The organism is Sphingomonas yabuuchiae, from assembly GCF_001477495.1.
Taxonomy (GTDB): domain Bacteria; phylum Pseudomonadota; class Alphaproteobacteria; order Sphingomonadales; family Sphingomonadaceae; genus Sphingomonas; species Sphingomonas yabuuchiae_A.
In genome coordinates this window covers 1-55231 of the sequence record NZ_LDTF01000009.1, presented here as the reverse complement: position 1 = coordinate 55231, position 55231 = coordinate 1, and the positions used below count along the sequence as shown (strand labels likewise).

The 55231-nt window shown below is 64.7% G+C and carries 60 protein-coding genes, 2 pseudogenes and 1 riboswitch (1 of these 63 cut by a window edge); of the genes and pseudogenes, 38 read left to right on the top strand and 24 right to left on the bottom strand.

What is annotated here, in order from left to right:
- The 5 genes in view from NS355_RS03385 to NS355_RS03365 are tightly spaced (at most 50 nt apart) and all read left to right on the top strand, a layout consistent with a single transcriptional unit that may run on beyond the window.
- Positions 1–64 carry the final stretch of an SMEK domain-containing protein gene (locus NS355_RS03385; protein WP_058744390.1) on the top strand. It extends 2603 nt beyond the left edge of the window, so 64 of the gene's 2667 nt are visible here — the last part of the coding sequence; its start codon lies off the left edge, out of view; it ends in the stop codon at positions 62–64.
- Complete coding sequence (locus NS355_RS03380) at positions 61–426, top strand: hypothetical protein (RefSeq protein ID WP_058744389.1); 366 nt, start codon at positions 61–63, stop codon at positions 424–426. Before NS355_RS03385 ends, NS355_RS03380 begins: the two co-directional genes overlap by 4 nt.
- 1 nt (position 427) lies before the next feature.
- Entirely contained in the window at positions 428–814 is a 387-nt protein-coding gene (locus tag NS355_RS03375) for a hypothetical protein (RefSeq protein ID WP_058744388.1), read from the top strand.
- Positions 798–1853, top strand: coding sequence for a radical SAM/SPASM domain-containing protein (locus NS355_RS03370; protein WP_058744387.1), 1056 nt, complete (start codon positions 798–800; stop codon positions 1851–1853). Before NS355_RS03375 ends, NS355_RS03370 begins: the two co-directional genes overlap by 17 nt.
- Positions 1854–1903: 50 nt before the next feature.
- Complete coding sequence (locus tag NS355_RS03365) at positions 1904–2092, top strand: hypothetical protein (RefSeq protein WP_058744386.1); 189 nt, start codon at positions 1904–1906, stop codon at positions 2090–2092.
- Positions 2093–2309: 217 nt separating this feature from the next.
- On the opposite strand, the gene NS355_RS03360 is transcribed toward NS355_RS03365, so the two are convergent.
- From NS355_RS03360 to NS355_RS03330, 6 genes are all read right to left on the bottom strand, one after another.
- Positions 2310–3035 carry an ImmA/IrrE family metallo-endopeptidase gene (locus tag NS355_RS03360; RefSeq protein WP_058744385.1) on the bottom strand — a complete coding sequence of 242 codons (726 nt, stop codon included), beginning with the start codon at positions 3033–3035 and terminating at the stop codon, positions 2310–2312.
- A complete protein-coding gene (locus NS355_RS03355; protein ID WP_058744384.1) occupies positions 3032–3373 on the bottom strand; it encodes a hypothetical protein in 342 nt (113 codons plus the stop codon). The genes NS355_RS03360 and NS355_RS03355 overlap by 4 nt, the downstream gene beginning before the upstream one ends.
- Entirely contained in the window at positions 3370–3891 is a 522-nt protein-coding gene (locus tag NS355_RS18535) for a sigma factor (protein ID WP_153008015.1), read from the bottom strand. The genes NS355_RS03355 and NS355_RS18535 overlap by 4 nt, the downstream gene beginning before the upstream one ends.
- A 194-nt stretch (positions 3892–4085) precedes the next feature.
- A complete protein-coding gene (locus NS355_RS03340; protein WP_153008014.1) occupies positions 4086–4574 on the bottom strand; it encodes a hypothetical protein in 489 nt (162 codons plus the stop codon).
- A 52-nt stretch (positions 4575–4626) separates the two neighbouring features.
- Positions 4627–5145 (bottom strand): hypothetical protein, encoded by a 519-nt coding sequence (locus tag NS355_RS03335; RefSeq protein ID WP_167345391.1) that lies wholly within the window; start codon positions 5143–5145, stop codon positions 4627–4629.
- Between the two features lie 62 nt (positions 5146–5207).
- Entirely contained in the window at positions 5208–5474 is a 267-nt protein-coding gene (locus NS355_RS03330) for a hypothetical protein (RefSeq protein ID WP_058744379.1), read from the bottom strand.
- 493 nt (positions 5475–5967) lie between these two features.
- Here NS355_RS03330 and NS355_RS03325 point away from each other — a divergent pair, with 493 nt between their 5' ends.
- Both NS355_RS03325 and NS355_RS03320 read left to right on the top strand, forming a co-directional pair.
- Positions 5968–8172, top strand: a complete 2205-nt coding sequence (locus tag NS355_RS03325) for a S8 family serine peptidase (protein WP_244489538.1) — start codon at positions 5968–5970, stop codon at positions 8170–8172.
- 128 nt (positions 8173–8300) lie between these two features.
- Positions 8301–8969, top strand: coding sequence for a hypothetical protein (locus NS355_RS03320; protein ID WP_058744377.1), 669 nt, complete (start codon positions 8301–8303; stop codon positions 8967–8969).
- Positions 8970–9024: 55 nt separating this feature from the next.
- Here NS355_RS03320 and NS355_RS03315 read toward each other — a convergent pair whose 3' ends face one another.
- Both NS355_RS03315 and NS355_RS03310 read right to left on the bottom strand, forming a co-directional pair.
- A complete protein-coding gene (locus NS355_RS03315) occupies positions 9025–9660 on the bottom strand; it encodes a hypothetical protein (RefSeq protein WP_153008013.1) in 636 nt (211 codons plus the stop codon).
- A gap of 134 nt (positions 9661–9794) precedes the next feature.
- Positions 9795–11558, bottom strand: coding sequence for a MobA/MobL family protein (locus NS355_RS03310; RefSeq protein WP_167345390.1), 1764 nt, complete (start codon positions 11556–11558; stop codon positions 9795–9797).
- 403 nt (positions 11559–11961) lie between these two features.
- Here NS355_RS03310 and NS355_RS03305 point away from each other — a divergent pair, with 403 nt between their 5' ends.
- From NS355_RS03305 to NS355_RS03295, 3 genes are read left to right on the top strand one after another with little or no spacing between them, the layout of a single operon-like run.
- Positions 11962–12618, top strand: coding sequence for a hypothetical protein (locus NS355_RS03305; protein WP_058717458.1), 657 nt, complete (start codon positions 11962–11964; stop codon positions 12616–12618).
- Positions 12619–12629: 11 nt separating this feature from the next.
- Positions 12630–12845, top strand: a complete 216-nt coding sequence (locus NS355_RS03300; protein ID WP_153007018.1) for a hypothetical protein — start codon at positions 12630–12632, stop codon at positions 12843–12845.
- On the top strand, positions 12845–14335 hold the full coding sequence (locus tag NS355_RS03295; RefSeq protein WP_058744374.1) for a hypothetical protein: 1491 nt from the start codon (positions 12845–12847) through the stop codon (positions 14333–14335). Before NS355_RS03300 ends, NS355_RS03295 begins: the two co-directional genes overlap by 1 nt.
- A gap of 163 nt (positions 14336–14498) precedes the next feature.
- On the opposite strand, the gene NS355_RS03290 is transcribed toward NS355_RS03295, so the two are convergent.
- The 4 genes from NS355_RS03290 to NS355_RS03275 all read right to left on the bottom strand — a co-directional run bounded on the left by NS355_RS03290 (position 14499) and on the right by NS355_RS03275 (position 18600).
- On the bottom strand, positions 14499–14882 hold the full coding sequence (locus tag NS355_RS03290) for a response regulator (RefSeq protein WP_058744373.1): 384 nt from the start codon (positions 14880–14882) through the stop codon (positions 14499–14501).
- 5 nt (positions 14883–14887) lie between these two features.
- A complete protein-coding gene (locus NS355_RS03285) occupies positions 14888–16657 on the bottom strand; it encodes a PAS domain-containing protein (protein WP_058744372.1) in 1770 nt (589 codons plus the stop codon).
- A gap of 189 nt (positions 16658–16846) precedes the next feature.
- Positions 16847–17215, bottom strand: a complete 369-nt coding sequence (locus NS355_RS03280) for a DUF190 domain-containing protein (RefSeq protein ID WP_058717470.1) — start codon at positions 17213–17215, stop codon at positions 16847–16849.
- A 26-nt stretch (positions 17216–17241) separates the two neighbouring features.
- Complete coding sequence (locus NS355_RS03275) at positions 17242–18600, bottom strand: voltage-gated chloride channel family protein (protein WP_058744371.1); 1359 nt, start codon at positions 18598–18600, stop codon at positions 17242–17244.
- 23 nt (positions 18601–18623) lie between these two features.
- Positions 18624–18700: riboswitch (Fluoride riboswitch) on the bottom strand.
- 164 nt (positions 18701–18864) lie between these two features.
- On the opposite strand from NS355_RS03275, the gene NS355_RS03270 reads away from it, so the two are divergent.
- Genes NS355_RS03270 through NS355_RS03255 form a run of 4 tightly spaced genes read left to right on the top strand, consistent with a single transcriptional unit; the run spans position 18865 to position 21949 of the window.
- The gene (locus tag NS355_RS03270) at positions 18865–19230 is read left to right on the top strand and encodes a DUF305 domain-containing protein (protein WP_206543616.1); all 366 of its coding nucleotides are present in this window, start codon (positions 18865–18867) and stop codon (positions 19228–19230) included.
- A gap of 1 nt (position 19231) precedes the next feature.
- Positions 19232–20671, top strand: coding sequence for a YncE family protein (locus tag NS355_RS03265; RefSeq protein WP_058744370.1), 1440 nt, complete (start codon positions 19232–19234; stop codon positions 20669–20671).
- Position 20672: 1 nt separating this feature from the next.
- Positions 20673–21182 carry an RNA polymerase sigma factor gene (locus NS355_RS03260; RefSeq protein WP_058744369.1) on the top strand — a complete coding sequence of 170 codons (510 nt, stop codon included), beginning with the start codon at positions 20673–20675 and terminating at the stop codon, positions 21180–21182.
- A complete protein-coding gene (locus NS355_RS03255; protein WP_058744368.1) occupies positions 21179–21949 on the top strand; it encodes an anti-sigma factor family protein in 771 nt (256 codons plus the stop codon). The genes NS355_RS03260 and NS355_RS03255 overlap by 4 nt, the downstream gene beginning before the upstream one ends.
- 51 nt (positions 21950–22000) lie before the next feature.
- On the opposite strand, the gene NS355_RS03250 is transcribed toward NS355_RS03255, so the two are convergent.
- Positions 22001–22513: an MgtC/SapB family protein gene (locus NS355_RS03250; protein WP_058717475.1), complete on the bottom strand. Its 513-nt coding sequence runs from the start codon at positions 22511–22513 to the stop codon at positions 22001–22003.
- The gene (locus tag NS355_RS03245) at positions 22510–23577 is read right to left on the bottom strand and encodes a sulfite oxidase (RefSeq protein ID WP_058744367.1); all 1068 of its coding nucleotides are present in this window, start codon (positions 23575–23577) and stop codon (positions 22510–22512) included. The genes NS355_RS03250 and NS355_RS03245 overlap by 4 nt, the downstream gene beginning before the upstream one ends.
- Positions 23578–23723: 146 nt before the next feature.
- Between NS355_RS03245 and NS355_RS03240 the strand changes: the two genes are divergently transcribed.
- From NS355_RS03240 to NS355_RS03225, 4 genes are all read left to right on the top strand, one after another.
- The gene (locus tag NS355_RS03240) at positions 23724–24596 is read left to right on the top strand and encodes a LysR family transcriptional regulator (RefSeq protein WP_058744366.1); all 873 of its coding nucleotides are present in this window, start codon (positions 23724–23726) and stop codon (positions 24594–24596) included.
- The gene (locus NS355_RS03235; protein WP_058717478.1) at positions 24593–25744 is read left to right on the top strand and encodes a TDT family transporter; all 1152 of its coding nucleotides are present in this window, start codon (positions 24593–24595) and stop codon (positions 25742–25744) included. The genes NS355_RS03240 and NS355_RS03235 overlap by 4 nt, the downstream gene beginning before the upstream one ends.
- An 89-nt stretch (positions 25745–25833) precedes the next feature.
- Positions 25834–27069, top strand: a complete 1236-nt coding sequence (locus NS355_RS03230; protein ID WP_058744469.1) for a molybdopterin-dependent oxidoreductase — start codon at positions 25834–25836, stop codon at positions 27067–27069.
- A gap of 12 nt (positions 27070–27081) precedes the next feature.
- Positions 27082–27564 carry a c-type cytochrome gene (locus NS355_RS03225; protein WP_058744365.1) on the top strand — a complete coding sequence of 161 codons (483 nt, stop codon included), beginning with the start codon at positions 27082–27084 and terminating at the stop codon, positions 27562–27564.
- 418 nt (positions 27565–27982) lie between these two features.
- On the opposite strand, the gene NS355_RS18530 is transcribed toward NS355_RS03225, so the two are convergent.
- The gene (locus NS355_RS18530) at positions 27983–28390 is read right to left on the bottom strand and encodes a hypothetical protein (protein WP_153008012.1); all 408 of its coding nucleotides are present in this window, start codon (positions 28388–28390) and stop codon (positions 27983–27985) included.
- 424 nt (positions 28391–28814) lie between these two features.
- Between NS355_RS18530 and NS355_RS03215 the strand changes: the two are divergent.
- A pseudogene (locus tag NS355_RS03215) lies at positions 28815–30031 on the top strand (tyrosine-type recombinase/integrase).
- Positions 30032–30161: 130 nt separating this feature from the next.
- Here the strand turns inward: NS355_RS03215 and NS355_RS03210 are convergent.
- Positions 30162–31037, bottom strand: coding sequence for a LysR family transcriptional regulator (locus NS355_RS03210; RefSeq protein WP_058744363.1), 876 nt, complete (start codon positions 31035–31037; stop codon positions 30162–30164).
- A gap of 93 nt (positions 31038–31130) precedes the next feature.
- Between NS355_RS03210 and NS355_RS03205 the strand changes: the two genes are divergently transcribed.
- Both NS355_RS03205 and NS355_RS03200 read left to right on the top strand, forming a co-directional pair.
- The gene (locus tag NS355_RS03205) at positions 31131–32354 is read left to right on the top strand and encodes an MFS transporter (protein WP_058744468.1); all 1224 of its coding nucleotides are present in this window, start codon (positions 31131–31133) and stop codon (positions 32352–32354) included.
- A gap of 312 nt (positions 32355–32666) precedes the next feature.
- A complete protein-coding gene (locus NS355_RS03200) occupies positions 32667–33095 on the top strand; it encodes a hypothetical protein (RefSeq protein WP_058744362.1) in 429 nt (142 codons plus the stop codon).
- Here NS355_RS03200 and NS355_RS03195 read toward each other — a convergent pair.
- Together NS355_RS03195 and NS355_RS03190 are read right to left on the bottom strand one after the other, a co-directional pair.
- The gene (locus NS355_RS03195; protein WP_058744361.1) at positions 33092–34702 is read right to left on the bottom strand and encodes an FAD-dependent oxidoreductase; all 1611 of its coding nucleotides are present in this window, start codon (positions 34700–34702) and stop codon (positions 33092–33094) included. The two genes, NS355_RS03200 and NS355_RS03195, sit on opposite strands and share 4 nt — an antisense overlap.
- Positions 34703–34793: 91 nt before the next feature.
- Positions 34794–35567 (bottom strand): SDR family NAD(P)-dependent oxidoreductase, encoded by a 774-nt coding sequence (locus tag NS355_RS03190; protein WP_058744360.1) that lies wholly within the window; start codon positions 35565–35567, stop codon positions 34794–34796.
- Between the two features lie 128 nt (positions 35568–35695).
- On the opposite strand from NS355_RS03190, the gene NS355_RS03185 reads away from it, so the two are divergent.
- From NS355_RS03185 to NS355_RS03130, 12 genes are all read left to right on the top strand, one after another.
- Positions 35696–36619, top strand: coding sequence for a LysR family transcriptional regulator (locus tag NS355_RS03185; protein WP_058744359.1), 924 nt, complete (start codon positions 35696–35698; stop codon positions 36617–36619).
- 56 nt (positions 36620–36675) lie between these two features.
- The gene (locus tag NS355_RS03180) at positions 36676–39123 is read left to right on the top strand and encodes an ATP-binding protein (RefSeq protein ID WP_058744358.1); all 2448 of its coding nucleotides are present in this window, start codon (positions 36676–36678) and stop codon (positions 39121–39123) included.
- A 101-nt stretch (positions 39124–39224) separates the two neighbouring features.
- Positions 39225–40058, top strand: coding sequence for an alpha/beta hydrolase (locus NS355_RS03175; protein WP_153008011.1), 834 nt, complete (start codon positions 39225–39227; stop codon positions 40056–40058).
- Positions 40052–40258 (top strand): hypothetical protein, encoded by a 207-nt coding sequence (locus NS355_RS03170; protein ID WP_058744356.1) that lies wholly within the window; start codon positions 40052–40054, stop codon positions 40256–40258. Before NS355_RS03175 ends, NS355_RS03170 begins: the two co-directional genes overlap by 7 nt.
- Before the next feature lie 131 nt (positions 40259–40389).
- Entirely contained in the window at positions 40390–41049 is a 660-nt protein-coding gene (locus NS355_RS03165; RefSeq protein WP_058744355.1) for a hydrolase, read from the top strand.
- Positions 41050–41086: 37 nt separating this feature from the next.
- Complete coding sequence (locus tag NS355_RS03160) at positions 41087–41923, top strand: alpha/beta fold hydrolase (RefSeq protein WP_058744354.1); 837 nt, start codon at positions 41087–41089, stop codon at positions 41921–41923.
- A gap of 31 nt (positions 41924–41954) precedes the next feature.
- On the top strand, positions 41955–42164 hold the full coding sequence (locus NS355_RS03155; protein WP_058744353.1) for a DUF1427 family protein: 210 nt from the start codon (positions 41955–41957) through the stop codon (positions 42162–42164).
- 80 nt (positions 42165–42244) lie between these two features.
- Positions 42245–44089: an amidohydrolase gene (locus NS355_RS03150; protein WP_058744467.1), complete on the top strand. Its 1845-nt coding sequence runs from the start codon at positions 42245–42247 to the stop codon at positions 44087–44089.
- 26 nt (positions 44090–44115) lie between these two features.
- Positions 44116–44997 (top strand): hypothetical protein, encoded by an 882-nt coding sequence (locus NS355_RS03145; RefSeq protein WP_058744352.1) that lies wholly within the window; start codon positions 44116–44118, stop codon positions 44995–44997.
- A 1-nt stretch (position 44998) separates the two neighbouring features.
- The gene (locus NS355_RS03140) at positions 44999–45421 is read left to right on the top strand and encodes a DoxX family protein (protein WP_058744351.1); all 423 of its coding nucleotides are present in this window, start codon (positions 44999–45001) and stop codon (positions 45419–45421) included.
- The gene (locus NS355_RS03135; RefSeq protein WP_084787461.1) at positions 45414–46817 is read left to right on the top strand and encodes an alginate export family protein; all 1404 of its coding nucleotides are present in this window, start codon (positions 45414–45416) and stop codon (positions 46815–46817) included. Before NS355_RS03140 ends, NS355_RS03135 begins: the two co-directional genes overlap by 8 nt.
- A gap of 11 nt (positions 46818–46828) precedes the next feature.
- Entirely contained in the window at positions 46829–47524 is a 696-nt protein-coding gene (locus tag NS355_RS03130) for a YoaK family protein (RefSeq protein WP_153008009.1), read from the top strand.
- On the opposite strand, the gene NS355_RS03125 is transcribed toward NS355_RS03130, so the two are convergent.
- Together NS355_RS03125 and NS355_RS03120 are read right to left on the bottom strand one after the other, a co-directional pair.
- Complete coding sequence (locus tag NS355_RS03125; protein WP_058744348.1) at positions 47514–48110, bottom strand: TMEM175 family protein; 597 nt, start codon at positions 48108–48110, stop codon at positions 47514–47516. The two genes, NS355_RS03130 and NS355_RS03125, sit on opposite strands and share 11 nt — an antisense overlap.
- A complete protein-coding gene (locus NS355_RS03120; RefSeq protein WP_058744347.1) occupies positions 48107–49036 on the bottom strand; it encodes a LysR family transcriptional regulator in 930 nt (309 codons plus the stop codon). The genes NS355_RS03125 and NS355_RS03120 overlap by 4 nt, the downstream gene beginning before the upstream one ends.
- A 113-nt stretch (positions 49037–49149) precedes the next feature.
- Here NS355_RS03120 and NS355_RS03115 point away from each other — a divergent pair, with 113 nt between their 5' ends.
- Entirely contained in the window at positions 49150–49848 is a 699-nt protein-coding gene (locus NS355_RS03115) for a pirin family protein (protein WP_058744466.1), read from the top strand.
- A gap of 85 nt (positions 49849–49933) precedes the next feature.
- Positions 49934–50174, top strand: a pseudogene (locus NS355_RS18100) (integrase); the annotation flags it as partial.
- A gap of 31 nt (positions 50175–50205) precedes the next feature.
- Here the strand turns inward: NS355_RS18100 and NS355_RS03110 are convergent.
- On the bottom strand, positions 50206–50406 hold the full coding sequence (locus NS355_RS03110) for a helix-turn-helix transcriptional regulator (RefSeq protein WP_058744346.1): 201 nt from the start codon (positions 50404–50406) through the stop codon (positions 50206–50208).
- A 543-nt stretch (positions 50407–50949) separates the two neighbouring features.
- Here NS355_RS03110 and NS355_RS03105 point away from each other — a divergent pair.
- Positions 50950–51198 (top strand): helix-turn-helix domain-containing protein, encoded by a 249-nt coding sequence (locus NS355_RS03105; protein WP_058744345.1) that lies wholly within the window; start codon positions 50950–50952, stop codon positions 51196–51198.
- Positions 51199–51240: 42 nt separating this feature from the next.
- Here NS355_RS03105 and NS355_RS03100 read toward each other — a convergent pair whose 3' ends face one another.
- Genes NS355_RS03100 through NS355_RS19435 form a run of 3 tightly spaced genes read right to left on the bottom strand, consistent with a single transcriptional unit; the run spans position 51241 to position 53036 of the window.
- Positions 51241–51471 carry a DUF2274 domain-containing protein gene (locus NS355_RS03100; RefSeq protein WP_058744344.1) on the bottom strand — a complete coding sequence of 77 codons (231 nt, stop codon included), beginning with the start codon at positions 51469–51471 and terminating at the stop codon, positions 51241–51243.
- Between the two features lies 1 nt (position 51472).
- Entirely contained in the window at positions 51473–52246 is a 774-nt protein-coding gene (locus tag NS355_RS03095) for a TrbI/VirB10 family protein (protein ID WP_345938786.1), read from the bottom strand.
- Positions 52233–53036 carry a hypothetical protein gene (locus NS355_RS19435; RefSeq protein WP_345938785.1) on the bottom strand — a complete coding sequence of 268 codons (804 nt, stop codon included), beginning with the start codon at positions 53034–53036 and terminating at the stop codon, positions 52233–52235. Before NS355_RS19435 ends, NS355_RS03095 begins: the two co-directional genes overlap by 14 nt.
- On the opposite strand from NS355_RS19435, the gene brxL reads away from it, so the two are divergent.
- Positions 53023–54714: a BREX system Lon protease-like protein BrxL gene (gene brxL, locus NS355_RS03090; protein ID WP_244489537.1), complete on the top strand. Its 1692-nt coding sequence runs from the start codon at positions 53023–53025 to the stop codon at positions 54712–54714. The genes NS355_RS19435 and brxL overlap by 14 nt on opposite strands.
- Positions 54715–54722: 8 nt before the next feature.
- Positions 54723–55118: a toll/interleukin-1 receptor domain-containing protein gene (locus NS355_RS03085; RefSeq protein ID WP_058744343.1), complete on the top strand. Its 396-nt coding sequence runs from the start codon at positions 54723–54725 to the stop codon at positions 55116–55118.
- Positions 55119–55231 lie beyond the last annotated feature (113 nt).

Sequence of the window (55231 nt, the reverse complement as noted above, 5' to 3'; positions counted from 1 at the left end):
CAAAACCGCGGCGGTGCAAACGCTATTGGCGGACATCGCAGAACCCGCCGGAGTCCCAGCATGACCGAAAAGGATTTGGTCTTGCCGTTGCGCCGGATTCCGCCGCTCGGCGAGTTTCTCGATGCCTTGCAGATCAAGCCGGCGGGGCTCGCAGCGCAACTGTTCACGGGAGTCTACAACCAGCTCTTCGTTTGGTCGACCGACCTGCGTGCGCAATACGATCAATATTATTGCGTGGAGTATCCGACGCTCGCGGCCTATCTCGAAATCGCCCATGAGATCTATCTCGAACCGACTGAGCTCGAAAAGACGCATATCCTCAAGATTAAGGCACCCGGAGGCGTCCTCGAAGAAGCCTATGACGACAACGTCCGGGACACGGTCATCGATTGCGTAAGGAAGCTGGAGAGCAGTTATGAAGATTAAGATGGACTTCGTGTCGAATAGCTCGTCGACCTCCTTCGTCTATATCGCCCGTGAAATGTTGTCGCGAGACGATTTCCTGACGGCGGCCGGCGTCGGTCCCGACAGCCCGGTTGCGCCGCTGTTCAACGGCATGTTCGACGAGCTCAAGACTCAAATCGACCGCGGCACCGTGCTCACGCGGGTCGAGGAAGTCGATGGTCTCGAGGACCGGCAACATTATACGCCGGACGTGCTCGATCGCATGAAGAAGGGCATAGAAGACGGCCAGACGGTCACGATCGGCCATTTCAGCAGCGAGAACAATTTGGCCGAGATGACGCTGTGCACCGAGATTTTCGAAATTGAGTCCGAAAGGTTCTTCATCAATGCCTATGACAACTATTGGTGAGGCGCGCTTGCGCGTCAATCGCTACAAAGATCTCGGCTATGCTACCTTCTTCAACGCGCGCACCGGCTTCTTCGCGCGCGTCCCCGAACCAGGCCAGCGGGAACCATTCTGGTCGCCGCACGGCCCCGAGCTGATGGATATTTCGATCACCAACTGGTGCGATAAGGGCTGCGTGTTCTGCTACAAAAGCTCGACCCGGCATGGGTCGCACATGGCGCTCGCCGATTACAAGCGGGTCATCGACCAGGCGGCCGACATGGGCACCTTCCAAGTCGCGCTTGGCGGCGGCAATCCCAACCAGCATCCCGACTTTGTCGAAATCCTCGACTATACCTGGGCGAAAGGGATCGTCCCCAACTACACGACCAACGGGCGCGGGCTGACCGACGACATATTGGCGGCGACGCGCCGCACCTGCGGCGCGGTGGCGGTCTCCGCCTACCCGCCGTATGTCGAGACCGCCGAGACCATCCGCCTGCTCGCCGACCACGGTATCAAGACCAACGTCCACTTCATCATCGACCGCGACAGCGTCGACACCGCAATCGACTGGCTCAGCGATCCACCTGCCTTTCTCGCGCCGATCAATGCCCTGATTTTTCTCAACTACAAGCCTTCGGGGCGAAAGGTGTTCGAGGAAAAGATGCTTCGGCATAGCGACCGGCTCGATGAATTCTTCGCGCTTGCGACAGCGCCCGACGCGAAGCTCAGGATCGGGTTCGATGCCTGCTGCGTGAGCGGGGTGTTCGCCCGTACCCAGGCCAACGATGCGCTGGTCGATGCCTGCGATGCGGGCCGATTCTCGCTCTACGTGTCCGAAGACATGAGGGTCTATCCCTGCTCGTTCCAAAGCGGGCTGGTCGAGGGCGACACGCTCAGCGACGAGACGTCACTGCTCGATATCTGGCACGGCTCGGAGAATGTCCGCTCGTTCCGGCGCTATTTCGCGTCCGACCGCTGCGGCGACTGTTCCCACCGACCCAGCTGCAAAAACGGCTGTCCGCTGTTCGATGAGCTCGTCGTCTGCGGCAACCGCTAGAGTCTCACAACGGCGTCGTCGCCGACGCGCCGACATACCAAGGAGTGACGATGCCGATCCGCAGCGCTAGTCAGCGTATCGGCAGGACCGGGAAGCGCGGGGTCGAAAGCCTGATCGACGGCCATCCGCGCTGGGTGGCGCGGCGGCAGAACAGCGACTTCGTGATCGATCTCAAAGCCGAGCTCGCCAATCTCGGGCTTGAAGGCCAAGTCCTGCGCCGACAGCTAATCAAGCTGTAGATCAAGCGGGGCATCGCGCTGGCGTTTCCCTACCGGTGAATATCCGCGTCTGAGATGTGATTTCAGTCAGCGAATGACCGAGATCGGGGCGCGTAGCTGCCGTCGGACGGTGAATGAACGAACGGCCGGATACACATTCTCGTGCGCTTAAACGGCCGTTCCGCTTTCCACCAGTGATTGCAGCAGGCTGGGCTTTTTAGACGGCCGTCAGCTGCCGTTACACAGGGGCAGTGATGAGAGTCAGCCTTCGTCCTGAGGCAGCATGAGCCGTTTCGCAACGGAGCCGTATGCCGCTGAGGTTTCGACCGCGAAAATGACGGCACGCAGGCGCCGACCATTGCTTCGGTTGGGATCCGGGTTTGCCGCCTTGTTCGTCCATTCGGGCATCAAGCCGCAAATGCCACCCTTTGGGGAGAGCAGCCGACCGCTTGAACCAGCGGTGCCCATCCGGCTCGTCGACGATGAGGGCGAACCGGCCAGCGTGGATGTCGGCTAGTCGCAGCGCCGCCGCTAATATGCTCACCTGAAATAGCCGAGCGATACCGTCCATCAACGCGATCGACATCGGTGCTTCTGCCATCGACGGCGCGAGCATGGAGCGCGGCATCAGCAAATCCGCGGCGTAACGATCGGCCTCGCGCTCGCAGGTGTCAGCTTGCGCATTCCCCGACGCATCGTGACAAAGCAGCCGCTGCCCATGATGATGGTGCCAATGACCAAGCTCGTGCGCGACCGAGAAGCGTTGGCGCACGCGGCTTGCCCTATCGTCGACCGTTATGATCGCCCGGTCACCTATGCCGACGATCCGTGCATCACCTTGCGGCAGTGGACGATAGCGAACCCACGCGCCGACGGACCAGGCGATCACCTCGACGTCGATCTCATCCGGTTCGGTGATGCCGAGATTCTGGAGCAGCTGTTCCGCCGGCGACAGGCTCGTCATTTCAGCTGGTCGGCATTCATCCGTTCGAGTTCGGCCAGATCGTCGATCAGCGCGTCCCAGTCGTCGGGATGGGTGCCGCGTGCGGCCAGGGTCAGCGGCGTGTCGATGTCGCTCGCCATCGCTTTCTGCAACTCAGCACGGAGCCGGGCGCGATCGATCGGTACGACGGACGCGCCGGCGTCACGGTCGAGCAACGCGCGGATGTCATGAAGCCGCGCCTTCTTCACCTTCAGTTCGGCGGCATCGAGCTCGGCGTGCCAGTCGTCGAGGTCAGGTTCGTCCCCTTCAACAAATCCATCGAGCAGGCGCAGCCGGGCGAGTTCGTCTTCGTTGGTCATGACACCGTCTTTCCTTTGCCGATGCGACCGATCGCGCGGTTCATTCTCTTACGAAGGGCCGCAAGCCCCTTATCATCGACCCCGAACTGGTTCTGTAGCTCCTCACCGCGTTTTCCGGCGATGACGGCATCAAGCAAAGCGAGCAATCGTGGGTCGGAACTAAGCGCCTCCCGGATGCCTGCGATCGTGCGTCGAGCGTCGATCGGATCGTGCGTCATCTGCTCGAACGAGGGCACGTCGTTATTCAAGCTCGCCGCGTCCAAGTCGTCGTACAGGACCAAGGTCCGCCCTTCGGCCTCGGCGCGATAGTCATCGCGGATCATGCTGCGCATGACCCAGTTGAGGAACGCGACGATGTCCCAGCTTTGGCGGCACTTGCGGCGACCATCGAGCGCTCGGCAGATCGCCTCCTGGCGAAGATCGGCGGCGAGCAGCCGCTGATTGCGGACAAGATATTGCGATCGCAGGATAAGACGTTGGTATTGATCCTTTGTCAGCGCCTGCAGGCGTTCGCGCATCTCGTCGACCGTCAGGTGAGGATCGTCATCGACGTCCTCGGCGACGGGTGCTGGATCGATCGATGAGATGGTGACCTCCTCATACCCTATACGGACAAGGCGGCATATTCGGACACGAAGGTAACAATTTTATTGGCAGGTGTCCGAATTCGCTGGTTCGTCCGTATAGGGTGATAGACCTCGGCCAGGGTCCGTCAGGCGGCCTGCGCCCACAGCGTGCACTGCGCGTCGTCATACTGGACGCCCGGCCGCATGACCTGCCGGGTCAGCCAGGCGCTGGCGCGTTCGATGCCGTCGCTCAGATCGTCGGCCGGCTTGCTGTCGATGTGCACGATCTCGCGTGGTGCGAGGCGGAAGTGCCCGCGCACATGGGCCTGCGGCAGGATCAGCCCGCGGTTGCCCGCCTTCGAGAGCCACAAGTGACAGCCGCTCTGGATGTGGCAGCGGCCATCGCGCGGTAGGAACAGCGCGATGCCGGTCAGCGCCGGGGTCGGACGGTTGCGAAATTCGAGGTGCAGCAGATCGGAACTGGTTTCTACGGCATGGCGGCCCATCTCGATCTTGTCCTCGATCCCGAGCGGATCGCCACCGGTGATGAAGACGCCGGGCTTAAGCTTACGGTTGCCGAGCAGCAGCTTGACGATGGCGCGGGTGACGGCGGCTTCGATGGTCGTGGTCATCATTCTATCTCCTTGTTTCATCCCCGCATCGGGGCCGTTCATCGTCTCGTTCATCTCAACCCTGGTTCTCGCTGCGGCAGGCGCGCACGATCTGGGCAGCGGCGCACTCCAGCCCGGCGGCGCGGTCCCACAGGCAGTTCCAGGGCAACCGGGTGCCGATCTCGACCCCGTGGCGGCCGAGCTTCACCGACAGCCCGCCACGAGCGGGGACGAGATGCAGCCCCTGGTCGCGGTCGCGATAGAAACTGAGGTCCGTGAGCAGCAGCGGGCCGGTAATCGAGCGCAGCGCGACGTCGACGCGGACGGGGTCGATCGTCTCGGGGTGAAAACCGTGCTTGATCAACATCGTGTCCCGCCTGCGCGTCGCGGAGCAGCGCAGCAGCGCCTGATCGAACAGCGGCTCGGTAACGGGGGTCATTGCGATGATGACGTTATGGTCGAGGCATTCGACCGCCCCGGGCAGGCCGGAGTTGCCGAAGAGCGGCGCGGGTTCGTCGCAGCCGAGGGCTGCGAGGGCATAGTTCATCAGCGCGACCGAGGCGCTCGGCAAAACATCGTGGATCATGAGAGACATGAGACCTTTGTGGACGTACGTGATCCCCGGACCGGCTGGTCCGGATCAGGCCCCTTCGATTTTCATCTCTCGTCAGGGCTTCGCTCGGCTCCGGCCGATCTTCCCTTCCTCACGCGGCAGCGGTCGCGGCCATCGCGAAAGACGGTGTTGCCAATCGAGGCATAAGCCCAACCGTCGAGCGTCCGCGCGCTGTCCGCGATGGTGCCGGAGCGATGGATCGCGGCGGCCGGGCAATAGACTTCGGCCATGGCCGGCACCCAACCGGCGATGGTGCCGGCGGGCTGGCGTTGCCACCATTGTCCCGCGATCAGGGCGGTCAGCAGCAGCACAGCGCTAGGCGAATCACCATGGGCAAGCGGCGTCGCTTCATTTTCTTTCCTTCAGCAGATTGTCGCTGCTGAAGAGGCTAAGCATCTCAAGATACGGCCGATTATGCAGTCAGAAGCGGCCCAGCTTGCCGCATGTTGCAGCAACCCGAACCTCAATCCTGCACGGCGGGACTTGGTTCGTTAACGGGTTCCGCCTACACAAGCCCGGTTCGCCAGCAGGCGGACCGAGGCGTGGAAACCTCGTCAAAGAGAGCCGTACGCCCGGTCGAAAGAGATTTCGGCCGGGGAGCGGGTGCGTATGTCCAGAGCTTCAGCTTAAAGGCATCCGCGCCTGTCTCTTTGCAGGTTTCCAATCCCCGGCTCACGGGCCGGCATCGCCTCGTTTCACGGGGCGGTGCCGCCGGCTGGGGAAGCCGATGCATCGCCCGACACGGGGGTGCGTATGGTTGCGGGACTTGGCCGCCAGTGGCGGAATGCTTTTCAAACATCATCGGTGATTTCAGCAGCCATGCTGCTCGCGGCCTGTGGCGGCGGAGGCGGTGGAGGCGTTAACTCGTCCGGATCGATCCCGACGCCTGCCTCTACGCCGACGCCCAGCCCGACACCGACGCCGTCTCCCACGCCAACCCCACCGCTCAGCGCTGCCGATAGCGCCGAGTACAAGGCGTCCGCCGCGGTGGTCGGCGCCAAGGCCGCCTACGCCTATGACAAGGGCATCACCGGCAAGGGCGTAACCATCGCGGTCATCGACACCGGCATCGCCACCAGCAGCGCCGAGTTCGCCGGCCGCATCTCGCCCGACAGTATGGCGTTCGCGAACAAGATCGCACGTTGCGCGACCTGTGCACCAGAGACGGTGACCTTCCCGCTCGACGATGTGCAGGGCCACGGCACCGAGGTCGCCTCCGTCACGCTGGCCGCGAAAAACGGCTCGGGCGTGCACGGCGTCGCCTATGACGCCACACTACTCGCCCTCAAGATCGCCGGCCCCGATCTCGAAGGCGTCACCGCCACCTCCGTCATCAAGGAGGCGGACAGCGCTAATCCGATGAATATCGCCCCGGCGATTGCCTATGCGGTGGAGAAAGGCGCGTTTGTCATCTCGCTGAGCCTGAACGGCGGGGCAGCCGGTCAGGCGGCGACCGAACAGCGCAACGCGATGGACGGCGTCGTCAAAGCCGACCGGCTGCTCGTACAGTCCGTCTCCAACTTCGTCGACGACAAGAGCGCCGCACCCGGCACCATCACCCGCAATCTCGTTGGCGGCGATCTGCAAAACAAGGGCAACTTCCTGTTCGGCATCCGTGTCGACAGTGCGCTGCGACCGCCAAGCGGCAATGGCCTGCCCGGCGAGCTTGCCGACCGGACGCTGGCGGTCGTGGCGGTGGACGTCAGCGTCGTCGGCAAGGACGGGCAAATCACCACGGTCACGGGCAACAGCTTTGCCGCCCCCGCGATCGCCGGGGCGGCCGCGCTGCTCAAGCAATACTGGCCGCAACTCGGCGGCAAGGCGATCTCGCGCATCCTGCTCGATACCGCGACCGACCTCGGCGACAAGGGTGCCGACCAGATCTTCGGTGCTGGTTTGCTCAACGTCGAGGCCGCGATGAAGGCTCAAGCACCGGCCAGCGCCTTTGCCGCCGCCAACACGGTGCTGGCACGTTATTCCTCGCTCAGCCTCTCCGGTCCGTTCGGTGACGGTGGCCAACTAGCCGATACCGTCACCCGGATGACGGTGTTCGACCGCTATGGCCGTAACTTCGCCATGACCGGTAGCGCCGGGCCACGCAGTCGGGGATCGGGGTTGCTGGCAGGCGCGATGCTGGGGACGATCGATCCGCCTGGGCTGGCCACCACGGCCAACGACGCAAAGTTCGGTTTCATCTCCGCTGCCACCGGTCCATGGGTCGCGGCGCGTTCCGGTCGCCCGGCCACCTTCGCCTTCTCGCCTGCCGCAGGTCAGACCGTCAGCTTCAGCGCGAATGCCGCGATCGGGCAAGGCGCAGGCATCGCGGGTTCTGCCCTGCGCGGTATCGTCGCCGCGCCGGTCGGTACGTCATCGTCGTGGAGTGGCAACGGTTGGTCGGCAGGCTTGGCTTCCGGCGCGTCGCGCGACGGCCGCTCTGCTTTGCGCAGTGTCAGTTTCGCAACGCCGCTGGGGCTTGGTGTCGAGCTGTCCGACCTGACTGAACGCGGTCAGGTGCTGGGACTGCGCGGCCCCGCTGGATTTGCCCTCTCCGGCAGCCGGACTACGCTGGCCACCCTGACCGCCAGCCGCAGCGTTGCAGGCGTCCTGCTGTCGGCTCGGGCCACAGCCGCCGCCACTCGGATCGCTGGCGGATCGGACCTGCTGCGCTTCACCGGCCCGATGACCGGGACGGCCTTCGCGCTCGACGCCGCGCATCGCCTCGGCGGCGGTACCGTCACGCTCGGTCTATCATCACCGCTCCGGCTCGAGCGCGCCCGCGCAGTAGTCGAGGCGCCCGTCGCCTATGACCTGATGACCGGCGTGCTCGCCACTCGCCTGACCAGCGTCGACCTGACACCGACCGCGAGAGAGATGGATGTCGAGCTCGGCTGGTCGGCCGCGCTGTCGCCCAGCTCGTCGTTGCGGCTCGGCTTCGCCCATGCCTTCGACGCCGGCCACGTCGCCGGCGCGCGGGACACCGCAGGCTTCGTCGCGCTGGTGCTGCGATGAGGCTCGCCGTACGGGCCCGCTCGCCACCGGCAAGCACAGCCCACCCCTAGAAACACACCCCCAACGGACCTGCCACGCCGGGACGCATCCCGGCGAACGAACCCGCGCGTCCAGAAGAAGGACATGACATGATGACGAAATTCACCGCCGCCGCCGCGCTGGCGCTGCTCACCGCTTGCGGATCGGCCTCGGTTGCCGAGCAGGAGGCCGCGGCGCAGACGAAGACCGCGGCCGCACCGCTGACGATCGCGGGCATCCGTATCGGCATGGCCGCGCCCGAGGTGCAGGCGACGCTTGCCCGTACCGGATGGAAGGTCGAGACGTCGGCGGGCGAGGATTGGGCCGCGACCGTCGACCACGAGGCCAAGCGGCAGCGCGACGTCTTCCCGATCGAGGAGCCGAAGAACGGCATTGCGGTGATGAACGCGACGAAAGGCGACGAGCGCCTGACCGTCGAGTTCCAGCCGATGCCGACCGGTGACGCCGTCAAGTTGGTAAAATACGTCGCCCCCGCCGCCGGACGGACGCCCGAGCAGATCGCCGCCGAGATGGTCAAGCGCTACGGCAAGCCCGAAACCTCGCAGGTCGCCGCCTCCATCTACGAGGCGAATTGGTGCACGGGCGGCGACCGGTGTCGTCAAATCTGGGGCAATCCGCATCAGGGGCTCGAGGTCAGGCTCGACGTCTATGGCAAGCTGAACATCTCCCTGTCGCAAGGCGTGGCGGCGGAGCGGGCATGGCAGAATGCGGTCAGCCGTGCGGTCGGTGGAGGTACGGACCCGAAATCGTCGTTCTGACGCGGTTCGCCAATCCGGCTAAAGACGGGGCGGCATCGCCGCCCCGTCCACATGATCAGGCGGCGACCATTTGCTCCCACCCGTTGCGGAACGCGCCCCATTCCTCCGCCCACAGGCGGTGCGTCGTGTCGGCGAGATCGGGGTGCTCCGCGGCCCAGCCGCTCGGCGTGTGCTGGCGCGCGAGCATGCAGATATGAACGTGCGGCAGGGCGCGGCTGAGTTCATCGCCGGGGGCATGCGCCACGACTACGCTGGTCAGCGAGCGGCCGCAGGCGAGATGGATCGCGGCGTAGCTGGTCGCCATGTCGAACAGATCATGGATCGGCGTGCTGATATCGCCGCGCACCGTCAGCACACCGGCGAGCAGACGCTGGTGCGGGCGGACGGCGCGATCATATTCGTCGAGCAGCGGCGCCAATGCCATATCGCCGACTCCCCGGGCGAGCACGAGCCGATGCTGACGGGCGGTCACCGGGATGCCGCAGGTGGTCGTGCGCGCGGCGCTGGTCGGCTCGACGGGCGCCATCTTCGCGCGGAGCAGCGCGGCCGCGCTATTCGCCTTCTGCTTGGCGCGAGGACGCAGCAGGGCATAGCCCAGTTCCTCGCACCCCGGCTCGCGCACGTCGAACAGCGTATCCATCACTTGCGCGGGACTCAGCCAGCCGGGCGCCACGTTCGTCTTCGTCTTCATATCATTTCCAGTCCGGCGGCGCGGGGCTGCTCGCGTCGCCTTCAGGTCCATTTCACCATCATGGTGCAGCCGACAGGCTCCTTTCCCGTTTCATCCTCAGGCCATGGTTCGCCTGATATCTTCGTTTTTCGCCATCAGCGTTCGGGGCCACGTGGCCGGGACGGCGAGCCGGGTCCGACATCGCTCGGCCCTTTGCTCAGTATCGGGGGCTGCCGCCGTGCCGTCGGTGCAGCGGGATCGACTGTGATGGCGGGCGTACGATCCGCAGGTTGCGGTGGCACAACCACTTCCGGCGTAATCGGTGCCGGAGGGTCAGCAGCCATGATTGCGAGCCGCCGCTGGGTTTCCGCGGCCAATGCGGGATGCTCAACTGCTCGGCGCTCTGCAACGGACAGGCCGATGGTGTCGATCGTCCATCGACCGTTGGCGTCACGGCTCGGCCTGGCGTCCAACGCGGCCAATTTGACGAAGGTCTGTGCATGGATGCGGGCGAGGGCTTCCACCTCCCGCTCACGCGCCGCCTCCACGAGGCTGACCTTCGGTTCGAGCGGGATGTTCGGAGGAACCTCGACCCGACGGTCTGCGGCATGAACTGACGGCGGCAACGTCGGAACGCACGTGTGATGCGCGCGGACGATCGCCCGGCATCGTTCGAGACGATCCTTCACGCCGCCACGGAGCTGTTCCAGCCGCATGGCAGTGATTTCGACTATGCCGACACGCTGGCGAACGGCCCGAAGACGGTCCGCCGCGGTCTTCCGGATCGCCGTATCGACATCACGGGCGCGCTGATCCGTCGCATCGATCAGGGCACTCGCCGCGGCAAGATCGGCCTCGATCGCCGCCTTCGCCTTGGCCAAGGCGTCCTCGTGACGGCGCAGGCGCTGACGGATGGCACGATAATTCAGCCAGTTCGTCAGGTGGGCGTGGCAGAATGCCAGCCGCCTGTTCTGTAGGCCCAGCACCTTCCCAATGGTATCGGCTTTGTCGGTCAGGCGATCTTTGGCGACATCCTGCGCCACATGAGCCCTGGCGATAGTCTGAATACCGTCGCCGAACCGGTCAATCATCGTCTTCAACCGGACCAATCGGGCATACCCCGCTTCTGCATCGGCGAGCCGCCGGATGACCCAATTCTGCTTCTGGCCGATCTTCGGCGCAGGCGGTGCCATGCCCCGCGCACGATTGGACAAATGGGTGTAGCGTTGCCCGCTACCGTTAGCCCGCAGCGTCGCGTTGATCGCGTCGACCACCAGCTTGCGCCGCGTCGCGATGCCCTCGGGCGTGTTGACATCGCTCACCTTCGATACGGCGAAGCGCCAGTCGTATGGACCGAGGCGCGTGGCGGGCCGCAGCGAATAAACGATGTGGACATGGTAGTTGCGCACGTCACCTTGCGGATCAGGTTTGTGCATCGCGACCGTGTACGGCAGGCCACGCTCGTCGAAATACCGGCAATAGCGACGGATCATATGACGACGCTGGCGTGCGTTAGCCGAGGCAGGTAGCGCGACGATCTCGGTCACATAGACGTTGGCATTGGCGCGGTCGTGCCTCTCGAGCGCCTCGCTGGCCCGGTGGAACGCGACGAGCTCGTTGCGGTCCTGCGCGATCGTCGACCACCAGCCGGCCTCGCCGCCCTCGAGCGCCTCTTCGCGGGTGATGTACTGGGCGGCGCGCTCGCCTTCGCCGGTCCGCCAGCGACGCCCGGTCTTCGACGCAAAGCCGCGCGCGGTCATTGCGAAATGCACCGACCGGGTGCCCGATGCCGCGCCTCCCGTCAGCAGCCGCCCACGGATCGCCTTGCCGCCAAGCCGATAGAATAGCTTGTGCGGCGCGCGCCCTTTGGTGCGCGGTCGTTCATGCTCGGCGACCGTGACCCGGACGCCCTTGGTCATCGCCCGCTCGCGATCCTCGCGGGCACGGGCGCGCTTGTAGCGCCGGGCCGAGGCACGCTCTTCCGCCGCCTCGATATGGACCGCCCGCGTCGCACGGTTGCGCGCGCTACGCGCCGCCGCCAGTTGTGCGGCGACGGCGGGTGCGCCTTTCCGGAGCGTTGCAAGCTTCACCACGTCGACCCTTCTTCCCGTCATGGTGGGGGGGTGGCGCAGAGCAGTTTTCGGGGGCGTTTAGCCCCGAAATACACTTTATCGCGCACCACCCCCCACTCCTTCACCCCTTCGCTCTATCCTGGGCCCATGGGTGGTGCCGTCTACCTACCCGTAAGGGCCGGCGCCGCCGTTCGACTTCGTCGGGGTAGGTCGACGGTAAGCTGCTCGTCGTCGTGACACGCCGTTCGGCATGACCCATGACGACGAACGCAAGCGAGACTTCGCCCGGCTCCGGGCGGCCATCGATGGCACCAGCCAGCAACTCGAGGCGAAGATCGCCGCCGAGGACGCGCAGCTTCGCGAGCTCCAGCGTCAGGCACACGCCATGGACAAGCGCCGCGGCGGGCCGGGGTCTGCAGACGCGCGCAAATACGCCTTGGGGTCGGTGCTCGTGATGCTCGGGCTAGGCGAGGTCGACGACACCGCGCTTCTCGGGCTGCTCAGCCACTCGGACCGGATCCCGCGGCTCATCGATCGCCTGCCGCGCCATGATGGCGACACCAGCTTTGCGGGGCAGGTGAGGGCGCTGCTGGCCGATCCGGCCATCGGGCCGTGGTGCCGCCAATGGGGCCGAGTGCTGCAGTGGCGGCAACGTGCGCCGCTTTACCGCGCCGAGGTCGAGCGGTTCATCACCTCGGGGCGGACCGGCCCCGATGAGCGCTGGCGCAAGCGCGACATCACCGCCGCCCAGCTTTTCCTCATCCGAACGCTCGAAGAGCTGCTGGGCGTCACCTTTCCCGATTCCACCGAAACCCCCGCGACCCGCGGCGACGCCTTCGACTGGATCCACGCCCACGGCGGCAACCCGACGTACTGGCAGGAGCCGCCCCTGCCGACCGACCTGTGAAAGGAATGACCATGATCGATATGCCCGAAGACCTCGACGACGCGTTCGAGCTGTTCGACGAGAAATCCGCTGCGCTCGCCGCCGCCGTGACGGCCGTCGAGGACGATCAGAAGCGGGGCCGCAGCGGCATCACCGCCTATGCCAAGGCCGCGATGCTGCAGCGTGCAATGCAGGATTTCGCATCGCGTCTGCAGGCACGCATCGATCAGGAACTGGGGAGGCTGTGATGGACCTGTTGCTCCCCAGTCGAGATGAGCGGCGACGCGTCCGCACCGCCCGCGAAGAGGAAACTCGCCGCCGCCAGAAGATCGCCGCCGCGAGCAAGACGCTGACCATCCGCGATCTACCCTCGCTCGTGCGGCTCGTCGTCACCAGCCGCGAGATCGACCCGGACGCGGCAATGGCGTGCCTGTACCAGGAATATTACTATGGTGGGGTCGCGAGCGACGATTTCGCCGGCCGCATCTTCGATCCGGCGCTGACCGATCTATCGCGGCTCCCAATGGGGGTGCTCGACCAGAAGGAAGAGCTGTTGCCCGGCAAATACGTGCCCGACAGCAAAGAGGATCTGTCCGACCTCGCCCTGCGTATGATCACCAGCAAGCGGGATCGAAATCTCGTCGATACCGTCGCCGAAGGCTGGCCGGGGGGAGGCAGCGGCATGAGCCGCTTCACCGCCCATATCAACAATCTCTGGCAGATTCGGAGCGATCATCGGCCGCTGTATCGCTGGCTGGTGACGGGGCACCACCGTCGCGTCACTCAGGCTCTTCATGCTGACCTCATCGCGTCCGGCGACAAAACGATGATGGGGGATACCCGTGACAAGGTCATATCGGCGCTGGAATGCCAGACACTGCTCTGGTGCGCGCATGACGTGCAGATGATCCTTGCCCGTAATGCCAAGGCCACCTCGGCCCCGCTCGGCGATCTGCTCTCTTCCGACAAGACGGTCGTCGAACCCGCCGCCGTGCTGCGGAGCGCGCGAGAGATGCGCGAGGCGTTGGTGCATCTGCTCGAACTTTATCGTGCCCATCGGGATGCCGAAACCGACCAAGGTGCTGACAACCCGCTCGTCAGGGAAAGCGGATTGATGCGCCGCCTCCGGTTGCAGGTCGAACGGGAAGCAGGCGAGCGAGGGATCGATCCGCGACGAGCTGCCGGCAAAGTCGCCGTGCTGATGGAGAGCATCGCGAAGCGGCTTGAGGGCGCCAATGACGCCTTCCTCCAGCAGTTGGTCGCGCCGCGCGGTACGCATTCCGGCCAAAAGAGCTTTCACCCGATGTGGTTCTCCGGCCTGTCGCCCCTGGCGGCATCGAGTGTGGCGATCCTGCGCTATCAACAGGCGGAAGCGCAAGTGGAAGCGTTGATCCAGGAAGTTCTGCCCGTTCGGGGCAACCGGCCGCTCGTTCGCCGGGCCATGGCACTACCGGCCTTCGATCGTCGCGACATGCCGAAAGGCTGGCAAAGGCGTTCCAGGGATTTGCTACAAGCGTGGCGCATCACGGTGCTGAACGACAAGGACCTGCATTCTCGGGCGCGTGATGGCGACGCCCGCGAGGAGCTGACGGGCAAGCAGCCGATCAATGCCGCTCTGGCATTCCTTGATCGGGCCGGCGACCGACAGATCGGCGATGATCATGGCGATCAGTATGACGTGCGCCGGACCTTCTACCTGCTCGACGTCCTGCCGGAGCATCGCCTGACATGTGGGTAAGGCGCCGATCAAATCCATTCCCGCTTTTCCATCTCCGACCAGGCGTTTTGGGAATGGGCAATCGGGAACAGGTTTAGAGAATGGGCCTGCCACCGGACAGTGAATCGTACCGTTCTAAGGTCCAATTCTCGCAACATGTTCGTTTTTGGGAAGATAGCTTAGGCTAAGGCGTGACGGGGCTTTGCTCGATCTGACGCATGACCCGGTGCAGGTCGAAAGGTTTAGGGAGGAAAGTCGCCTTCTGCGGCAAAGCATCCTGCGGGATCGGGACGTTACCTGATACAACGAACAACAATGTCGGGGGAAATCGCTCGCGAACATAATGAGCGAGCTTTAGCCCATCCATCCGCCCGCTCGCCATTGCGTCGATCAGTACAACCCGGATGTCTTTGCGCTGGTCAAGTATGTCCATCGCCTGGTCGGCATCCTCGGCCTCGTACACGCGCCATTCACGCTCTTCAAAGAAGGCGATCATGTCAAAGCGCACCAGCGCCTCAGGCTCGACGATGAGGACCGTGTTGCTGCCGATCGGATTGCTCTGACCCATACTCTCTACTCGCCCGTGGTCGCGGCATCACTCAGCCGCGCCTCCAGTTCAAACGACAAACCTTCCGGTTTGTAATGAGTTGCCGCCCGCCCCCTGAAATATGATTTGAGTGAGCGTTCGATCAGGGTCGATCCGAAACCTCTGCGTTGCGGTGGTGAAACCAACGGGCCACCCTGCTCTTGCCAGCAGATCGACAGGGTGGCGTCGGCACCTTTGCCAGCGATGTCCCATCCAAACGTCACCGTACCGCTATCGTTCGACAGCGCGCCGTATTTGGCCGCGTTCGTTGCCAGTTCATGCAGCGCCAGCGCGAAAGCGACCGTCACCTCGGCTTTCAGGTTTACCCTTGGGCCGTCGAGCAGGATGCGTTCGCCAATTGCGCCGTGCGGTGCTAGCGCGCGCGTTGCAACCTCACACAGGTCGGCCGAGCGCCAGGAGGTGCCAGTCAGCACGTCCGTGGCCGCGCCCAGCGCCACGAGCCGTGCGCCGAGATCGTGGCTGGCAGAGGCCATGTCAGGGGCGGTTCTCAATGTCTGTTGGGAGATCGACTGGACGACCGCCAGCACGTTCTTGAGGCGATGTGCCAGTTCGCCGTTCATCAGGCGCATATCGTCTTCGGCATGGCGCCGTTCGCGAAAGTCGCGGGTCACGGTGCCGTAGCCGATCAGCGTTCCCATCGCGTCGGTGACCGGAAATACGGAATAGAGGACCGGGATCAGCTCGCCGGTGCGGAAATGCTGGAAATCCAGCTCGCCGGCCCAGTGGCCGTCGCGGTCCACCGCCGGCAGCACCTCGCGCATGACCGTCTCGATCCGATCGTGTGGGAAGAAGTCGGCGATGGTCAGTTGCGTGATGTCGGCATCCTCCAGACCGACGAGGCGCCTCGCCGCATCGTTCACGTAGAAGACGCTGCCGTTGGTACGGGCCATGCCGATGAAGTCGGTGCTGTTCTCCGCCAGTCGCACGAAGCGGTCGCGCTCTTCCTCGCTCGCGCGCAGGTTCGTGATATCGCGGGACACCGACAGGATGCGGTTGGGGCGCCCATCCAGCCCGGCGATCGGGCTGACCGCGACGTGCCACCATTTCGGCGTTCCGCGATAGGTGTCGGCCTTGCCGATGAAGCTGCGCGCCTCACCGCGCCTGGCTGCCTCGATCGCGGCCTTGGCTTCGGCGTTGCCGGCATCCTGCCAGAAGTCCGGCCACGGACAGCCGACGACCTCATTGAAGTCGCTAATCTCCATGACATGCTGTCCGCCTTCGCTCATGAAGGTCAGCTTGCCGTCGAGGTCGAGGACCTTGATGCAATCCGTTGAGCTGGCCAGCACGCCGGACAGGAAGGCCTGCCGCTCGACCGCCTGCCGCTCGCTTTCGACAAGCTCCTCGTTGAGCCGCCGTGCCCGTCGCAGGGATTCGCGCAACTCGGCGCTCAGCATGACAATGCCAAGCATGACGATGAGGAACAGGGATGCCGCCACCCATTGCTGCCGCGGCACCCAGGTGGGATGCTCGATGGTGCCGAGGGATGCGATGCCGGTGGCTGCCGACAGAAAGGCTGCAAAAATCCCCGGCCCTTTGCCCGCCACCAACGCGATGGCGATCGTCGCAGGAATGAACAGCAGCCACGGCAACGTGTCCGGTACGAACAGGACACGTCCCCAGCCCACGGCAAGGATCGTGATCGCCGCGAGCAGATACCGGACCACGATCGGGAGCTGAAGGTGGAGTGACCAGGCTACGATCCGGTCGAAGAAACTGACAGGCTGGGAACGGATCATTAGGGCGTCCAAGGGCGGACAAGCCCCCTGGCACATCCTCATCCGCCATTTAGCAAAGCCGCACGCGGACGGGAATATAGCTGCTTGGACCGCAGGTTGACTGTCAGTCTCAAATACCATCCTAATGGGAAAGCCTCGGCCATCTTGCTGGTCGTTTCCAACCGGGAACGCCGATCAGGCTCTGGTTCGCTAAGTTTTGCGCCTGATCGTCCAATGCTCCAGTTGCTTGTAGACGATCACTTTGTCGCCAAGCAGATCGCCATGCCGCCGACAAAATAAGTCGAGCTGGTCACGGTCACCGACCAGCTCTACGCAGATCGTCAGATGTGGATCGGCAATCTCCGACCCATTTTCCCGAATCGGGCCGCGATTGCTGAAGCCGTAATGGGTGTGTTGCGCGACGGCGTTGATGATGTCGTCCGCCTTCGCGGTCCGGATCAGCTCGCGATAGAGCGGCTTTGCCCCCCAGAAGCGACGTGAGCCGATCTTGTCGGAGGGCTTAAGATAGATGCGCAGCATCCCGACTTCGCGGTGCTGAACGGTGAAACGATCGGGCATGGCATGGCTTTCGGTGGGAAGCGGAATCAGGCGCGCGTGCGCCGGCGAGAAGCGCGGTGCGTGCGGGCATCGCGCAGGGTGGCGTCGGGTGTGAGGTGTGCGGCAGGCACCTTAGGCACGGCGACGCGCTGCGACAGGTAGATGCCGTTGTGGCCTGAGCAGAGGTAGGAGACGAAGCACGCGACTGCGATCGGCACCGCATAGGCCGCGCCGAACAACTCGATCCCCATGAACGTGCAAGCCAGTGGCGTGTTGGCCGCGCCCGCGAACAGCGCGACGAAGCCGATCGCTGCGAATAGCCCCGACGGTACTCCGAACATCGGCGCGAGCGCATTGCCGAGCGCCGCGCCGATAAAGAACAGCGGCGTGACCTCGCCCCCCTTGAAGCCCGCGCTCAGGGTCACGACGGTAAAGAGCAGCTTCAGCGCCCAGCTCCACGAGTGCGTATCGGGACCAAAGAAGCTGGCGATGGTCAGGCTGTCCGGTGTCGCGGCGAGCGTACCCAGGCCAAGATAGTCGCGGGTTCCGAGCAGCCAGACCAGCGCAATCACGGCCAGCCCGCCAATAACGGGTCGTAGTGGGCCATAGGGAACGAGACGCTTCAGCCATCCACCTAGCGCGTGATTGGCCTCGGCAAAGGTCAGCCCGGTCAGTCCGAAGGCAATGCCGGCAACACCGGCCTTGGCGACGACCGGCGCGTCGACCGGTATTATCGCATCGACATGGTAGACGCCGTGGTGAATGCCCCAGGCAAGACAGGTCCAGTCACCGACCAGTGCCGCGACCAGGCATGGTACTAGCGCGCGATACTCGACCCGGCCAATCGCCAGCACCTCCAGTGCAAAGACTGCGCCCGCGATCGGCGTCCCGAACACCGCGCCGAACCCCGCCGCAATCCCGGTCATAAGGAGGGTGCGTGTCGCTTCCGCATCCAGCTTGAGTGCGCGGCCGAACCCGCTGGCGAGACTGCCGCCCAACTGCACGGCGGTGCCTTCACGCCCCGCCGATCCCCCGAACAGGTGTGTCACGACCGTGCCGAAGAAGATGAGCGGGGCCATGCGCAGCGGCACACCGCCCCCCGGCTCGTGGATTTGCTCGACGATGAGGTTGTTACCGCCTTCGACCGATCGCCCCGTCAGATGATAGAGCAGTCCGACCATGAACCCGCCGATCGGCAGCAGGTAGAGCAGCCAAGGAACGGCAAAGCGAAGCCGGGTTACGGCATCGAGGCTCCACAAGAAGGTCGCGCATAGCGTTCCCACCGCTGCGGCCATCGGTACCAAAATCAAAGTCCACCGCAGCACCGACATGGCATGGGTGCGGCGATCGCGAATGAACGCTGCCATGTTGAACTGGTCGTAGAGATTGCGAAACGTCGCGCGCACGATTCCTCCTTGCTGCCTTGCGGCGCCTGGTAGGAATCATCGGCCCTTGCGAGGGCGGTTCGGCCGAATGGCCCGGCGGAAATCCATCGCCGTGCCCGACCATATGCTGTTTGACGGCGACCTGGTCAACCAACGGCAGGGTTACGATAAGACCATTGTTTTGGTGAGGATCAATAATTGGCTCACCCATGGAATAAACCCCGACGAGCATCGTCTACGCTTTCGAGACTGATGCGCCGGAGGCTTATGCATAGACGAGATTGGATGCTGGGTCTGACTGCTTTAACCCTACTCACCGGCGCAGCCGCGGCCGCCCCCGCCAATGGCTACGCCAGCATGGTGTCTGCCGCGATGGACCGGATGATGGCGGGCATGATGGTCAAGCCGTCCGGCGACGTCGACCGTGACTTCGTGGCGATGATGCTTCCGCATCATCAGGGTGCCATCGATATGGCGGTGGCGGAGCTGCGCTACGGCCATAACGAGCAGCTCAAGCGCATCGCGCAAGAGATCATCATCGATCAGCAGCAGGAGATCGCCGCCATGAAGCTGGCGATCGGTCAGCCGCTACCCCCTTCGACGCCAGCCCCTACGCAGGGCGGCGACCACCATAGCCATATGGAGCACTGACATGATCCGGACCATCCTGCGCTCGGCCGCCTTGCTGATAAGCGCCGCACCGAGCATCGCCATGGCCCAGCAGGCGCCGTGGAACGCCAGGGACGTACCCGTCAGCCACCGCGACCGTGTCTATGCATCCGAACAATTTTCCAACACAGTGTCGGTGACAGACCCGGCCGACAACCGGTTGCTCGGCGTCATCAAACTCGGCGATCCGCAGCCGATGAACTTCTCGCCGCTCTATAAGGGGCAGGTGTTGGTTCACGGCCTCGGCTTCTCACCGGACGGGAAGACCCTCGCAGTCGTGTCGATCGGATCGAACGCCGTGTCGTGGATCGACACCGCCACCAACACCGTCAAGCACACGACCTATGTCGGGCGCAGTCCGCATGAGGCGTTCTTCACACCGGACGGCAAGGAGGTCTGGGTCACCGTCCGCGGCGAGGACTATATCGCCGTGCTCGACCCTACGACGTACAAGGAGACGGGGCGCATCAAGACGCCCGGTGGTCCGGGTATGACGATCTTCTCGCCCGATGGCCGGTACGGCTATGTCTGTTCGTCGTTCAATCCGGTGCTGGCCGTGTTCGATGTCGCGACCCACGCGCAGGTCGGACAGGTGGCACAGCCAAGCCCGTTCTGTCCCAACATCGCCGCAACGCCGGACGGCAAGCAGGTGTGGTTCACGCTGAAGGACATCGGCAAGACGGTCGCATTCGATGCCAAGCCACCCTTCGCGATCCTCAAGGTGCTGGATACCGGGCCGATCACCAACCATGTCAACTTCGCCCGCACGACCAGCGGGCAGTTCGCCTATGTCACGGTCGGCGGGGAAAACGCAGTGAAGGTGTTCCGCACGTCCGATTTCGCGCCCGTCGCCACCATCCCGGTCGGCAAGATGCCGCACGGCGTCTGGCCATCGGGCGACGGCCGGCGCATCTACGTCGGGCTGGAGAATGCCGATGAACTCGCCGCGATCGACACCGCCGGCAACACGGTCGTTGCCACCGTGCCGGTCGGACAGGCACCGCAGGCGATCGCTTATGTGCCGAACGCTGTCCCGACAGGCCCCGGCACCGACAATCTCCAACCGCTCGGGACGGCCGGCAAGGCGGTGCATCTGACCATGGGGCCGGTTGGCGGCAACGGTACGGCAAGCAGCATTACCCTCTTCGACCAGGGCATCATTCAGGTCGTGCAGAGTGCCGTGACCGGTTTGCAGCCCAAAAAGCCTTACATGCTCGTGCTGACTGCCAATGCGGACGGCAGCGGTGCGGTAGAGCCGCTTGCGAACTTCATGAGCAACCCGGCAGGTGCGGCGATCGTCAACGCGTCTGGTCCGATCCGGCAGATCGTTCAGGGCAGTGCAGCGGCCCCCCGGCGCTTTTTGGCGGTCGCCGAGGTAGTGAATGGCGCACCGGGCCGCATCGTGCAGGTGCAGCGCGACTGAGATGGACCCGCTTGCCGCCGCGATCGAGCCACTGATCCCCGGTCTGCGCCGCTATGCCCGGTCGTGGTTGCGCGACCGGGCGATGGCGGATGACATGGTGCAGGATTGCCTGGAGCGCGCGGTCGGGCGTTGGCGACAGCGACGGGGTGCGGAGGTCCGCCCGTGGGTCTATGCGATCCTGCACAATCTGTTGGTCGACCATCAGCGGCAGCATAGCCGGCGAGGCACAGCGGTTCCGCTCCACCTCGTGGACGACGCCACGCTCGGCCGTCCGGCCGATCAGGACACAGGCCTACACCACCGCGACCTGCTGCGCGCCCTTGATGCGTTGCCCGAGGAGCAGCGAACGGTGCTGCTCCTAGTCTCGGTCGAGGGCCTGCCCTATGCGGAGGTCGCTGCCGTCGTCGGCGTACCGCTCGGCACGGTGATGTCGCGCATATCGCGGGGGCGCGACCGTCTGGCGACCCTCCTCCGGGAGGGTGAACGGCCGCGATTGAGGAGCGTGCAATGACCAGCCCGATCGGCGAGGACGATCTGGCCGCATGGATCGATGGCAGGTTGTCGCCCGAGCGGCAGCGCCTGGTTGACGCCTACCTTAAAGGCCAGCCGGATCTGCATGCCCGTTTGCGGGAGCAGGCGGAGCAGGCGCGAGCCCTTGCATCCCTGTTCGCCACGATCGCGGACGAACCCATTCCGGCGACGATGCGCGTGGCAGCGATCAGGGGACGGCAAAGGCAACCGCGTTGGCAACTCGCCATTGCCGCGTCACTTCTGCTGGCGTTGGGGTTTGGCGGGGGCTGGTCGAGCGCGCGGTGGAGCGGTGAACCCCGCGCGGGCATCGCGGCGCTGGCCAACGAGGCGAGTGACAATTTCCGTGTCTATGCCGCCGACCGGATACGACCGGCGGAAATCGGCCCCGACCAGCGCGCCATGCTGATCCGGTGGACCTCCGCCCGACTGGGTGAGCGCGTCACCATCCCGGACCTCAGCACAGCCGGCTATCGCTATGGCGGGGGGCGATTGGTCGCGACGCCTCACGGCCCTGCGGCACTGCTCCTCTACGACGGACCGCAAGCGTCGAAACTCGCGGTGCTGACGAGGCCCATGCAGATCGACAAGATTGCGAGCATGACCAGCACGTCCAGCGGGACCTTGGGCCGGGTCACATGGGCGGTCGATGGGATCGGCTATAGTGTGGTGGGCGAGCGACCCACGGCCGAGTTGCATCCGATCGCTGATGAGGTCCGGCGGCAGGCCGATGCCGCGCTTGTGTCCTGATAGCGCCTTGCCGCTTCTCGGCGCCGACAGGCACTGGGTAGACCGCCGAGATCACGGCTTGCGCTCGGCATCCTTCCTGTCGGCCTCGGCCGGCGTCAGGCGGGCCCGCTCGCGTATGCGGCGTTCCAGCGGCGCTCCGACGAACAGGACGAGCATTGCGAGGCTCACCCCGCCGACGATGAGCGGCCACAATGCCAATCCCGCTGCCGCGCCGATCGTGGCGGTGACCCAGATGCACGCGGCGGTCGCCAAACCATGCACTTCCTGACCCTGACCGACCCGCAGCACCGCACCGGCACCGATGAAGCCGACGCCGGACAGAATGCCCTGCATCGCCCGTCCTGCGGCATCGGCGTTCACGTTCGGCAAGCCACTATGCACGATCGCCTGCACGGCGATGCAACTCGCCAGACCGACCAGACCCAGCGTCCGCAGGCCCATGATCTGCCGGTTCTCGCGCGAGCGTTCCCAGCCGAGCACCATCCCGGCTGCGGTCGCCACCACCAGCCGGCCGATCGCATCGATCCAGAAGGTGATGTCCGATGCCGCTGATGCTTCGATCATTCGACCAGCACGTGAACGTGGTGCCAGGCGGTGCACAGGTAGCCGGCGAAGTTCCACATCGTGTCCGGTCGTTCAGGCTGACCCTGTCCAGCCTCGTCGAAGGCGCGCACGACAAGATGCTGGCGCCCCTTGCCGAGCGTGGCGTCGAGGGTCCAGCGCCGCCAGCTCCAGCGTGTCTCCGGATCATCGGCGAACGTCGCCTGTTGCCAGTCACGACCGCCGTTCACCGACACCTCGACGCGCGAGATGCGGCGATCATAGGCGATCGCATAACCCTCGATCCGCACTTCCCCGGCCGGCAGGGTTTCGCCCGAGCCGGGCGAGCAGATCGCGGCGTTGAGCGGCATGGCATTGATGGTCAGACCCTCGTCCCAGTCGACGGTGTCGCTCGTCACATCGGCGGGAAAGAGCTTGTAGTCGTGCGCCTGGATCGGTGCGTCGGAGGGCGTGTCGCGCACCTCGATCCGTGTCAGCCATTTGGCGCTGCGCACGCCTGCATAGCCCGGCACCACCATGCGGAGCGGGGCGCCATGTTCGGGCGTCAGCGGTTCGCTGTTCATCGCCCAGGCGAGGAGTACGTCGGGCTCCCGCGCCTTGCTCATGGCGATCGATACTCCGAACAAGGCTTCGCCGCCGTCCACGTCCACCTCGTCCGCGCCAGTGAAGCCCACGAACAATTCGGACGCATCCGGCGCGCCGACCGCATCTAGCACGTCGGACAGTCGTACGCCGGTCCACTCCGCATTGCCGATCGCGCCCACATCCCACGGATCGCCGGAGGTCTTGGCGACCTGCTGGAGATCCGTGCGCCGGTTGCCGGCACATTGGAGCACAGCCGTCACTGTGTGTGTGGCGAACGTGCTCTTCAACTCCTCGACCGAAAAGGAATGGCTCGCCACGCCTGTCCCGCTCACTTCGACCCGGTGATCAGCGGGCAGGTCAGGCACTGCACCATGGCTGCGCACGTAGAACAGCGCCTGCGGCGTCAGGAACCGTTCGATCAGCGCGTTAGGCGTCGGCTCGGCGTTGTAGGGATCGGATTTGCGCTCGATCATATCAGTCATGGACGAACCAACGCCGCAAGCGCGCGGATCGCTTCAAGTCTTCAAGACTGTCGCAGACGAAGGATTACCGATCGTTCCGATATCCAGATTGGAATAAACAGATCAAACGGTTGGTCGTATCAATCAGATTGCGCGATATAAGCTGCATGACCCTGGAGCAGCTCAGAATCTTCGTCGGTGTCGCCGAGCGCGAACACGTCACCAAGGCAGCGGAAGCGCTGAATGTCACGCAGTCTGCTGCCTCCGGCGCGGTCGCAGCCCTCGAAGCGCGCTACGGGGTTCCTCTGTTTCACCGCGTCGGGCGTGGCATCCAGCTGACCGAAGCAGGCCGCGGCTTTCTGGAGGAAGCGCGCGCGGTGCTGGGGCGGGCAGCCCATGCCGAGACGATGCTGGCGGACTATGCCGGGCTCGCGCGTGGTTCGTTGCGGATCGTCGCCAGCCAGACGATCGCGAGCTACTGGTTGCCGGCAAAGCTCGCCGCCTTCCACGAACGCCACCCGCAGATCGCGGTCGAACTGGCGATCGACAACACCGAAGGTGCAGCAGCGCATGTCCTGAGCGGCGCGGCGGAACTCGGCTTTGTCGAGGGCGAGGTGGACGAACCGGCGCTCGCCCACTGGAATGTCGGGCGTGACCCGATGGTGCTGGTCGGCCGCGAGGACGCCGGGCGCGTCGACGAGGACTGGCTTCGGGCTGCACGCTGGATCGTCCGCGAGCAGGGTTCGGGCACGCGCTCGACCTTCGAGGACGTGCTGCGAACGCGCGGGTTTGATCCGACCCAGCTGACGGTAGCGATGACGCTGCCGTCCAACGAAGCCGTGCGCACCGCGGTCGAGGCCGGTGCCGGCGTTGCCGTGTTGTCGCGATTGGTCGTCGCACGCGCGCTCAAGGCCGGCGATCTGGTCGAGCTGCCGCTCGGGCTGCCCGACCGCACCTTTCACGCGCTGCGCCACAAGGAGCGCTATCGCACCCGCGCGGCCGACGCGCTGACGGACCTCATCAAGGAGCAGGTCGCATGACTGCCGACACCCCCTCGGTCCTGACCGGCCTCAAGCCGCTCAGCCGGCTCGATCACCCCCGCGAGATGATCCGCCAGTTCACGCCCAACTGGTTCGCCGCAACGATGGGCACGGGCATCCTCGCGCTCGCGCTACCGCAGGTGCCCGGCATTGGCCCCTCGCTGAAGCCGGTCGGCGAGGTGTTGTGGTTCTTCAACATCGCGCTCTTCGCGCTGTTCGCCAGCCTCTACGGTGCGCGCTGGGTGATGTTCGGGCACGAGGCGCGGCGCATCTTCGGGCACAACACCGTGTCTATGTTCATCGGGACCATCCCGATGGGCCTGGCGACGATCATCAACGGATGCCTCGCCTTCGGTATCGCGCGGTTCGGTAACGGCATCGTGCCGGTCGCACACGTCCTGTGGTGGATCGACGTCGCCATGTCGCTCGCCTGCGGCGTGTTGATCCCGTACCTGATGTTTACCCGCCACGAGCACAGCCTGGACGGCATGACCGCGGTATGGCTGTTGCCGGTCGTCGCTGCCGAAGTGGCGGGTGCCAGCGGCGGGCTGCTCGCGCCGCATCTGGTTGACGCCCAAGCGCAGCTGGTAACCCTTGCGACTTCCTATGTGCTGTGGGCCTATTCGGTGCCGGTCGCGTTCGGCATCCTCGCCATCCTCATCCTGCGCATGGCGCTCCATAAGCTCCCGCACGAGAGCATGGCGGCATCCTCCTGGCTCGCGCTGGGGCCGATCGGCACCGGGGCGCTGGGTATGCTGGTGCTCGGGGCGGATGCGCCGGCGATCCTCGCGGCGCACGGGTTGGCCGGTGTTGGTAGCGTCGCACAAGGGATCGGCGTCGTCGCCGGGCTCTGCCTGTGGGGTTTCGGCCTGTGGTGGCTGGCGCTCGCGACGCTCATCACCATCCGCTACTGGCGCGCCGGCGTGCCGTTCAATCTCGGCTGGTGGGGCTACACCTTCCCGCTCGGCGTCTACACCGTCGCCACCTTCCGCCTCGGCACGACGCTGAACCTGATGTTTTTCGGTATCGTCGGCACAGTGCTGACGGTTGCGCTCGCGGCGATGTGGCTGCTGGTCGGTGCCAAGACGCTAGCCGGTGCATGGCGGGGCAACCTGTTCGTCTCGCCCTGCATCGCCACCCCGAACTGATCCGCCGTGGTGATCGGATCAGTCGGTTCGATCACTTGCAGAACGTCCCTTCGATCCGCCAGCGTGGCTGGCCACAGGAGAGCTTCGTCATGGACAATTTCGACGCCCGGCTGGCGAGTGAGACCAGCCGTCGCCGCTTTCTCAGGCATGCCGCGCTCGGCAGCGCCGGCCTTGCCGCCGCCCCGGCATTGGCGCAGCAGCTCGTCGACCTGAAGCTGCCCGGCGGCAATGCCGAACGGCCGATGACCAGCGCCTTTCCCGGCAAGGGCAGTATGATCCTCCAGCGCGTCCATCCTCCGCTGTTGGAGACGCCGATGGACGTGTTCGACAAGTCGGTGTTCACGCCCAACGACCAGTTCTTCGTCCGCTGGCACTGGGCCGACATTCCGACGTCGATCGACGTCGAGAGATTCCGCCTCAACGTCTTCGGCCATGTCAACCGACCGCTATCGATCAGCCTCGCCCAGCTGCTCCGCCTGCCGCGGGTCGAAATGGCGGCGGTGAACCAGTGCTCGGGCAACAGTCGTGGGCTGTTCCAGCCGCGTGTCGCCGGTGCGCAATGGGGCAACGGCGCGATGGGCAATGCCAAATGGCTCGGCGTGCGTCTGCGCGACGTACTCGACCTCGCCGGGGTCAAGACAGGCGCAGTACAGGTGCGCTTCGGCGCGCTCGATCAGCCGGTCGTGGCGGGTGCCCCTGACTTCGAGAAGGCGCTCGACATCAACCATGCCCGCGACGGTGAGGTAATGATCGCCTTTGCTATGAACGGGGAACAGCTGCCGCTGCTGAACGGCTTTCCTTGCCGGCTGATCGTGCCGGGCTGGTACTCGACCTATTGGGTCAAGATGCTGAACGCGATCGAGGTGCTGCCCCGCCCCGACGACCAGTATTGGATGGCCAAGGCCTACAAGATCCCTGCGACACCCGGCGCGAATGTCGAGCCCGGTACCAAGGACTTCCCCACCGTCCCCATCAATAGGATGATCCCGCGCAGTTGGATGACCAGCCTGCCCGATGGCCAGGCGATCGCCTATGAGGCGTCGATCCCGGTCGGCGGTATCGCGATGGGCGGCGACTGCGGCGTCGCCAAGGTCGATGTGTCGTCGGACGGTGGCCGCACCTGGTACAGGACGACGCTCGGCGCGGACGAGGGCAGGTACAGCTTTCGCCGCTGGCATGGTCGCGTGCCGCTCCGACGCGGCCCCAACCCGATCATGGTGCGCTGCTGGAACACCAACGGGGTCGCCCAGCCGATGAAGCCGATCTGGAATCCCGGCGGGTTCATGCGCGGCAATATCGAGACCACCACCATCATCGCCTCTTGAGGAGCGAGTAGCATGAAGACCCCGTCTCCCGGCGTCATGGCCGCCGGCCTGATCGGCCTAACCGGTATCATCCTCGTCTCGATCGGCGCGCCGAGCAGCCGCAAGGCGCCCGTTCCGATCTCCGAGACTTCTGAGCCGGCACCGGCCGCCAGCGTGTCGGCGCGCGGCCTCTCGCTTGCCTCGACCAGCGTCGACCTGCCGGTCGACGACGCGACCTATCCCGACGGGCCGCACGCCGACGTCGTCAACGCCAACTGCACCTCGTGCCACTCGGCCAGCATGGCGCTGACCCAGCCATCGCTATCGGCGGATCAGTGGAAGGCGACCGTCACCAAGATGCGTGAGGTGTACAAGGCGCCGGTGGCCGAGAAGGACGTCGACGCGATCGTTGCTTATCTCACCGCCATGCCGAGCCAGAAGGCCGCACCTGCGACCGGCAAGGCGCAGGATCCCGATCCCAAGGTGGCTCCCGACGTCTCAGGTGGAACAGGCTAGGTCAGCATCTTTCTAAAATCCCGAAATACCATCCCGGCAGGAACGCCTCAGCCGCTTACGTTGCTGACATCCCCGCCAAGCTGTCACCGGGTGAGGATAGTCTGGCCTATCGAGGCGCTTCGGTAGCCATTTTGACCGCCAAGCCGGCCAGGACGGTGCCCATAACCCAACACTGGACCAGCGCGCGAAGGTAGAACGTTGCGTGAGCAACACAGCGACCGTGGCCGCCGAGATTGCGATCATGGCGTTGACGAAAACGCTAATGACGATCTGCATTGTCCCGAAAACCAGAGCCTGCCTCAAGATGCTGCCGTTCGCCGGAATGATAAATTGCGGCGGCGGCGACAGATACATGGCTGCGATCTTTGTGTTTAGCAGATAATCAAGCTGATATCTTCTTGATGTATCACTCCAAATTCTAGCCGTTTGCCCACGTCTGTCCGGTTGATGTATTCACCGATTCGGGGTTCTGTAGCAAAGGACCATAGAATGAGTGAGTTTTCAATTCATCGGCTTCCGCCGGCTCCGTTTCAGCTTCAACGCTGTCTCGCATCAGCTCGTAGCGATGATCCTCAGCGGTAGCCTTACGGCTACCTTCTAGTTGATCTGACCACTCCAACTCCCGACGCTCAATAGCTTGCCAGCTTTCAGATAGAAGATGGCGTTCAATAGCGGCGCACGCCTTCTCTTTGTCGGTAGCGGCGACATACACCTCGCTCGTATGAAACTGATTTCCGATAAGAGCTTTAAAAACCTGCATTTTTACCTCCACGTTTAAAATAGCCTCCTCGATGTAAATATTATATGATGATAAGGGCTGGCTCACATTTTAGTTGAGTTCGGCTTGGTTTAGCGGCGATGCATCAGAGCAGGGCGCAAAGGCGCCGCCAAACCTGGCATGCTGGGGTCCGCTGACAAGAGCGCATCGCGAGTAGCGTATCAATATGAACGCTCGGCAAAACGGTGCGGTGGTTCAAAGCCGCATGATGCCCTTTAATTCCTCGATCAACTCAGAAGAGACGCATCATTTCAGATCAGCCCCTTGGCACCGAAATTTCCCAGCAATCTGAGTGCCCAGTTTCGTCCGATTGGGTGCACCATCACGTCCCCGGAACAAACCTGGAAAACCGCAGAAATCTGCGGTAAACTGCCTCTCGGCGGTCCCGTGAAATCTCATTATGTTCCGCCGTGGCCCACTCAAAAGGGGCCACGAATCATGGGGCCACGAACGTTGCAGGAGGCGTGGCCCCATGCTTACGGTTGTGCAGATTCGGGCGCTGAAACCGGCAGAGCGTCCCTACAAGGTGGCCGATTCGGATGGCCTGTATCTACTGGTGCAGCCATCCGGCGCCCTGCTCTGGCGCTTTCGCTATCGATGCTGCGGCATCGAGCGCAAATTATCGCTGGGCAGTTTCCCCGATGTCTCCCTGGTCCAGGCGCGGCGGAAGCGCGACGAGGCCAAGGCCGAACTCGATGACGGGATCGATCCCGTCGAGGAAAAGCGCCAGCGGCGGCTAAAGGCCGAACTGGCGCCACAGACAACGTTCGCACTCGTCGCCGGGGAATATATCGAGAAAATGGAGCGTGAGGGCCCTTCCCCCGCCACCATCAAGAAAGCGCGCTGGTTCCTTGAACTTCTCGACGGCATCGCCAAGCGCCCAATAGCCGCGATCACCCCGCATGAGCTTCTCGACGTGCTGAAGCGGGTCGAGCGTCGCGGACATCATGAGACGGCGCTTCGGCTACGCTCCTTTGCCGGCCGTGTCTTTCGCTATGGTTTCGCGACGCTGCGGACTGAGCGCAATCCAGCCGACATCCTGCGTGGCGCCCTCACCGTTCCTCGGGTCAAGCATCATGCCGCGATCGTCGAGCCGAAGAAGGTCGGCGACCTGCTGCGAGCAATCGACGGGTACACGGGGCGGCCCGAGACCCTGCATGCACTCAGGATCGCGCCGCATGTCTTCCTGCGCCCGGGAGAGTTGCGACAGGCGAAGTGGAGCGAGATCGACTTCGCCGAAAAGGTCTGGCGCGTGCCGGCAGAGCGCATGAAGATGAAGCAGCCCCATGCCGTACCGTTGTCGCGGCAGGTACTGTTTTTGTTGCAGGATCTACGGTCGCTGGCACGGGACAGCGAATTCCTCTTCCCGGCGCTTCATACCACCAAGCGCTGCATCTCCGACAACACGCTGAACGTCGCGCTGCGCCGCCTGGGGTTCGAGAACGACGAAATGACCAGCCACGGCTTCCGCGCCATGGCCAGCACACTTCTCAACGAGTCAGGGCTGTGGCATCCCGACGCCATCGAGCGCGCGCTGGCCCATGGCGAGAAGGACAAGTGCGCGCCGCCTATCATCGCGGCGCGCACTGGGCGGAACGGGTGCGCATGGCGCAGTGGTGGTCGGATTATCTCGATCAACTCCGGATCGGTGGTGCCGTCATCAAGGGCAAGTTTCGAAAGCGGGCGTAAGGCCGCGGCCCGAACACCTTCTTCTCCGCCGCCGTCCCCGCTGCCGCCGTCTTCTTCCGGCAATGATCAATTAATCCTGAACCTCGATCAGTCCATGATCACGTCAAATGAACAGGTGAAGCATTTAAGATTAAGAAAGATGGTCGGACATTGCTTTGAGGAAGAGGTGCACCTTCTGCGGAGTAAGACGTCTGGTTGGCAGCACGGCCCATATGCCGTGATCAGGCACAGCTCCATCAGTCAGCGTGACATGCTGAAGCCGCCCTGCAGCGACGTCTTCGCGCACATTCCATTCCGATAATTGGGCTATACCGAGGCCGCGAATACTCGCCTCATGCAGCGCCTCCACGCTGTCCGCAGCAAAGCGGCCGCTGATCGACTGACGAACGGTTTTGCCCAATCGTTCGAATGTCCACTGCTGTCCGCTAGCGACGGCGAGACACTCGTGATCGCGTAGGTCAGCAACCTTGGTCGGAGTGCCGTGCATCGCCAAATAGGCAGGGGCGGCGTAAAGCCCCCTTGCATTGGTAGCCAGGCGGCGGGCAATCAGATTGCTGTCGCGTAAGTCCCCGAAGCGGATCGCGACATCGACACCCTGCGCGACGATATCGGCCACGGCATCGCTGAGTAGCAACTCTACCTTGAGCCGCGGGTGCTGGGCGAGAAAGCCGACCAGCATTGGCGTCAGGACCTTTCGTCCGAACGGAACTGATGCCGCTACCCGCAGCAACCCAACGGTGCCCGTGCCCCCACTGGCAACCGCCGCTCGCGCATCCTCGGCATGCGCGAGCATGGCCTTGGCATGAGGCAGGAATGCCTCGCCATCCGGTGTAAGCGACAGGGAACGGGTTGTCCGATGCACGAGCCGGGCACCGATCTCAGCTTCGAGCGCCGCCAGCCGCCGCGATGCGATGACCGGGGTCAAGCCGAGCCGGCGCCCTGCCGCAGAGAGACTGCCCTGCTGGACGGCTTCGACCAGCACAGCAATGTCAGCGAGATCCAGCATATCGCCTGATGATAAACCGTCTGATCAGATGAAGCTACTTATGCTTTCGCGCGATAAGGTCCAGATGGGCAGATGCGCATGCAGGAGGATCATATGACGCCCACCGCACCCATCAATAACGTCAACGAAAAAACGAAGCTTCGGCCGGGGTTGAACCTCGTGATGGCGGTCGCGGCGGGCGTCGCGGTCGCCAACATCTATTACAATCAGCCGATGTTGGGGATCATGGAAAAGGATCTTCCCGCTTCCTTGACCCGGTTCGTACCGACCGCAACGCAGCTCGGTTATGCGGCGGGGCTGTTCCTATTGGTCCCGCTGGGCGACCTGATCGAGCGCAGGCGCCTCATCGTCATCCAGTTCGGCGGCTTGGCCGTCGCTCTGGCGATCGCGGCGATCGCCCCAAGTGCGGCGATGGTAGTCCTTGCCTCGCTGCTCGTCGGCGTGCTGTCGACCGTCGCGCAGCAGATCGTGCCGCTTGCCGCGCATCTGGCGACGCCGGAGCGTCGCGGCGCGACGGTGGGCACGGTGATGGCCGGATTGCTATGCGGTATCCTGCTCAGCCGGACGCTGGCGGGTTTCGTCGCAACATATGGTGGTTGGCGCGAGATGTTCTGGCTCGGCGTGCCGATGGCGATTGGGGCGGGCGCGTTGATGCAATGGATGCTGCCCCACAGCGCTCCGGACACAACGCACAGCTATGGATCGCTGCTGCGATCGCTCGGTGGCCTCTGGTCGGAATTTGCCGCCTTGCGCAAGGCGGCGTTGACCCAGGCGCTGCTGTTTGCCGGTTTCAGCGCGTTCTGGACAATTTTGGCGCTGCATCTTCAGGAACCGAGCTTCTCGCTCGGCGCGGCCGCGGCAGGGCTGTTTGGGATCGTCGGAGCGGTCGGGGTGCTGGCTGCGCCTGTCGCAGGCAGGATCGCCGATCGTCGCGGACCGCAGCGCGTCATCCTGTTCAGCGCGGTGCTGACCCTGGTCGCTTGGGGCGTGTTCGGAGCCGTCGGATCAATCGCCGGCCTGATCGTCGGCGTCATCCTGCTCGATTTCGGCGTGCAGAGCGCACTCGTCTCCAACCAGCATATCGTCTACGCGCTGCGGCCCGACGCCCGCGCGCGGCTGAACACGATCTTCATGGGGGCCATGTTCCTGGGCGGCGCGGCGGGTTCGGCCGGTGTGACGGTCGCATGGCAGGCTGGCGGTTGGAGCGCAGTCGTCCTTCTGGGCGCGATCCTCTCCGCCGCCGCCGTGCTGATCCAACTCGTCGCGATCAGGCGGGTAAATCAAGTCCAGCAGCACGTCGGTCTGCCCGGCGATTAACGGGAATCGCCGCAGAAGGGCTCGGGCGCACCTCTTCTTTGCGGGCGCGCCGTCGGCTGGCGATCAGGCGAAAGGGGCCCGGGATCGCCACGGCGTTGGTATCGCTAAGGCTCGGTGATGATGCCATTCGGCATTGGGGCATAGCGCATTTTCCGCTGGAACCACGCGGAGATACGCCCGCATTGCTGGCACAAGAAAGTTTACAAGCGCAGCGGCGTTGTTGGAAAACCGCACACGGATCGGGGCCGCCCTGCGCCTTTCGTTCAGCTTCGCTTTCCTAAGGATGGATCGCCATTAGCAGGGAGCGTCATCATGCGCCTATCGACCATCATTCTCGCCATCGGCATGCTTACGGGAACCACGGCGGCGACGGCCAGCGTCGATACGTCGCCAAAGCCGGGCGGTGTCTATCGGTTGAAGCCCGGCATCTATGTCCAGAAGGGAACCGCCTGCGCATCGGCACCCAATGCCGCGATCCGGCAATATGACGGGCGTGGCATCAGTACGCCTCACACTCGCGAATGCCGCGCACGCATCCTGTCTCGCCGTGGCGACCGCTATGAGGTCAGCCAGTCCTGCATCGACGCTGGCGCAGGTCCGGCACCGCGTTTCGTCGAGCGCCAGACGGTCGGCATCCGCGATGCGCTCACCTTCGACATCAAGACCCGCGGTCCGACGACCGAATATCGTTATTGCCCGCCCTATATGCTTCCCGCAGGTATCCGGGCGACGACACGTTAGGTTCGGACGTGCTCCCACACCTTCGAGATGACGACGGAGCCTTCGCCGACGGACGAGGCCACGCGCTTGACCGAGCCCGATCGTACGTCGCCGACCGCGAAGATGCCGGGACGCGACGTGGCATAAGCCGATGTGGCGCCAGCGGAGGCACCTGTCAGGATGAACCCCTTGTCGTCCAGGGCGACGAGGTCGGCGAGCCAATGGGTGTTCGGCACCGCGCCGACCATGACGAACATCGCACAGGTCGGCAGGGTGCGAAGACCGGCGTCGTTGCGGATCGTAACGGCCTCCAGCGTCGTGTCGCCGTGAAGTTCGGTGACCTTCGCGCCATATTCGATGGTGATGGCAGGATCGGCCTCCAGCCGACTGGACAGATAATGCGACATCGACGTCGCCAGTGTGTCGCCACGCACCAACAGCCGTACGTGGCGGGCAACTCGACTAAGATACATCGCGGCCTGCCCAGCCGAATTCCCGCCCCCGATGACGACGACATCGGCATCGCGGCAGAAGCGCGCCTCACTCTCGGTCGCCGCATAATAGATGCCCGCCCCCTCCAGTTCCACCAGCCGATCAAGCGGCAGTCGGCGATATTGCACCCCGGTCGCTACCACCACGGACGCGGCACGAATGCGCTGTCCGTTTGAAAAGTGCGCGCAGAAGCCGCCGTCGTCGAGCTGTTCGAGCGATGCCACCCGCCGGGGCATGACGAAGCGGGTGCCGAACTTCATCGCTTGGATCTCACCGCGCCAGACCAGGTCGCCGCCCGAGATGCCGGTCGGGAAACCCATATAGTTCTCGATTCGGCTTGAGGTGCCAGCCTGTCCCCCGATCGCGGTTTCGTCCACGACCAGCGCCCGTAACCCTTCCGCTCCCGCATAGACGCCAGCGGAGACACCGGCTGGCCCCGCGCCAATGATCAGAACGTCGAATTCGGCATCGTCGGGCAGGTCCTGCTCGATGCCCAAGAGGCGTGCGATGGTTTCCGGCGTCGGATCGGTGACAACCAGATCGCGGCCGAACACCACCAACGGCCTATCCTGCGGCGTGCCGCAGCTCGTCGCCACCTCCGCGGCCTGGGCGCTGCCCAGCGGATGGGAGCGATGGGGAATGCGGTTGCGTGCGGCGAACTCGGTGATCTGGCGGATGGCGCGATCCTTTTCCTCGCCGACCAAGACAAGCATGGCATCGCCGGACTCCAACTGTCGTCTGCGGCGTGCCGCCAGAACCGTGATGATGATGTCGGACATCTCGGGGATCGCCGACATCAGGTGCAGGATGCGGTCGCGCGGCACCTCCACGACCCGCGTGTCGACGGCCGCGCGCATCGCCATCGACCAATTCCCGCCCGACAGGAGAGGGATTTCAGCCATGAACTGGGTCGGTCCCAGCGTCGAGGGCCGCAGCCGCTCACCCGTGAAGGGGTTCACTACTTCGACCTCGCCTGCCTCGACATAGACGAACCGGTCGACCGGCGTTCCAATCTCCGCCAGCCATTCGCCCGCCGCGTAGCATTTCTGCACACCCGCGGCACGGATCGCCCCGACATGCGCGGGAGCGAGCGGCATCCGCTGCATCTCATTGAGATCACGCCCGATCGATTCCATGGCCCAAGCTCCCTGTTGCCCTTGGTGCTATCGATCATGGCCCTCTGCTGCAACGGACTGGCGCGCGCAGCGGCCAGCCCGTTGCATCGGCTCAGACGATCGTCGGCGTGATGCCTCCGTCGACACGAAGGGCCGCGCCATTGGTCGCCGCCGACAAAGGGCTGGCGAGATAGGCGACCATGGTGGCGATCTCCTCGGGCTCGATCATGCGCTGGATCAGCGAGGTCGCGCGGTCGCGAGCGAAGAAGTTGCTTTCGATCTCCTCGATCGGGGCGTGCGGATCATCGGCGACGCTCTTGAGGAAGTCGACGATTCCCTCTGAGCGGGTCGTGCCGGGCATGACCGTGTTGACCGTCACGGCGGTGCCCTTCGTGAGTCCGGCAAGACCACGGGAGATGGCAAGCTGGGCGGTCTTGGTCATGCCGTAATGGATCATGTCTGACGGCACCATCACGCCGGATTCGCTGGCGATGAAGATGATCCGCCCCTGATTGCGGGCGATCATGCCGGGGAAATAGGCACGAGCCAGTCGCACACCGGACAGCACGTTGATCTCGAAGAAGCGACGCCAGTCCGCATCGGTGATGTCACCGAACGGCTTGGCCTCATAGATGCCGAGATTGTTGACCAGAATGTCGACCTGCGGAACTGCCGCGATCAACGTCTCCGCGCCTTCCGCCGTGGCCGGGTCCGCCAGAATCCCGCGCGCGCCGATGTCCGCCGCTGCCGCCTCCAGCTTCGCCGTTTGGCGCCCGCTAATGACGACGTCGGCCCCTTCCGAGCCCAAGCGACGCGCGATCGCAAGGCCGATCCCGGCCGTCGCGCCGGTGACGAGCGCCGTCTTTCCCTTCAGTTCGAGGTCCATTTTATAGCCTTTCCGTTTGCAAGGAGCGTCGCAACGCCCGTCACTCAGGAATTTGGAGATAGACTAAGTGGTTGATAACAGAGGCACGGGCCATTTGAGTTGTGAACTCAAGTCATAAGTGAGATCGCATGGATAACCGCGCTGGCGAAATGCAGGTCTTCGTGGCCGTCGCCGAAACCGGCAGCTTTTCGGGGGCGGCGCGACGGCTGACGATGACGCCCTCGACCATATCGAAGCTGATCGCGCGGCTGGAGGAGCGGCTCGGCGTGCAATTGGTCGAGCGGTCGACGCGGCGCCTGTCGCTGACGGCTGAGGGACGTCTCTATCAAGAGCGTGCGACGCAGATGCTGCGCGATCTCGACCTGCTCGAACGTGATCTCGCGATGGGAAGCGCCAGCGAAAGAGGGACGGTGCGCATTTCCGCATCGGTGGCGTTCGGAACGCTCGCCATCGAACCCTTGCTGCCATCCTTCTGGGATGCGCACCCCGCGATCGTCATCGACCTTTCCTTGTCGGACGCGATGACGGACCTGTATCTGGAGCGAACCGACATCGCCTTCCGGGTCGGGGGGCTACGCGATTCCGCACTGACGGCACGGGTGATCGGGCGTGCACGGCGCCTGATCGTCGCGTCCCCTTCCTATCTGGCGCGCGCCGGTACGCCGCGCCACGTGGCCGACCTGCATCGGCACAATTGCCTCGGCTTCAACTTTCAACGGGCGCAGCCGGTCTGGCCGATGCGGACCGGCGGTCGCATCATCGACCGGATGGTGACGGGCAATCTGCTCGCCAATAATGGCGAGACGGTTCGGCGACTGGCAGTTGCGGGCGCGGGCCTTGCCCGGCTGGGTGAATATCATGTCCGCGATGATCTGGCGGCCGGCCGGTTGGTGGAAGTGCTGGCCGATCACGGCGTCGGTGATGAGGAGCAGGTAGCAGCCCTATACCTTGGTGGGCGGCGGTTGCCGAAGCGGACCCGCGCAGCGCTGGACTTTCTGGTGCCACGATTGCGCACCTTCCTCATCGAGCCGAAAACAGAATATTCTCAATGAAATGTCTCGTGGTTAGAGAAGCATGATCGATCACCCGCAAAAGGTTCCATCATGCCATGACCGGCGCCCGCTATCGTTTCGGTCCCTTTCAGATGGACGTTCCGCACCTGGCGTTGACCCGTGACGGAGTGCCGCTGAAGCTGGGCGGCCGAGCGCTCAACCTGTTGGCGGTGCTGGTCGAGGCGGAGGGGCAGTTGGTGGCGCGTGATGCGCTGATCGATCGCGTGTGGCCCAACCAGGCGATCGACGACAGCGCGATTCGTGTTCACCTGTCCGCCGCGCGCAAGGCGCTGGCGATGCCGGACGGCGAAGCGACGATCGTGGCGGATGCCGGGCGAGGCTATCGTCTGGCCCTCCCGGTCGAACGATTGGGGGGTGAGCATATGACCCCGTCGGCCGAGCGTCGCGTGTGCCGGCTGCCCGCCTCGATCGGCCGGATCTTCGGGCGCGAGGAGGTGATTTCGACCATCGCCGACGAACTGGCGGAGCGGCGTTTCATCTCGATCGTCGGCCCCGGCGGGATCGGCAAGACGACCGCCGCGACCGCGATCGGTCGCCGGCTGGTACGGGCGATGGGGATCGAGGCGTGGTTTGTCGACCTGGCGCCCGTGACGGATGCCGCGATGGTGGCGGCGACGTTGGCGACCACGCTGGAACTTTCAGCACCGGGCACCGATTTGTCCCAGCGTATCGCGGCAAGGCTGGCAGAGCGCCCCTCCCTTATCCTGCTCGACAATTGCGAGCATGTCATAGACGCCGCGGCCTCGCTCGCCGAGGCGGTCCTGCATGGTGCCCCGCAGGCGATGCTGCTCGTCACCAGCCATGAGCCGCTGCGTGCGCAGGGCGAATGGGTGCACCGCCTCGCCGCGCTCGAATTGCCCGACGAGCATGCGACGACCAGCCTGGAGCAGGTTGCCCAGCTCTCCGCGCCCGCCTTGTTCGACGAACGCGCCCGCGCCGCCAATAGTGATTTCCGCCTCGACGCGCAGAGCGTGCCGGTGGTCGTCGACATTTGTCGCAAGCTGGACGGTATTCCGCTGGCGATCGAACTGGCCGCCGCGCGGATCGATACGATGACGCCGCAGGCGATCGCCGATGCGCTGGACGATCGTTTCGCCTTGCTGACGCGCGGGCGGCGCACGGCCTTGCCGCGCCACCGGACGCTGCGCGGCGCGCTCGACTGGAGCTACGACCTGCTCGCCCCGCCGCTGCAGAAACTGCTCGACCGGCTCGCGCTCTTCCGCAGCCATTTCGATGCGGAGGATGCGGCGGCCATGGCAGCGGGGGCGGGTATCAGCCGGTTCGAGGCGGATGATCTGCTCGCTGAACTCGTCGCCAAGTCGCTGGTCGTGGCGACGCCATCGCCCGGGTCGATGCGCTACCGTCTGCTGGATACCACGCGGCATTATGGACAGGAGCGGTTGCGAGCGACCGGCATGGCCGAACAGGCGCAGCGCGATCATGCGCATGTGCTGCTGCGCGGGCTGGCCGACAGCGCCACCGCCTGGGAGGGCAAGGCCCCGCGCGAATGGCTGGCCGAATATAGTGTGCGGATCGACGACGTGCGCAGCGCCATCGCCTGGGCGAGCGCAGGCAAGGACGCAGGCCTGGCGGCGGAACTGGTCATCGCCGCCGCGCCCCTGTGGTTCCACCTGTCGCTGCCCGCTGAATTCCTGCGCTATGCCGAGGCAGTCATCGCGAACATGGCCGAGGGGCAGGTGGAGCCTGCGCGGCAGGTCGAACTGCTGACCGCTTATGGCCATGGCCTCTGGCATACTGAGGGACCGGTGCCCGCGATGGCCGATGCCTTTGCCCGCGCGCTGACGCTGGCCGAGGGGATCGGCTCCGCCCCCCTGGCCTTACGCGCGCTGTGGGGCGTGTGGGCGCAGAGCATCCTGGCCGGACGCTACGACGAAAGCCTCGTCTTCGCCCGACGCTTCGATGCGCGGGTCGGCGGGGACGGCGCGTTGGCGGATCGGCAGACGGCGGCACACATGCTGGCCCTGTCGCTGCATTTCTCAGGCGATCACGCCGGATCGCGGCGCATGCTGGAGGTGGTGATGGCGGGCGACGCCGCCCCCGAGCGCGCCAACCATGCGAACCATGCGCAAGTCGACGGCAAGATCGCGGTGCTCAGCCTGTTGATGCGACTCCATTGGGCCGAGGGCGATCTGATGTCCGCGATGGCCATTGCCCGCGATTGCGCCGAGGATGCCGAGCGGATCGATCATGCGCTGTCGGTCTGTTACGGGCTAGCAGTCGGCTGCATTCCCGTGGCGATCGCTGCGGAGCAACGTGAGCTGGCGGCCGAATGGATCGCAGCACTGGCGCGGCGCACGACCCGCCATGGCCTCAACCACTGGCACAGCTTCGTCGCGGGCTATGGGCAGGCGCTCGATCCCGCCACCCGCGCGCCCGATCGGGTCAGCGGGATGCAGGCCGAGATGTATGCAGTCGCGGCGGGCGGCGGGGGTGACGTGCCCTGGCGGCGCGAAGGCGCTTAACGACTCTTCACGACGCTTCACTCGCGGGGATCGGGTGCGGCGCCCATAGTCCTTCTTGTCAGTCGGTCAGTGATCGACACACGATTTGAAGGACTTGAACCGTGCCTCACGACACGAACCCTGTCGTCCCGCCCCGCGCCGTGCGGCTTTCGACAGTCGCCGAGCATCCCGTGCTCGATCCCGTCGTCCAGTCGTTCCTGGATCGCTGGCAAGAAGGCGCCGGCCAGCAGGATCCAGGCGCGGCGTCGCTCGTAACGCTTCGTCCGGCGGGCGACGACCGGCCGCTGCCGCTTTTCCTGTATCTGGAGGTCGCCTCCGATCGTGACGGGGACCGGCTGCCCGCGCTTCGCGCGCTGGCCGAAGATGCCGGGGTGGCGATCCTGCGCTATCGAATCGCCGATGCCGATCTGTCGGGTGCCGCCGCCCTGGTCGCGGCGATGCCGCTGGCCGATCGGGGTCCGATCGCGATTGGCGGCGACGGCCTGGGCGCGGCCCTTGCGCTAGCGCTGGTCGTGGCGCGCCCCGCCGGCTGGTCGATCCGGCTGCTCATCCTGGCGACCCCGGTGCTCGGGCACCCCTCTGATGTCGCGGGCACGGAATGGCTGGACGCCGAACGGGCGACGCATCTGGCGGCCAAAGCCGCCGCGATCATCGATCCGGCCGCGCTGACGGTCGAGCCCTTCGCCTTTCCCCGAACGCTGCTGCTCACCGCCGAGGCGGACCCCTTTGCCGAACCGACCGAGGCGTTGGGCCGCCGCCTGATGGCGCAGGGCGTCGACCTGTCCGCCGCACGGGTCATCGGCATGATCCATGATTTCACCTGGTTACCCCCCTTACGCGACGCGGCCGGTGCCACCGACGCGCTGCGCGTCATCGCAGCCGCCTTGCGCGATCATCTTCACACCCCCGCCTCCGAGGAGCTTTCCCCATGCTGATGCCACACGATCTGTCGCCGCCCACCGACCGGGACGCGCTGTTCCCCCGTATCCTGATCGGCGGCGGCGGGCTGCTGCTGGTGGGGCTCGCCTGCCTTGCCATGGGGCCGGACGGGACGCTGGCGATGCTGTTGTTCCTCTATCTGATCGGCCTCGCCATCGTGCTGCGCGCCGTGATGGCGCCTGCCGCACGCCAGTGAAGCGCTTCACCGTCTATTCGACTTTCTTGAACGCACAGGCCGAAACTATCGGGATATTCCGCCAAGCCGGTCCTGCATAATCTCCCCTCAACATCAGCCAAGTTGCTCAAAAACACAGGAAGGAAGACACGATGCCGAAAGCCACCCCGACCCCTGGTTCCTCGCTGCTCTCGCCGACGGACCACAGCCTGGTCCTGATCGATTTCCAATCGCAAATGGCCTTCGCCACCAAGTCGATCGCGCCCGAACTGCTGCGCAACAATGCCGCGCTGGTCAGCCGCGCCGCCAAGTCGTTCGGCGTGCCGACGATCCTGACCACGGTCGCCGAAAAGAGCTTTTCCGGCCCGATGTTCGACGAGATCGTCGAGGCGTTCGACGGCCAGCCGATGCTCGACCGCACCAGCATGAACACCTGGGAAGACGCCGCCGTGATCGATGAGGTGAACCGGATCGGCAAGGACCGGATCGTGTTCGCCGGGCTGTGGACCAGCGTGTGCATCGTCGGCCCCGTCGCCTCCGCGATCGACCAGGGTTTCGACGTCTATTTCATCGCCGATGCCTGCGGCGACATTTCGGTCGAGGCGCATGAGCGCGCGGTACAGCGGATGATCCAGCTCGGCGCCAAGCCGATGACCGCGCTGCAATATCTGCTCGAACTGCAACGCGACTGGGCGCGCACCGAGACCTACGAGTCGACCACCGGCATCGCGAAGAAATGGGGCGGTGCCTACGGCCTGGGCGTCACCTACGCCAAGGCGATGTTCGGCGCCTCCGAAGGCGGCCACGCCTGATCCCATCCCCCCACACAAGACGCGAAAGGAACGACCCATGACCTATGTGACCACGCAGGACGGCGCCGAAATCTTCTACAAAGATTGGGGCCCCAAGAACGCGCAGCCGATCGTGTTCCACCATGGCTGGCCGTTGTCGTCGGACGACTGGGACACCCAGATGCTGTTCTTCCTCAACGAAGGCTACCGCGTCGTCGCGCACGACCGGCGGGGGCATGGCCGCTCCAGCCAGATCGGCACCGGCCATGACATGGACCATTATGCCAGCGATGCCGACGCGGTCGCCCGCCACCTCGACCTGACCAATGCGGTGCATATCGGCCATTCGACCGGCGGCGGCGAAGTCGCCCGCTATGTCGCACAATATGGCATCCCGCAGGGCCGCGTCGCCAAGGCGGTATTGGTGAGTGCGGTGCCGCCGATCATGGCCAAGACCGAGGCCTATCCGAACGGCCTTCCGATCAGCGTGTTCGACGGGTTCCGCGAGGGCACCGCGGCCAACCGCGCGCAATTCTTTCAGGATGTCGCCGCCGGGCCGTTCTACGGCTTCAACCGCGAAGGCGCGACCGTGCAGCCGGGCGTGATCGCCAATTGGTGGCGCCAGGGCATGATGGGCAGCGCCCAGGCGCATTATGCGGGCATCAAGGCCTTTTCGGAAACCGACCAGACCGACGATCTGAAGGCGATGACCGTCCCGACGCTGGTCCTGGCGGGCGATGACGATCAGGTCGTGCCCTATCATCAGGGGGCCGAACTGCAGGCCAAGCTGCTGCCGAACCCGACGCTGAAAATCTATCCGGGATTCAGCCACGGGATGCTGACCGTCAACGCCGACGTCATCAACCCCGATCTGCTCGCCTTCGTGCGCAGCTGATCCCTCCGAACCTGCCTGAGGAGGCTGTCCGATGAAACCCTATCTTCTCTCGCTGGGTGCCGGTCTGCTGGTCGGCATCGTCTACAGCCTCCTCGGCGTCAAATCGCCCGCGCCGCCGGTGATCGCGCTGGTCGGATTGTTCGGCATCCTGCTGGGCGAGCAAGCGGTGCCGGTGGCGCGGCACTGGATCGGCGCCCCGGCCAGCACGGTCGCAGCCCCGGCCCCGGACCACAAGCCATGATGCCCACCCGCCGCCAGACGCTCGCCGGGCTCGCCGCCACCGCCGCGTCCTCCCTGTTCGCAGCCCAAGGAAATGCCGCCATGACCGACCTGATCCTCGTCAACGCCAAGGTCACGACCCTCGACCGCGAAAATCCCGAGGCGCAGGCGATCGCGATCCGTGACGGCAAGTTCCTGTGCGTCGGCACCGAGCCGGAGGTCCGCGCCGCCGCGCCCCGCGCGCAGGTGATCGATGCGGGCAGGCGCCGCATCATCCCCGGCCTGATCGACAGCCACATGCACATCATCCGGGGCGGGCTGAACTATAATATGGAGCTGCGCTGGGACGGCGTGCCGACGCTGGCCGATGCAATGGCGATGCTGAAGCGCCAGGTCGACAACACGCCCGCGCCGCAATGGGTGCGCGTGGTCGGCGGCTTCACCGAGCATCAGTTCGCGGAAAAGCGCCTACCGACGATCGCTGAGCTGAACGCGGTCGCGCCCGACACGCCGGTCTTCATCCTGCACCTCTACGACCGCGCGCTGCTCAACGCCGCCGCGCTGCGGGTTGTCGGTTATAGCAAGGATACGCCCAACCCGCCGGGTGGCGAGATCGTGCGCGACGCGGCGGGCAACCCGACCGGCCTGCTGCTCGCCAAGCCCAATGCGACGATCCTCTATTCGACGCTCGCCAAGGGACCCAAGCTGCCGCCCAAGTATCAGCTCAATTCGACCCGCCATTTCATGCGCGAGATGAACGGGCTGGGCGTGACCGGCGTGATCGATGCGGGCGGCGGTTTCCAGAACTACCCCGACGATTACGAGATCATCGAGAAGCTGCACACCGACGACCAGCTGACCCTCCGCATCAGCTACAACCTGTTCACCCAGAAGCCCAAAGAAGAACTGGCCGATTTCTCCGGCTGGGTGAAGCAGGTGTCGCCGGGGCAGGGCGACGACACCTATCGCCATAACGGCGCGGGTGAGATGCTGGTCTATTCGGCGGCGGACTTCGAGGATTTTCGCGTCGAGCGCCCCGACATGCCGCCGAGCATGGAGGGCGATCTGGAGCCGGTGATCCGCCTGCTCGCCGAGCATCGCTGGCCGTGGCGGTTGCACGCCACCTATGACCAGACGATCGGCCGCGCGCTGGACGTCTATGAGAAGGTCCACCGCGACATTCCGCTGACCGGCATCAACTGGTTCTTCGACCATGCCGAGACGATCAGCGACCGGAATATCGACCGGATCGCGGCACTGGGCGGCGGCATCGCGGTGCAGCACCGCATGGCCTATCAGGGCGAGTATTTCGTCGAACGCTATGGCCAGAAGGCCGCCGAGCGGACGCCGCCGATCGGCAAGATGATCGCGGCAGGCATTCCGGTCGGCGCGGGCACCGACGCCACGCGCGTCGCCAGCTACAATCCCTGGGTGTCGCTGAACTGGCTGGTAACCGGCCGGACGGTCGGCGGACTGTCGCTCTATCCCGGCGCCAACCGCGTCAGCCGCGAAAAGGCGCTGCGCATGTGGACGCACGAGAACACCTGGTTCTCCAACGAGGTAGGCAAGAAGGGGCAGATCAAGGTCGGCCAGCTCGCCGATCTGGCGGTCCTGTCGGACGATTATTTCGCGGTGCCCGAAAGCGACATTCCGCATTTGTGCTCGGTCCTGACCATCCTGGGGGGCAAGGTCGTGTCGGGCGAAGGGGATTATGCCCCGCTCGCGCCTGCGCTGCCCAAGCCCATGCCAGACTGGTCGCCGGTCGCGACCTTTGGCGGTTATCACCGCTCGCCCGAAGCCAGCGCGAAACTGGCGAGTGCCTGTGGCTGCGCGAGCGGCTGCGCAGTCCATGGCCATGACCATGCCGCCGCGCTCGGCGCCGATGTGCCCGCCGCCGATGTGCAGAGCTTCTGGGGCTCGTTCGGCTGCGGCTGCTGGGCCGTCTGATCCATCCTGACCGAAGGAGAATTGCGATGAAGAAGACCATGTTTCTCACGGCGGTCGTCCTGTTCGGCACCGCGCCGGCCACCGCCCAGAAAACCCCCGATTTCGCTGTCGGCCCGCAATATGACACGACCCATGTCTATGTGCCGCAGGACCAGTATGACGCCTTCATGCGCAGTTTCGTCGCCACCTTTGGCGGCAGCCTGAGCAAACAGGGCCAGTTCCAGGTCACGCCGACGCCCAGCAAGACCAAGTCGCAACTGGCGCTGACCCCGGCGGGCAGCGTCTCGGCCTTCGGCTTCCTGACGCCCATCCCCTATCCCTTCGGACAGGAGCGGACCGGTTATCTCGTCACCGACATGGACAAGGCGGTCGCGGCGGCGGTGAAGCATGGCGCGGTGCGGGTCATCACGACCTTTCCCGATCCGATCGGGCGCGACGTGGTGGTGCAATGGCCGGGCGGCATCAACATGCAGCTCTATTGGCACACCACCAAGCCGAGTTACGCGCCGCTGGCCAATGTGCCGGAGAACCGGGTCTATCTGACCGCCGACGCGGCCGGAGCGTTCCTGAAGAGCTGGGGCGGCTATGCCCATGCGCGGGTGCTGTCGGATGACAAGGCGGCGGACGGCGTGGATATCGGCCAGCCGGGCAAGACCTATCGCCGGGTGCGCATGACCTCGGGCTATGGCGACATGATGGTGATCGTCTCGGATGGGCAATTGCCCTGGCCCTATGGTCGCGAAGTGACGGGCTACACGGTCACCAACCTGCAGGCCACGCTGGCCAAGGCGAGCGCCGCCGGGGTCGAGACATTGGTGTCGCCGCATGTCGCGGGCGACCGCCAATCGGCGATGGTCCGCTTTCCCGGCGGCTATATCGCCGAAATCCACGCGCCCGTGATCCACTGACATGCGCCGCTCCGCCAACCCCGCCTTTGTCGAGGCCATCGTCCAAAACCGTGCGGCATGGTTCGCGGCCCGGCTGGCGCTGTGCGGCGCCTATCTGCTGGGCGGCATCGTCAAGCTGAGCGACTGGCCGGGGGCGGTGGCGGAGCAGGCGCATTTCGGCATGACCCCGCCTGCGCTCTGGGCCGCAGTCACCATTGCGGTCGAGCTCATCGGCCCGCTGCTGATCCTGACCGGGCGTTTCGTCTGGTTGGGAGCGGGGATGCTCGGCGTGTTCACTGCGCTCGCCGCGCTGACCGCCAATGGCTTCTGGACAATGCAAGCGGGCCCTGAGCGCTTCGCTGCCACCAACGCCTTTTTCGAGCATATCGGTCTGGTCGGCGGCTTCGTGCTGGTCGCGATGCTCGCCGGGCGGGATCGTGCTTGACCTCGCAGTCTTGCTGGCGGCGGCGCAAGTCGATGCCGGGGCCGTAGCACAAAGCGGCACCGAGGCGTGGCAGGCCCCCACGCTGACCATCGTGCGCTATGACGAGCATTGGGACCGGCTGGCCGATCCCAGCGCGCGCGACGATCACTGGACCGAGCCGTTCAAATATATCCCGATCGGTGACGATGGCGCCTATCTGACCACCGGCCTGGAGCTGCGGGCACGGCGCGAGGCCTATCGTGACAATCTGTGGGGCAATGCGGCGGTGCCTGACGACGCCTATGTCTGGCTGCGTGCGCTGCCCTATGCGGATCTCCATGTCGGGCGGGTGCGTGGCTTCGTCCAGCCGATCGCCGCCTATGCGATCGGCGTCGCGCCTTCCGCCGGGCCGATCGACCAGACCCGTGTCGACCTGTTGCAAGGTTTCGCCGACCTCCGACTGGGTCCCGCCGACACCGGCGCGAGCGATGCGTCGGGCGTGACCCTGCGGGCTGGGCGGCAGATGCTGTCCTTCGGCAGCGAGCGGCTGATCGGTACGCGCTATGGCCCCAATGTCCCGCTGGCCTTTGACGGCGGTCGCGCCATCGTATCGCTGCCCGGGGCGCGCATCGACCTGTTGGCGGTGCGGCCGGTCCAGCCGGGACCCCACAGCTTCGACGATCGCCGCTCGACGACCAAATCGCTCTGGGGCGCCTATGCCACGATGCCGTGGGGGCAAAATGGGCTGGACTTCTATTATCTCGGCTATCGCAATCGCCTCGCCCGGTTCGGCGGAATGACGGGATCGGAGCGACGCCACAGCCTGGGGGTGCGTCACTATGGCGCGGCCGGGCCCTGGCACTGGAATGTCGAGGGGGTGGTGCAGTTCGGACGGTTCGCCGACCAATCCATTCGCGCCTGGACCGTCGCGACCGAGCTGGGCCACCGCTTTCCCACCGCACCCCTGTCACCCGACCTCGTCCTGCGGGTCAACATGGTCAGCGGCGACGCCCATGCCGGGGATGGACGGCTGGGCACTTTCAACGCCCTGTTTCCCAAGGGCAAATATTTCGGCGAGCTGTCGCCCGTCGGGCCGAGCAACATCGTCAACGTCAATCCGCGCGCGAGCTTCGTGCTGGGGCAGGGCATCTCGGCCAGTGTCGCCGCCATGGCCTATTGGCGGCAATCGCGCGGCGACGGCGTCTATAACATTCCCGGCAACCTGATCCGCGCGCCCGGCACCGCGAGCGCGCGCTTCATCGGCAAGCAGGCCGAGGTCGCACTGGCGTGGCAGGCGACGCCCGAACTCGAACTCTCCACCTCGCTCTCGGCCTTCGTGCCGGGCGGCTTCCTTCGCCAGACCGGCCCCGCCCGCACCACGGGCCTGTGGGGGCTGGAGGCGAATTTCCGGTTCTAAGGAGCATGACCATGACCGACACTCCCCGTTTCGACCCGCGCGTGCCCCTGTTGCTGGTGCTATCCGTGACGACCGGACTGGTCGATGCGGCCAGCGTGCTGGGCCTGGGCAAGGTGTTCACCGCCAACATGACCGGCAACATCGTGTTTTTGGGATTTGCGGCGGCGGGGACGCCGGGCTTTGCCTGGCCGCTGTTCGTCGCCGCCTTGCTGAGCTTTCTGCTCGGCGCGCTGATCGGCGGGCGGACGGGCCGCGCGCATGTCGGGCGGCCCGAGCGGCGCTGGCTTCTGACGGCGGCGGCGATCGAGAGCGCCTTGCTGTGGATCGCCGCCGTGCTGGCGATCGGCATGGGGCGCAACAGCCCGGAGTCCGCAACCCTATTCGCGATTATCGCGCTGACCGGCCTCGCCATGGGCTTCCGCAATGCGACCATCCGCCAGATGAAGGTCGCGGACCTGACCACCACCGTCCTGACGCTGACCCTGACCGGCCTCGCCGCCGATTCGACCGCCGCCGGGGGCGGCAACCCGAACTGGACCCGCCGGATCGCGGCGGTGGCCGCGATCCTTATCGGGGCGTGCGTGGGCGCGGCGCTGCTGTTGCATGTCGGGCTTGCCGCGCCGCTCGCGCTGGCCGGAGCGCTGGTGCTGGGCGGTACGCTGGCCTGCATCGCACATCCGGCGGCGAACGGCGTGGTCAAGGCGTGAGGGGGGTGTCCTCGGTCGCCAGCGCCCGCGCGATGCGGCGATCGGGGATCAGCCACAAGGTGATGACCCCGACATAGAGAATGATCGCGGCGACCCGGCTGACAAAGGCAAGCGGCACCGCGACCGTATAGATCAGGATGCTGCCCCACCCCTTCCAGTCGCGCCCGATCGCCTTCGCCACGCGCGACTGCGCGCCGTTGCACAGGACGATCGCCCGCTCGGTCAGCTTGTATCCGATCGCGGCCATGCCCAGCACGACGCCATAGGCCGCGGTCGCCCCTACCGCGAAATGGCTTTCGTCATGCCAGCGAATGACGAAGGGCACGAGGCTCAGCCAGAACAGCAGGAACAGGTTCGCCCAGAGCACTCGCCCGTCGATCCGCTCGGTCGCATGGAGCAGATGATGGTGGTTGTTCCAGTAGAGCCCGACATTGATGAAGCTGAGCACATAGGCCAGCAGCACCGGCGCCTCCTGCGACAGCGCCGACAGTTCGCCGCCCGCCGGCACCTTCAGCTCCAGCACCATGATCGTGATGATGATCGCGATCACCCCGTCGGTGAAGGCTTCCAGCCGCCCGGTGTTCATATCTCGCCCAGTCCCGGCATATCGCGATCCGCCGCGCCCGCCTCGACGAACTGCTGGAGCAGCCAGGATGCGGCGGGCCCTGGCGGCAGGTCGCGTCGCCAGACGCCTGCGAAGCGGTACATGCCGCCAGGATGATCGGGCATGTGCAGCCGGACCAAGGCCCCCGTCGCCAGATCGGCCTCGATCAGCGACAAAGGCATGTTGCCCCAGCCGATCCCCTCGCGCAGCAGCGAATGCTTGGCCCCCAGATCGGCGAGCCGCCAAGTCCTGGGGCTCATCACCGAAAAGTCGTGCCCCTCGGTGAAGCGCGACCGATCGGTCAGGACGAGCTGGATATGGTCTCGCCCTGCACCCGGTGGGATGCGCTCCATCCGGGCGAGCGGATGATCGGGCGACGCGACCGGCACCAGGGGCAGTGCGCCCGCGCCGATACATTCTACCCCCTCGATCCCCGCCGCGACGGGGCCGGAAATGCCGATCGCCGCCGTTTGGTCCAGCACCATCGCGGTGACGCTTCCCAACGCCTCGACATGCAGGCGCAGCGACACAGTGGGAAATTCAGTGCGAAACGCGCGCAGGATCGTCCCCAACCGGGGCGCGGGCAGCATGACGTCGACCGCCAGATTGACCTCGGCCTCCAGCCCCTCCAGCAGGCCCTTCACCTTGGCGCGCAGACCATCCACGCCTTCGCCGATCGCCCGCGCTTCGGCCAGCACGGCGCCGCCCTCGACCGTCAGGACCGGCTTCTTGGTCCCCTCGCGGTCGAACAGCCGCACGCCCAGCTGCGCCTCCAGATTGGCGATGCCATAGCTGATGACCGACACCGCCCGGTTCAGCCGCCGCCCCGCCCCCGCAAAGCTGCCCGTGTCGACCACCGCCAGGAATATCTTAATCTGGTCGAAAGTCGGAAAGCCGGGATTGGCCATTTCAATTCCATCGAACGTTAGCGCCTGATTTATCTCACTGAGCAAGCATGTCGGCAAGGCCTATATCCGGAACAACAGACGGGCTGATCCGCCCGGTTTCAAGGAGATAGATGATGATCGAGGTTCGTCCCTTCGCTGGTCTTGGTGGTGCCGATCATGGCTGGCTGAATGCCAAGCACCATTTCAGCTTCGCCGACTATTACGATCCCGCCCGGATGAACTGGGGTAATTTGCGCGTGTGGAACGACGACACGATCGCCCCCAGGACGGGCTTTCCGCCGCATCCGCACCGCGACATGGAAATCATCACCTATGTTCGCGAAGGTGCGATCACCCATCAGGACAATCTGGGCAACAAGGGCCGTACGGAGGCGGGCGATGTTCAGGTGATGAGCGCCGGCACCGGCATCACCCATTCGGAATATAATCTGGAGGATGTGACGACGAAGATCTTCCAGATCTGGATCGTGCCGACCGCCAAGGGCGACAAGCCCAGCTGGGGCGCGCGGCCCTTCCCCAAGGGCGAGCGGGCCGGGCAGTTCGTGACGCTGGCATCGGGCTTTGCCGAGGACGCGGACGCGCTGACGATCCGGACCGATGCCCGGATCGTGGCAGCGACGCTGAAGGCCGGCGAGACGGCGGAATACCCGCTGGGCGCAGACCGGCGCGGCTATCTCGTCCCCGCGACGGGGGCGGTCGAGATCGAAGGGCAGCGGGTCGGCATGCGCGACGGCGCCGCGATCGACCAGACCGGGACGCTGCGCGTCACCGCGATCGAGGATAGCGAAGTGATCCTGGTCGACGTTGCGTAAGGCGGATTGGCGAGGGTCCGGCTATGTCGACCGATCCTCGCAAAAAGTCGCGAATGCCCGATATGCGAATTCGAACGATCCGTACGAGATGACCAGCGACGGCATCCGCGCCATGGCCAGCACGCTCCTTGACGAGTCAGGGCTGTGGCATCTCGATGCCATCGAGCGCGCTGACAGAAGGCAAGTAGGATAAGGTGCGCGCCGCCTATCATCGCGGCGCGCACTGGGCGGAACGGGTGCGCATGGCGCAGTGGTGGTCGGATTATCTCGACCAACTCCGGATCGGCGGTGCCGTCATCAAGGGCCCGCTTCGCAAGCGCATGTAGGACTTGCGACGCCTGCCATATGATGGTGCTGTTATTCGGCAAGATGGTCGGAAGTGGGATTGCGCATCCACTCATCCACGGCCGACGCACGCCAGCCTACGCAGCGGGTGCTGAGCTGAACATTCGTCGGAAAGGTGCCGTTCGCCATCTTGCGATAGAGGGTGGAACGGCGAAGTCCCGTCTGAGCGAGGACGGCGTTCAGACGGAGGAAGCGGTCAGGATTAGCGGACATGGACGTCACCTTTCGGCTTTTGCGGTTGGGAAGCCGATAAGGTCCTGCTTTCGCTTGATGGGGAGTAGAGCCTCCCTGAGGTCCCGGCGGTGCTCTCAAGGGACATTCGCAACCGTCTCTCGCGATGCTGCAGGAACGGCATCTACGCCGCTGGTATAATGCCAAGCCGCTCTGCCTGGATCCGTACTGTTTTTTTGCCCCACAGGCGAAGAATGCGCGAGTGTCGCGCCATCCGGCCACACACCGGTAGTTGCCATCAGGCTACGCGAGGGGGGCAGGCCGGGCGGGCAAACGTCGAAAAAGCACGCGTTAGCGGAGAAGATGGCATGCGCTCATCTAGCGGTGCCGATAAGAACGGCTCCTACCCGCTTCGGGCGGCGGCATTGCCGACGCCCCGGCATAGCCCAAGGTTTGCAGCTCTGATCATACCTCACAACGTATGAATCCGTGATATTCCCTACAGGGTATAGATCCGAAATATGCCCTGCATGGTATATGGCGACCTTATCCCCAAACGGTATGCCGTCGTTGAAAGGCGTTCGGATGGCGCATATTGTAGGCTCTCCCAAACAGCTCGGTGCGCTCATCCATAACGTGCGGATCCAGCGCAACCTCACCCAGCAAGCATTGGCCGCCTCGGTCGGAACAGGGCAGAAGACCATCTCCCGCATCGAAGGCGGGCAGACTGGTGCGACGCTGGAAACCCTGTTTCGTGTCATGGCGGCGCTTGACCTCGACGTGCAGATCGCGCCGCGCAGCAAGGGGGGAGCCGACCTGAGCGAAATCTTCTGAAAATGGCACGCTGGAAGATCTACAATACGCCTGCCCATTCGATCATCGTGAACTGCGTGCCCGCGCTTCGCGCTCGCGCATGAAGGCCCGGTCGCTGTCGAGAAAGGTGGCAAGCAGGGCAGGCACCAGATCGGCGACCGGTTCCTCGACGCCATAGGTGGCGGTATAGATCGCCGCATAGGCCTGCAGCGCGGCCTGCAGGTCTGGCGTGATCGTGATCGTCAGCTTGACCGGCGTCCGGTCGGGCAGCTTGCCAAGTTTGAGATCGGCCATGTCAGTTCTCCTTGCCGCGCCACGGCGCGAGAATGAGATCATGGGTCACCAGCACGCGAACGGGCGCGCCGGGTCGGATCGTGATCGTGGGCTGGATATCGAGGTTGCGTTGGGTGATCTGGTCGCCGGCCCGCGCGGCATTCGTCTGGGCGGACTGGCGGATCGCCTGTACGAGGTCGCCGTCGCCGCCGATCGACAGCTCGGACCCCACCCCGAGCATGGTCGCGACCGCGACGCCCTTGAGCAGCGTCCATGTGTGGAAATCGACCCGGTCGGCAAGCCCGGCATAGCCTTCCGGGTCGGTGGCAGGCATGTTGTCGAGCCGCACCGAGCCGCCGTCGGGCAGGATCAGCCTTTGCCAGATCACCAGCGCACGGCGCTGCCCGAACGCGACCACGCTGTCATACTTGCCGATCAGCCGAGCGCCTTGCGGTACGAGCAAGATAGTCCCCGTGACGGTATCGAACACGTTCTGGGTGACCTGCGCGGTGACCATGCCAGGCAGGTCGGAGTCCAAACCGGTGATGAGGCTTGCCGCAATCACGCTGCCCGCCAGCAGGCTGTTGGGCGAAGCGGGTGCGACCAGGGCGCTGGGGTTAAGATCGCCGCCCGTGTCCCTGGCCGCGGCGAACTGCTCCTTGCGAGTTCCCGTCGCCGTCGCAGGGGCGGAATCAGGGATATCGGAACCGACGGAGGATGCAGGAGCGACCGCGCTACGGCCGGTCGTGACCTGTGCCATCAGACCCGATTCCCGGGCTGCCTTAAGGTCGGCCATCCGCTGTTGCCGTGCTGCCGTTGCGGTGTCGACCGAGGTCGAGACAGGGTTCACTCCGGCCCGTTCCTGCGCGCGAAGGATCGGCCGGCCAAGATCGCCGGGAAGCGGTGGGCCGAGCCTGGGCGCATCGCCATAGCTCGCCGGCAGGCCCGAAAGTGCGTCGGCGGCGGCCTTCGCCATCCGAGCGGCGCACCTCGATATCGGTCTCGGCGAGCCACTCCGGGACGGGACGCGGTCCGGCGACCCATGCGACAGGCACATGCGCCGCAAGCGCGGCGAGAAGCGGACGCCAGCTTGGCGAAAGTTCGGTGATGCCGACGATTTCGACGGAGCCGAGAATCGCCGGAGCGTGAGCCAAGCGCTTGAGCGCAGCGGATGCCAGATCGGCGGGCCGCATCATTCCAGGCGGCAGCCGATCCTGAACGGCCGCTTCGAGGCGGGCAATCGACTCGAGGCGTGGATGTTCATGCGCGCGCGCGGCCAAATCGATCCCCGAGCGCCAGACCTTGTGGAGCGTATCAGCAGCGGCATCGATCATGCCCGGCAAGAGCTTGATGCCATCCAGCTCGCCCAAAGGCGTCTCGGGCACGACTGCCTGGATCGCGCTGCGCAGGCTTTCGTCGTGGATAGGCCGCGTGAAACCGCCCGCCAGTCGGACCGCGAGTTGCTCGAACGAGAAAATCTGCAACCCGTGAAGCCGCTGCCGGGCAGCATTGAGGCGCAACTCGCGCATCGCCAAACGGCCGTGCGCGACGATCGTGCGCCGATTAGGATTGGTGCTCACCGCCATCTGGTGCATCGCCGATGTGCAGTACGAGTTCTCGGAAGACAGCAGGATCTCCCCGTGGATCATCGACACTCTGAAACCGATCCAGATCGCCCGCGTCGACTATGATGGCTATCGCGAAACACGCGGCAAATTCACCACCGACGAATGGATCGACCTGCTGATGCAGAGCATCGGCTTTGATCCGTCCATGTTCGGACGCAGGTCAAAGCTTTTGCAGCTGTTGCGCCTGATCCCATTCGTCGAACGAAATTACAATCTCATCGAGCTCGGGCCGAAGGGGACGGGCAAGTCGCATATCTATTCCGAGTTCTCACCCCACGGCCAACTGATTTCTGGCGGCGAAGTCACGGTTCCCAAGCTCTTCGTGAACAACTCCAACGGGCGGATTGGCCTGGTCGGCTATTGGGATGTCGTGGCCTTCGACGAATTCGCCGGGCGCGAGAAGACGGCCAACAAGGCGCTTGTCGATATCATGAAGAATTACATGGCGAACAAGCAGTTCTCGCGCGGGGTGAACCCCATGGGTGCAGAAGCGAGTTTCGCCTTCGTTGGCAACACCGACCATAACGTGCCGTGGATGCTAAAGAATACCGACCTGTTCGAAGCTCTGCCCCCGCAGTTCCACGACAGCGCCTTCATCGATCGTCTGCATGCCTATCTGCCTGGATGGGAGATTGATATCATTTGCGGTCAAATGTTCACGTCGGGCTACGGGTTCATCGTCGACTATCTCGCCGAAATCCTGCGCCACCTGCGCGCCGAGGACTTCTCGCATCGGCCGGATCGCTTCTTCACCGTTCCCGTCCAGACCCATATCCGTGACCGCGCAGCGATCAACAAGACCATGTCGGGTCTGCTCAAGCTGATCTTCCCGAATGGCGACGAGACCGAAGCTGAAATTGAAGAGCTGCTGCGGTTTGCGATTGAATGCCGCAAGCGGGTGAAAGACCAGCTCTTGCGGATCGACAGCACCTTCGAGGTCGCTGATTTCCACTATGTTGCGCCGGATGGATCAAAGCGTGCTGTCACGACCCTCGAGGAAGAGGAGTTTCCCCAGTTCTACCATCGCCGCTTTACCGGCGACGCGGATGAAGTTGCGGATCAAGCCGAAATCGCACCGATACCAGCACAGCCGGCATACACGCCTGCCGTTTCTGCTGCCCCTGCTGTCGCTCCTCCTGCTGTCGTTCCAAAGTCGGGGCATGTCGTTTTCACGGAAAACCGCAAGGGCATCAGTTTCGACAACATCTTTGGCCCCTGGACGGATGGAGCGACACGGATCATTGTCACTGATCCCTACATCCGCAAGTTCCATCAGGCGCGCAATGTGATGGAACTGGTTGAGATGCTGATCCGGCGCAAGCAGCCCGAAGATCAGGTCGCGGTGCATCTCGTCACGGCTCCGGACGACGGGAACATTCAGGAACAGCGGGAATGCCTGGACGGAATTGCCGAGGCCTGCACTGGCACAGGCGTTGAATTCACCTGGGCCTTTGATGGCTCCGGAGCGCTGCATGCGCGCGACATCACGACGGACACTGGATGGAAGCTGGTGCTGGATCGAGGGCTTGATATTTTTCAACCGACACCCCGCAGGATGAACGGTTTTTCTCTCGGGGAGCGGATGCAAGAGCATCGCATGATCCGCAGCTTTTACATCACTTACCTAGAGATTTGAGACAGGCGATGAACGATACGTCCGAGGCGCAGCCAAGGGATGTGATATTTCTTAGTCACGCCATGCCCGAAGATACTGAATTCGCCGCGTGGCTAGGCATGCAACTGGCGAACGTCGGTTATCGCGTTTGGTCCGAGGCAACGCAGTTGATTGGGGGCGAGCGTTTTTGGGCTGACATCGAAGATGCCTTCGATACGGTCATCGGTAAAACGGTGGTCGTGGTCTCTGGTGTCACCCGCAACAAAAACGGAGTTCTCGACGAGATCGAGCGTGCGGCAGCGACTGCTGAGCGACTTGGCGTCGAGCATAGCGACTTTATAGTGCCTGTGGCGGTGGCGCCGCTCAAGCGAAGCGATATGCCGATACTGAACCGCGCCGGGTTTGTCGGAGGCTCCAACTCCTGAGAAGGTGGAGTCCGTATGAGCAAGACGACGAACAAGTTTGCGCCCGAGGTCCGCGAGCGAGCGGTACGGATGGTGCTGGATCACGAGCGCGATCACCCATCGCGATGGGCAGC

What these genes read in the sequence shown, in the direction of transcription:
- NS355_RS03380 (WP_058744389.1), top strand. Translation starts at nt 61, where the DNA reads ATGACCGAAAAGGATTTGGTCTTGCCGTTGCGCCGGATTCCGCCGCTC.
- NS355_RS03375 (WP_058744388.1), top strand. Translation starts at nt 428, where the DNA reads ATGGACTTCGTGTCGAATAGCTCGTCGACCTCCTTCGTCTATATCGCC.
- NS355_RS03370 (WP_058744387.1), top strand. Translation starts at nt 798, where the DNA reads ATGACAACTATTGGTGAGGCGCGCTTGCGCGTCAATCGCTACAAAGAT.
- NS355_RS03365 (WP_058744386.1), top strand. Translation starts at nt 1,904, where the DNA reads ATGCCGATCCGCAGCGCTAGTCAGCGTATCGGCAGGACCGGGAAGCGC.
- NS355_RS03360 (WP_058744385.1), bottom strand. Translation starts at nt 3,035, where the DNA reads ATGACGAGCCTGTCGCCGGCGGAACAGCTGCTCCAGAATCTCGGCATC.
- NS355_RS03355 (WP_058744384.1), bottom strand. Translation starts at nt 3,373, where the DNA reads ATGACCAACGAAGACGAACTCGCCCGGCTGCGCCTGCTCGATGGATTT.
- NS355_RS18535 (WP_153008015.1), bottom strand. Translation starts at nt 3,891, where the DNA reads ATGCGCGAACGCCTGCAGGCGCTGACAAAGGATCAATACCAACGTCTT.
- NS355_RS03340 (WP_153008014.1), bottom strand. Translation starts at nt 4,574, where the DNA reads ATGATGACCACGACCATCGAAGCCGCCGTCACCCGCGCCATCGTCAAG.
- NS355_RS03335 (WP_167345391.1), bottom strand. Translation starts at nt 5,145, where the DNA reads ATGTCTCTCATGATCCACGATGTTTTGCCGAGCGCCTCGGTCGCGCTG.
- NS355_RS03320 (WP_058744377.1), top strand. Translation starts at nt 8,301, where the DNA reads ATGATGACGAAATTCACCGCCGCCGCCGCGCTGGCGCTGCTCACCGCT.
- NS355_RS03315 (WP_153008013.1), bottom strand. Translation starts at nt 9,660, where the DNA reads ATGAAGACGAAGACGAACGTGGCGCCCGGCTGGCTGAGTCCCGCGCAA.
- NS355_RS03310 (WP_167345390.1), bottom strand. Translation starts at nt 11,558, where the DNA reads ATGACCAAGGGCGTCCGGGTCACGGTCGCCGAGCATGAACGACCGCGC.
- NS355_RS03305 (WP_058717458.1), top strand. Translation starts at nt 11,962, where the DNA reads ATGACCCATGACGACGAACGCAAGCGAGACTTCGCCCGGCTCCGGGCG.
- NS355_RS03300 (WP_153007018.1), top strand. Translation starts at nt 12,630, where the DNA reads ATGATCGATATGCCCGAAGACCTCGACGACGCGTTCGAGCTGTTCGAC.
- NS355_RS03295 (WP_058744374.1), top strand. Translation starts at nt 12,845, where the DNA reads ATGGACCTGTTGCTCCCCAGTCGAGATGAGCGGCGACGCGTCCGCACC.
- NS355_RS03290 (WP_058744373.1), bottom strand. Translation starts at nt 14,882, where the DNA reads ATGGGTCAGAGCAATCCGATCGGCAGCAACACGGTCCTCATCGTCGAG.
- NS355_RS03285 (WP_058744372.1), bottom strand. Translation starts at nt 16,657, where the DNA reads ATGATCCGTTCCCAGCCTGTCAGTTTCTTCGACCGGATCGTAGCCTGG.
- NS355_RS03280 (WP_058717470.1), bottom strand. Translation starts at nt 17,215, where the DNA reads ATGCCCGATCGTTTCACCGTTCAGCACCGCGAAGTCGGGATGCTGCGC.
- NS355_RS03270 (WP_206543616.1), top strand. Translation starts at nt 18,865, where the DNA reads ATGCTGGGTCTGACTGCTTTAACCCTACTCACCGGCGCAGCCGCGGCC.
- NS355_RS03265 (WP_058744370.1), top strand. Translation starts at nt 19,232, where the DNA reads ATGATCCGGACCATCCTGCGCTCGGCCGCCTTGCTGATAAGCGCCGCA.
- NS355_RS03260 (WP_058744369.1), top strand. Translation starts at nt 20,673, where the DNA reads ATGGACCCGCTTGCCGCCGCGATCGAGCCACTGATCCCCGGTCTGCGC.
- NS355_RS03255 (WP_058744368.1), top strand. Translation starts at nt 21,179, where the DNA reads ATGACCAGCCCGATCGGCGAGGACGATCTGGCCGCATGGATCGATGGC.
- NS355_RS03250 (WP_058717475.1), bottom strand. Translation starts at nt 22,513, where the DNA reads ATGATCGAAGCATCAGCGGCATCGGACATCACCTTCTGGATCGATGCG.
- NS355_RS03245 (WP_058744367.1), bottom strand. Translation starts at nt 23,577, where the DNA reads ATGACTGATATGATCGAGCGCAAATCCGATCCCTACAACGCCGAGCCG.
- NS355_RS03240 (WP_058744366.1), top strand. Translation starts at nt 23,724, where the DNA reads ATGACCCTGGAGCAGCTCAGAATCTTCGTCGGTGTCGCCGAGCGCGAA.
- NS355_RS03235 (WP_058717478.1), top strand. Translation starts at nt 24,593, where the DNA reads ATGACTGCCGACACCCCCTCGGTCCTGACCGGCCTCAAGCCGCTCAGC.
- NS355_RS03230 (WP_058744469.1), top strand. Translation starts at nt 25,834, where the DNA reads ATGGACAATTTCGACGCCCGGCTGGCGAGTGAGACCAGCCGTCGCCGC.
- NS355_RS03225 (WP_058744365.1), top strand. Translation starts at nt 27,082, where the DNA reads ATGAAGACCCCGTCTCCCGGCGTCATGGCCGCCGGCCTGATCGGCCTA.
- NS355_RS03210 (WP_058744363.1), bottom strand. Translation starts at nt 31,037, where the DNA reads ATGCTGGATCTCGCTGACATTGCTGTGCTGGTCGAAGCCGTCCAGCAG.
- NS355_RS03205 (WP_058744468.1), top strand. Translation starts at nt 31,131, where the DNA reads ATGACGCCCACCGCACCCATCAATAACGTCAACGAAAAAACGAAGCTT.
- NS355_RS03200 (WP_058744362.1), top strand. Translation starts at nt 32,667, where the DNA reads ATGCGCCTATCGACCATCATTCTCGCCATCGGCATGCTTACGGGAACC.
- NS355_RS03195 (WP_058744361.1), bottom strand. Translation starts at nt 34,702, where the DNA reads ATGGAATCGATCGGGCGTGATCTCAATGAGATGCAGCGGATGCCGCTC.
- NS355_RS03190 (WP_058744360.1), bottom strand. Translation starts at nt 35,567, where the DNA reads ATGGACCTCGAACTGAAGGGAAAGACGGCGCTCGTCACCGGCGCGACG.
- NS355_RS03185 (WP_058744359.1), top strand. Translation starts at nt 35,696, where the DNA reads ATGGATAACCGCGCTGGCGAAATGCAGGTCTTCGTGGCCGTCGCCGAA.
- NS355_RS03180 (WP_058744358.1), top strand. Translation starts at nt 36,676, where the DNA reads ATGACCGGCGCCCGCTATCGTTTCGGTCCCTTTCAGATGGACGTTCCG.
- NS355_RS03170 (WP_058744356.1), top strand. Translation starts at nt 40,052, where the DNA reads ATGCTGATGCCACACGATCTGTCGCCGCCCACCGACCGGGACGCGCTG.
- NS355_RS03165 (WP_058744355.1), top strand. Translation starts at nt 40,390, where the DNA reads ATGCCGAAAGCCACCCCGACCCCTGGTTCCTCGCTGCTCTCGCCGACG.
- NS355_RS03160 (WP_058744354.1), top strand. Translation starts at nt 41,087, where the DNA reads ATGACCTATGTGACCACGCAGGACGGCGCCGAAATCTTCTACAAAGAT.
- NS355_RS03155 (WP_058744353.1), top strand. Translation starts at nt 41,955, where the DNA reads ATGAAACCCTATCTTCTCTCGCTGGGTGCCGGTCTGCTGGTCGGCATC.
- NS355_RS03150 (WP_058744467.1), top strand. Translation starts at nt 42,245, where the DNA reads ATGACCGACCTGATCCTCGTCAACGCCAAGGTCACGACCCTCGACCGC.
- NS355_RS03145 (WP_058744352.1), top strand. Translation starts at nt 44,116, where the DNA reads ATGAAGAAGACCATGTTTCTCACGGCGGTCGTCCTGTTCGGCACCGCG.
- NS355_RS03140 (WP_058744351.1), top strand. Translation starts at nt 44,999, where the DNA reads ATGCGCCGCTCCGCCAACCCCGCCTTTGTCGAGGCCATCGTCCAAAAC.
- NS355_RS03130 (WP_153008009.1), top strand. Translation starts at nt 46,829, where the DNA reads ATGACCGACACTCCCCGTTTCGACCCGCGCGTGCCCCTGTTGCTGGTG.
- NS355_RS03125 (WP_058744348.1), bottom strand. Translation starts at nt 48,110, where the DNA reads ATGAACACCGGGCGGCTGGAAGCCTTCACCGACGGGGTGATCGCGATC.
- NS355_RS03120 (WP_058744347.1), bottom strand. Translation starts at nt 49,036, where the DNA reads ATGGCCAATCCCGGCTTTCCGACTTTCGACCAGATTAAGATATTCCTG.
- NS355_RS03115 (WP_058744466.1), top strand. Translation starts at nt 49,150, where the DNA reads ATGATCGAGGTTCGTCCCTTCGCTGGTCTTGGTGGTGCCGATCATGGC.
- NS355_RS03110 (WP_058744346.1), bottom strand. Translation starts at nt 50,406, where the DNA reads ATGTCCGCTAATCCTGACCGCTTCCTCCGTCTGAACGCCGTCCTCGCT.
- NS355_RS03105 (WP_058744345.1), top strand. Translation starts at nt 50,950, where the DNA reads ATGGCGCATATTGTAGGCTCTCCCAAACAGCTCGGTGCGCTCATCCAT.
- NS355_RS03100 (WP_058744344.1), bottom strand. Translation starts at nt 51,471, where the DNA reads ATGGCCGATCTCAAACTTGGCAAGCTGCCCGACCGGACGCCGGTCAAG.
- NS355_RS03095 (WP_345938786.1), bottom strand. Translation starts at nt 52,246, where the DNA reads ATGGCCGACCTTAAGGCAGCCCGGGAATCGGGTCTGATGGCACAGGTC.
- NS355_RS19435 (WP_345938785.1), bottom strand. Translation starts at nt 53,036, where the DNA reads ATGGCGGTGAGCACCAATCCTAATCGGCGCACGATCGTCGCGCACGGC.
- NS355_RS03085 (WP_058744343.1), top strand. Translation starts at nt 54,723, where the DNA reads ATGAACGATACGTCCGAGGCGCAGCCAAGGGATGTGATATTTCTTAGT.